This is a genomic window from Allobosea rubneri (genome assembly GCF_032464875.1).
Classification (GTDB): Bacteria; Pseudomonadota; Alphaproteobacteria; order Rhizobiales; family Beijerinckiaceae; genus Allobosea; species Allobosea rubneri.
The window spans coordinates 1-56378 of sequence record NZ_JAWDID010000026.1 but is presented as its reverse complement, the minus strand read 5'-3'; the positions used below and the strand labels follow the sequence as shown (position 1 = coordinate 56378).

At 68.7% G+C, this 56378-nt stretch carries 52 protein-coding genes (1 of these 52 running past the window's edge); 34 read left to right on the top strand and 18 right to left on the bottom strand.

Going from position 1 to position 56378, the window contains the following annotated elements:
- Both trpS and murJ read right to left on the bottom strand, forming a co-directional pair.
- Positions 1 to 384, bottom strand: partial view of a tryptophan--tRNA ligase gene (gene trpS, locus RKE40_RS17195; protein ID WP_316019451.1) — the 5' end (the start) only. The gene continues 678 nt to the left of window position 1, outside the view; only the first 384 of its 1062 coding nucleotides appear in the window; its start codon is at positions 382 to 384; its stop codon lies beyond the left edge, outside the window.
- Positions 385 to 436: 52 nt separating this feature from the next.
- Entirely contained in the window at positions 437 to 2032 is a 1596-nt protein-coding gene (murJ, locus tag RKE40_RS17190; RefSeq protein WP_316019450.1) for a murein biosynthesis integral membrane protein MurJ, read from the bottom strand.
- A gap of 60 nt (positions 2033 to 2092) precedes the next feature.
- On the opposite strand from murJ, the gene RKE40_RS17185 reads away from it, so the two are divergent.
- Complete coding sequence (locus RKE40_RS17185) at positions 2093 to 2629, top strand: Panacea domain-containing protein (protein ID WP_316019449.1); 537 nt, start codon at positions 2093 to 2095, stop codon at positions 2627 to 2629.
- Between the two features lie 5 nt (positions 2630 to 2634).
- A complete protein-coding gene (locus RKE40_RS17180) occupies positions 2635 to 2910 on the top strand; it encodes a hypothetical protein (protein ID WP_316019448.1) in 276 nt (91 codons plus the stop codon).
- Here RKE40_RS17180 and hslU read toward each other — a convergent pair.
- From hslU to hslV, 3 genes are read right to left on the bottom strand one after another with little or no spacing between them, the layout of a single operon-like run.
- Positions 2900 to 4207, bottom strand: coding sequence for an ATP-dependent protease ATPase subunit HslU (hslU, locus tag RKE40_RS17175; protein ID WP_316019447.1), 1308 nt, complete (start codon positions 4205 to 4207; stop codon positions 2900 to 2902). The two genes, RKE40_RS17180 and hslU, sit on opposite strands and share 11 nt — an antisense overlap.
- Positions 4204 to 4746, bottom strand: a complete 543-nt coding sequence (locus RKE40_RS17170) for a GNAT family N-acetyltransferase (protein WP_316019446.1) — start codon at positions 4744 to 4746, stop codon at positions 4204 to 4206. The genes hslU and RKE40_RS17170 overlap by 4 nt, the downstream gene beginning before the upstream one ends.
- Positions 4743 to 5312 (bottom strand): ATP-dependent protease subunit HslV, encoded by a 570-nt coding sequence (gene hslV, locus RKE40_RS17165; RefSeq protein ID WP_316019445.1) that lies wholly within the window; start codon positions 5310 to 5312, stop codon positions 4743 to 4745. Before hslV ends, RKE40_RS17170 begins: the two co-directional genes overlap by 4 nt.
- A 344-nt stretch (positions 5313 to 5656) precedes the next feature.
- On the opposite strand from hslV, the gene hisB reads away from it, so the two are divergent.
- Genes hisB through hisA form a run of 4 tightly spaced genes read left to right on the top strand, consistent with a single transcriptional unit; the run spans position 5657 to position 8120 of the window.
- A complete protein-coding gene (gene hisB, locus RKE40_RS17160; protein ID WP_316019444.1) occupies positions 5657 to 6244 on the top strand; it encodes an imidazoleglycerol-phosphate dehydratase HisB in 588 nt (195 codons plus the stop codon).
- Between the two features lie 12 nt (positions 6245 to 6256).
- Positions 6257 to 6742, top strand: a complete 486-nt coding sequence (locus RKE40_RS17155) for a DUF2628 domain-containing protein (RefSeq protein WP_316019443.1) — start codon at positions 6257 to 6259, stop codon at positions 6740 to 6742.
- The gene (gene hisH, locus RKE40_RS17150; RefSeq protein ID WP_066473087.1) at positions 6739 to 7395 is read left to right on the top strand and encodes an imidazole glycerol phosphate synthase subunit HisH; all 657 of its coding nucleotides are present in this window, start codon (positions 6739 to 6741) and stop codon (positions 7393 to 7395) included. Before RKE40_RS17155 ends, hisH begins: the two co-directional genes overlap by 4 nt.
- Complete coding sequence (hisA, locus tag RKE40_RS17145; protein WP_316019442.1) at positions 7383 to 8120, top strand: 1-(5-phosphoribosyl)-5-[(5-phosphoribosylamino)methylideneamino]imidazole-4-carboxamide isomerase; 738 nt, start codon at positions 7383 to 7385, stop codon at positions 8118 to 8120. The genes hisH and hisA overlap by 13 nt, the downstream gene beginning before the upstream one ends.
- Before the next feature lie 49 nt (positions 8121 to 8169).
- Here hisA and RKE40_RS17140 read toward each other — a convergent pair whose 3' ends face one another.
- The gene (locus RKE40_RS17140; protein WP_316019441.1) at positions 8170 to 8895 is read right to left on the bottom strand and encodes a carbonic anhydrase; all 726 of its coding nucleotides are present in this window, start codon (positions 8893 to 8895) and stop codon (positions 8170 to 8172) included.
- 143 nt (positions 8896 to 9038) lie between these two features.
- A complete protein-coding gene (locus tag RKE40_RS17135) occupies positions 9039 to 9839 on the bottom strand; it encodes a transporter substrate-binding domain-containing protein (RefSeq protein ID WP_316019440.1) in 801 nt (266 codons plus the stop codon).
- A 165-nt stretch (positions 9840 to 10004) separates the two neighbouring features.
- Here RKE40_RS17135 and hisF point away from each other — a divergent pair, with 165 nt between their 5' ends.
- From hisF to RKE40_RS17105, 6 genes are all read left to right on the top strand, one after another.
- Positions 10005 to 10769 (top strand): imidazole glycerol phosphate synthase subunit HisF, encoded by a 765-nt coding sequence (hisF, locus tag RKE40_RS17130; RefSeq protein WP_316019439.1) that lies wholly within the window; start codon positions 10005 to 10007, stop codon positions 10767 to 10769.
- Between the two features lie 5 nt (positions 10770 to 10774).
- On the top strand, positions 10775 to 11095 hold the full coding sequence (locus tag RKE40_RS17125) for a phosphoribosyl-ATP diphosphatase (protein WP_316019438.1): 321 nt from the start codon (positions 10775 to 10777) through the stop codon (positions 11093 to 11095).
- 55 nt (positions 11096 to 11150) lie between these two features.
- Positions 11151 to 12125, top strand: coding sequence for a type I pantothenate kinase (coaA, locus tag RKE40_RS17120; RefSeq protein ID WP_316019472.1), 975 nt, complete (start codon positions 11151 to 11153; stop codon positions 12123 to 12125).
- A gap of 161 nt (positions 12126 to 12286) precedes the next feature.
- Positions 12287 to 12733: a YqaA family protein gene (locus RKE40_RS17115; RefSeq protein WP_316019437.1), complete on the top strand. Its 447-nt coding sequence runs from the start codon at positions 12287 to 12289 to the stop codon at positions 12731 to 12733.
- 161 nt (positions 12734 to 12894) lie between these two features.
- Positions 12895 to 13245 carry a RidA family protein gene (locus RKE40_RS17110; RefSeq protein ID WP_316019436.1) on the top strand — a complete coding sequence of 117 codons (351 nt, stop codon included), beginning with the start codon at positions 12895 to 12897 and terminating at the stop codon, positions 13243 to 13245.
- 26 nt (positions 13246 to 13271) lie between these two features.
- Positions 13272 to 14660 carry a hypothetical protein gene (locus tag RKE40_RS17105; RefSeq protein ID WP_316019435.1) on the top strand — a complete coding sequence of 463 codons (1389 nt, stop codon included), beginning with the start codon at positions 13272 to 13274 and terminating at the stop codon, positions 14658 to 14660.
- A 6-nt stretch (positions 14661 to 14666) separates the two neighbouring features.
- Here RKE40_RS17105 and RKE40_RS17100 read toward each other — a convergent pair whose 3' ends face one another.
- Entirely contained in the window at positions 14667 to 15815 is a 1149-nt protein-coding gene (locus tag RKE40_RS17100; protein WP_316019434.1) for an aminotransferase, read from the bottom strand.
- Positions 15816 to 16204: 389 nt separating this feature from the next.
- Here RKE40_RS17100 and RKE40_RS17095 point away from each other — a divergent pair, with 389 nt between their 5' ends.
- From RKE40_RS17095 to RKE40_RS17085, 3 genes are all read left to right on the top strand, one after another.
- Entirely contained in the window at positions 16205 to 17695 is a 1491-nt protein-coding gene (locus tag RKE40_RS17095) for a cobyric acid synthase (protein ID WP_316019433.1), read from the top strand.
- Between the two features lie 135 nt (positions 17696 to 17830).
- Positions 17831 to 18427, top strand: coding sequence for a TetR/AcrR family transcriptional regulator (locus RKE40_RS17090; protein ID WP_316019432.1), 597 nt, complete (start codon positions 17831 to 17833; stop codon positions 18425 to 18427).
- A 93-nt stretch (positions 18428 to 18520) separates the two neighbouring features.
- Positions 18521 to 20479: an SDR family NAD(P)-dependent oxidoreductase gene (locus RKE40_RS17085; protein ID WP_390893413.1), complete on the top strand. Its 1959-nt coding sequence runs from the start codon at positions 18521 to 18523 to the stop codon at positions 20477 to 20479.
- Here RKE40_RS17085 and RKE40_RS17080 read toward each other — a convergent pair.
- Together RKE40_RS17080 and RKE40_RS17075 are read right to left on the bottom strand one after the other, a co-directional pair.
- The gene (locus RKE40_RS17080; RefSeq protein ID WP_316019430.1) at positions 20400 to 21332 is read right to left on the bottom strand and encodes an NAD-dependent epimerase/dehydratase family protein; all 933 of its coding nucleotides are present in this window, start codon (positions 21330 to 21332) and stop codon (positions 20400 to 20402) included. The two genes, RKE40_RS17085 and RKE40_RS17080, sit on opposite strands and share 80 nt — an antisense overlap.
- Positions 21329 to 22348, bottom strand: coding sequence for an MraY family glycosyltransferase (locus tag RKE40_RS17075; protein ID WP_316019429.1), 1020 nt, complete (start codon positions 22346 to 22348; stop codon positions 21329 to 21331). The genes RKE40_RS17080 and RKE40_RS17075 overlap by 4 nt, the downstream gene beginning before the upstream one ends.
- Positions 22349 to 22461: 113 nt before the next feature.
- Here RKE40_RS17075 and mmcB point away from each other — a divergent pair, with 113 nt between their 5' ends.
- The 3 genes from mmcB (at position 22462) to RKE40_RS17060 (ending at position 24265) form a co-directional block, all read left to right on the top strand.
- Positions 22462 to 22926: a DNA repair putative endonuclease MmcB gene (gene mmcB / locus RKE40_RS17070; RefSeq protein ID WP_316019428.1), complete on the top strand. Its 465-nt coding sequence runs from the start codon at positions 22462 to 22464 to the stop codon at positions 22924 to 22926.
- A 100-nt stretch (positions 22927 to 23026) separates the two neighbouring features.
- Complete coding sequence (locus tag RKE40_RS17065; protein WP_316019427.1) at positions 23027 to 23878, top strand: hypothetical protein; 852 nt, start codon at positions 23027 to 23029, stop codon at positions 23876 to 23878.
- A 69-nt stretch (positions 23879 to 23947) separates the two neighbouring features.
- Entirely contained in the window at positions 23948 to 24265 is a 318-nt protein-coding gene (locus tag RKE40_RS17060) for a hypothetical protein (RefSeq protein WP_316019426.1), read from the top strand.
- A gap of 55 nt (positions 24266 to 24320) precedes the next feature.
- On the opposite strand, the gene RKE40_RS17055 is transcribed toward RKE40_RS17060, so the two are convergent.
- Both RKE40_RS17055 and RKE40_RS17050 read right to left on the bottom strand, forming a co-directional pair.
- The gene (locus RKE40_RS17055) at positions 24321 to 24899 is read right to left on the bottom strand and encodes an ActR/PrrA/RegA family redox response regulator transcription factor (protein ID WP_316019425.1); all 579 of its coding nucleotides are present in this window, start codon (positions 24897 to 24899) and stop codon (positions 24321 to 24323) included.
- 130 nt (positions 24900 to 25029) lie between these two features.
- Positions 25030 to 26379, bottom strand: a complete 1350-nt coding sequence (locus RKE40_RS17050) for an ActS/PrrB/RegB family redox-sensitive histidine kinase (protein ID WP_316019424.1) — start codon at positions 26377 to 26379, stop codon at positions 25030 to 25032.
- 195 nt (positions 26380 to 26574) lie between these two features.
- Here RKE40_RS17050 and RKE40_RS17045 point away from each other — a divergent pair, with 195 nt between their 5' ends.
- A complete protein-coding gene (locus tag RKE40_RS17045) occupies positions 26575 to 27876 on the top strand; it encodes a polyhydroxyalkanoate depolymerase (RefSeq protein ID WP_316019423.1) in 1302 nt (433 codons plus the stop codon).
- Between the two features lie 60 nt (positions 27877 to 27936).
- Positions 27937 to 28677, top strand: a complete 741-nt coding sequence (locus RKE40_RS17040) for a M48 family metallopeptidase (protein WP_316019422.1) — start codon at positions 27937 to 27939, stop codon at positions 28675 to 28677.
- A 9-nt stretch (positions 28678 to 28686) separates the two neighbouring features.
- Here RKE40_RS17040 and RKE40_RS17035 read toward each other — a convergent pair whose 3' ends face one another.
- The 3 genes from RKE40_RS17035 to RKE40_RS17025 form a co-directional block, all read right to left on the bottom strand.
- Positions 28687 to 29691 (bottom strand): Lnb N-terminal periplasmic domain-containing protein, encoded by a 1005-nt coding sequence (locus RKE40_RS17035; protein ID WP_316019421.1) that lies wholly within the window; start codon positions 29689 to 29691, stop codon positions 28687 to 28689.
- 35 nt (positions 29692 to 29726) lie between these two features.
- On the bottom strand, positions 29727 to 31337 hold the full coding sequence (locus RKE40_RS17030; protein WP_316019420.1) for a phosphoenolpyruvate carboxykinase: 1611 nt from the start codon (positions 31335 to 31337) through the stop codon (positions 29727 to 29729).
- 212 nt (positions 31338 to 31549) lie between these two features.
- Entirely contained in the window at positions 31550 to 32299 is a 750-nt protein-coding gene (locus RKE40_RS17025) for a HugZ family pyridoxamine 5'-phosphate oxidase (protein ID WP_316019419.1), read from the bottom strand.
- Between the two features lie 138 nt (positions 32300 to 32437).
- Between RKE40_RS17025 and RKE40_RS17020 the strand changes: the two genes are divergently transcribed.
- The 6 genes from RKE40_RS17020 (at position 32438) to ahcY (ending at position 37921) form a co-directional block, all read left to right on the top strand.
- On the top strand, positions 32438 to 33139 hold the full coding sequence (locus RKE40_RS17020) for a response regulator transcription factor (protein ID WP_316019418.1): 702 nt from the start codon (positions 32438 to 32440) through the stop codon (positions 33137 to 33139).
- Positions 33140 to 33202: 63 nt separating this feature from the next.
- Positions 33203 to 35008, top strand: a complete 1806-nt coding sequence (locus RKE40_RS17015) for a stimulus-sensing domain-containing protein (RefSeq protein WP_316019417.1) — start codon at positions 33203 to 33205, stop codon at positions 35006 to 35008.
- Positions 35009 to 35013: 5 nt separating this feature from the next.
- A complete protein-coding gene (locus RKE40_RS17010; protein WP_316019416.1) occupies positions 35014 to 35457 on the top strand; it encodes an HPr kinase/phosphorylase in 444 nt (147 codons plus the stop codon).
- A gap of 102 nt (positions 35458 to 35559) precedes the next feature.
- A complete protein-coding gene (locus tag RKE40_RS17005) occupies positions 35560 to 35961 on the top strand; it encodes a PTS sugar transporter subunit IIA (RefSeq protein WP_066473161.1) in 402 nt (133 codons plus the stop codon).
- Positions 35962 to 35978: 17 nt separating this feature from the next.
- On the top strand, positions 35979 to 36296 hold the full coding sequence (locus tag RKE40_RS17000; RefSeq protein ID WP_390893412.1) for an HPr family phosphocarrier protein: 318 nt from the start codon (positions 35979 to 35981) through the stop codon (positions 36294 to 36296).
- Positions 36297 to 36520: 224 nt separating this feature from the next.
- Positions 36521 to 37921, top strand: coding sequence for an adenosylhomocysteinase (gene ahcY / locus RKE40_RS16995; RefSeq protein ID WP_316019414.1), 1401 nt, complete (start codon positions 36521 to 36523; stop codon positions 37919 to 37921).
- Positions 37922 to 37986: 65 nt separating this feature from the next.
- Here ahcY and RKE40_RS16990 read toward each other — a convergent pair whose 3' ends face one another.
- On the bottom strand, positions 37987 to 39912 hold the full coding sequence (locus RKE40_RS16990) for an AI-2E family transporter (protein ID WP_390893409.1): 1926 nt from the start codon (positions 39910 to 39912) through the stop codon (positions 37987 to 37989).
- Between the two features lie 433 nt (positions 39913 to 40345).
- Here RKE40_RS16990 and RKE40_RS16985 point away from each other — a divergent pair, with 433 nt between their 5' ends.
- The 7 genes from RKE40_RS16985 (at position 40346) to trxA (ending at position 52262) form a co-directional block, all read left to right on the top strand.
- Positions 40346 to 42829, top strand: coding sequence for a sensor histidine kinase (locus RKE40_RS16985; protein ID WP_449249102.1), 2484 nt, complete (start codon positions 40346 to 40348; stop codon positions 42827 to 42829).
- Positions 42826 to 44457 (top strand): tRNA (adenosine(37)-N6)-threonylcarbamoyltransferase complex ATPase subunit type 1 TsaE, encoded by a 1632-nt coding sequence (tsaE, locus tag RKE40_RS16980; RefSeq protein WP_316019412.1) that lies wholly within the window; start codon positions 42826 to 42828, stop codon positions 44455 to 44457. The genes RKE40_RS16985 and tsaE overlap by 4 nt, the downstream gene beginning before the upstream one ends.
- Positions 44458 to 44606: 149 nt before the next feature.
- Positions 44607 to 45341 (top strand): nucleotidyltransferase family protein, encoded by a 735-nt coding sequence (locus RKE40_RS16975; protein ID WP_316019411.1) that lies wholly within the window; start codon positions 44607 to 44609, stop codon positions 45339 to 45341.
- 5 nt (positions 45342 to 45346) lie between these two features.
- Positions 45347 to 46750 (top strand): PD-(D/E)XK nuclease family protein, encoded by a 1404-nt coding sequence (locus RKE40_RS16970; protein WP_316019410.1) that lies wholly within the window; start codon positions 45347 to 45349, stop codon positions 46748 to 46750.
- The gene (addB, locus tag RKE40_RS16965; RefSeq protein ID WP_316019470.1) at positions 46669 to 48360 is read left to right on the top strand and encodes a double-strand break repair protein AddB; all 1692 of its coding nucleotides are present in this window, start codon (positions 46669 to 46671) and stop codon (positions 48358 to 48360) included. Before RKE40_RS16970 ends, addB begins: the two co-directional genes overlap by 82 nt.
- Positions 48357 to 51833, top strand: a complete 3477-nt coding sequence (addA, locus tag RKE40_RS16960) for a double-strand break repair helicase AddA (protein WP_316019409.1) — start codon at positions 48357 to 48359, stop codon at positions 51831 to 51833. Before addB ends, addA begins: the two co-directional genes overlap by 4 nt.
- Before the next feature lie 108 nt (positions 51834 to 51941).
- Entirely contained in the window at positions 51942 to 52262 is a 321-nt protein-coding gene (trxA, locus tag RKE40_RS16955; protein ID WP_291638482.1) for a thioredoxin, read from the top strand.
- A 101-nt stretch (positions 52263 to 52363) separates the two neighbouring features.
- Here trxA and RKE40_RS16950 read toward each other — a convergent pair whose 3' ends face one another.
- A complete protein-coding gene (locus RKE40_RS16950) occupies positions 52364 to 52759 on the bottom strand; it encodes a DoxX family protein (RefSeq protein ID WP_316019408.1) in 396 nt (131 codons plus the stop codon).
- 315 nt (positions 52760 to 53074) lie between these two features.
- Here RKE40_RS16950 and RKE40_RS16945 point away from each other — a divergent pair, with 315 nt between their 5' ends.
- Entirely contained in the window at positions 53075 to 55216 is a 2142-nt protein-coding gene (locus RKE40_RS16945) for a transglycosylase domain-containing protein (protein ID WP_316019407.1), read from the top strand.
- Positions 55217 to 55222: 6 nt separating this feature from the next.
- On the opposite strand, the gene RKE40_RS16940 is transcribed toward RKE40_RS16945, so the two are convergent.
- On the bottom strand, positions 55223 to 56378 hold a 1156-nt coding region (locus RKE40_RS16940; RefSeq protein WP_316019406.1), incomplete at its 5' end, for an ATP-dependent helicase C-terminal domain-containing protein.

The window sequence follows — 56378 nt, the reverse complement described above, 5'->3', positions numbered from 1 at the left end:
CGAGACGTTCTCGCGGTCCTTGCCGGCCTTCTCCTTGAACTGGGTCATGCGGTTCAGCCAGCCGAGGCGGGCGACCGTGTTGAAGACCCAGGCAAGCTCGGCATGGCCCGAGACCTGGCTCTGGTTGAAGATGATGCTGCGCTTGGGGTCGACGCCGGCGGCGATATAGGCCGCGGCGACCTCGCGGGTGGCGCGGGTCAGCTCGACCGGACCGCCCCAGACGTCCATGGACGGCGTGATCGCGTGCATGTCGACGACGCAATAGATGCAGTCATGCGTTTCCTGCATCGCCACCCAGTTCACGAGGGCGCCGAGATAATTGCCGAGATGGAGCGTCGAGGTCGGCTGCATGCCGGAGAAGACGCGGGGAAGGAAAGCAGCCATCGGGCGCTCCGTCGTCAGGGGCGTTATCGGACCCGAGCCGAGGATTTTCGGCTCAGGAACGCGGCGTTCTGACGGAAGCGCCGCGAAGGCGCAAGAGCAGCGGGCCGAAAGCACCGAGGATCCAGCCCGCGAGGCCATAGACCAGGGCCCCGCCGAGGCAGAGCGCCGCCAGCGCCGCGGCGCGCATCAGCGTGTGCTGGCTAGGGGCGAGCCAGGGCAGCAACTGCGGCAACAGGACAGCGAGCGCCGCCGCCATCAGCGCCGCCGCGAGCAGGATGGCGAGGATGGTGCGAATCGTCTCCCGGTCGGGTCGCCACAGCCCGTCCCGGAGCAGGAAGCCCGCGAGCAGCAGCGCCTGGACGAGGAAGGCGAGGCTGGCGGCGAGCGCGCCGATCATGGCAGCCTCGCGCCAGCCGAGCAGGGCGTAGCCGGCACAGGCGGCGACGAACACAGCGGCAAAGCCCGCAAGCAGGGGCAGGCGCGGCCGGCGGCGCACGAAATAGACCTGCCCGAAGACCTTGGCCGCCAACGCGAAGGGCAGGCCGAAGGCGAAGGCCGAAAGCGCGGCCGCAGTGCGCATGCGATCGGCCGCACCGAACTGGCCGTTCTCGAACAGCACCGAGACGATCGGCTCCGCCAGCAGGAACAGGGCCGTCGCGGCGGGAGCGGCGAGCGCGAGGCCAAGCGCCAAAGCGCGGCCGAGCAGCGCGTCATGCTCGACCTGCGATTGCTCGCCCGCCATCGCCGAGAGCACGACCGTGCCCATCGCCACGCCGAAGAAGGAGAGCGGCAGCTGGAAGACACGATCGGCATAGTAGAGCGCCGCGACCGAGCCGGCCTCCGCCGAGGCGATCTGCGTCGAGACCAGGAGGACGAGCTGCGCGGCGGATGCGGCGAGCAGGGTCGCGCCGCCGGTGCGGACAAGCCGCTTCATTTCCGGCGACCAGCGCAGGCTCGGGCGCAGCACGCCGATCCGACGCAGCGGAGCGAGGATCAAGGCGAGATGGGCGAGCCCGCTCAGGCTGAGGCAGGCGGCGAGGAGTGTGGCGCTCTGCTCGCTCGGCCCACCGCGGAAGAGCTCGACGAGGAGAACCGCGAGCAGGATCGCATTCATCAGCGCCGGCGCCAGCGCCGCGACGGTGAAGCGCCCTTCCGCGTTGAGCAGGGCCGCGAGCAGGGCCGCGAGCGTCGTCAACAGCACGAAGGGCAGCATCAGCCGAGTGTAGAAGGCGGCGAGGGCGAGCGTATCGGGCTCGCCGGCGAAGCCGCCGGCAAGGCCGAGCACCACCCAGGGCGCGAACAGCTCGGCCAGCGCGACGAAGAGAAGCAGCAGCAGGCCAAGATGGCTCGCGGCCTCGCCGGCGAAGCGCCGTGCCGCCGCCTCGCCGTCCTGCGCCTTGACCGAGAGGTAGAGCGGCACGAAGGGCGCGTTCAGCCCGCCCTCGCCGAGCACGCGGCGGACCAGATTGGGCAGGCGCAGCGCCGCGAGGAAGGCATCCGCCACCGGCCCGGTACCGAGCAGGCGGGCGATCAGCACGTCGCGCGCGAAGCCGAGCAGCCGTGACAGGATCGTCGCCGCGCCGACGACGAGCGAATCGCGGGCGAGGCGGGAAGGACTTGGCTCGGGCGGCACGGAAGCGGGCGTCACAACTTAGCCGTTGCCCTTTTGTTCAGTTGCTGATTCACTCCAACTAGACCGGAGGGCGCCATGAAGCCAGAATTCGATCGGGAGAAATTCAAGGCTGTCGTCCACTACCTCTGCCGGCATGCAGGCAACGATTTTGGCAAGATAAAGCTCCACAAGGCGCTATACTTCGCGGATATGCTGCACTTTATCGACAAGGGGCAGCCGTTGACCGGTGTCGATTACGTCAAGCAAAAATTCGGCCCGACCGCCCGACACCTGACCTGGGGACTTGACGAGCTCGCCGGCGATGGCGCGATCCGCATTTCGCAGGAGAACTACTTCGGCTTGCCGAAATACGCGTTTCAGGCGCTACGCGAACCGACGACAAACCGCTTGTCGGACGAAGATCGTGCGCTGCTGGACGAAGTGCTGCGGTTCGTCAGCGACTACAGCGCGACTGCGATTTCAGAGCTGAGCCACAACGAGGCTTGGCACGCCTTCGAAATCGGCGCCGTCATCCCTTACGAAACCGCGTACTGGCTCGTGCCGACCGAAATTACCGATGACGACATGGTCTGGGCCGAAGCGCAGATGCGAGAACACGCGCACGCCGGCTAAGCGAGATGCGGCAGGTTGTCTGGTCGGATCTCGCCGAAAAGGGCCTGGCGCGCTGCATAGCCGCAGACAGGCTCCAAGGCGCTCGCAAGGCGATCGAACTGCGGCTTGTGCATGACGGCTCAATCCCACTCAGGCGCCATCCGGCATTCGCGGATCGCCGAATCTACGTCTTCACCCTGTTCATAGGCGTCGGCGACCTGCGCGGCGTCGTCGAGATCAACGGCGACGCCACGATCTGGCATGTCGGCACCCGGCCGCAGAACTCTCGCGCTACAGAATGAACCGGCTCAGATCGGCATTCCTGGCGAGATCGCCGATGCGCGCCTCGACATAGGCGGCGTCGATGGTCACGCTCTCGCCGCCGCGATCGGTCGCGGTGAACGAGATCTCGTCGAGGATGCGCTCGATCACGGTCTGGAGCCGGCGCGCGCCGATGTTCTCGACCGTGGAATTCACCTCGACCGCGATGCGGGCGATCGCGTCGATCGCGTCCGGCGCGAAGGAGATCTCGACCTGCTCGGTCGCGAGCATCGCCACCGACTGCTTGATCAGGCTGGCCTCGGTCTCGGTCAGGATGCGCTTGAAGTCCTCGACATCGAGCGGCGAAAGCTCGACGCGGATCGGCAGGCGGCCCTGCAGCTCCGGCAGGAGGTCGGAAGGCTTCGAGACGTGGAAGGCGCCGGACGCGATGAACAGGATGTGGTCGCTCTTCACCGGCCCGTGCTTGGTCGCGACCGTCGTGCCTTCGATCAGCGGCAGCAGGTCGCGCTGCACGCCCTCGCGCGACACATCGGCGCCGGAGCGACCCTCGCGGGCGCAGATCTTGTCGATCTCGTCGAGGAAGACGATGCCGTTGTTCTCGACCTCACGGATCGCCTGCTGGACGATGGCGTCCTGGTCGATCAGCTTGTCGCTCTCCTCGGCGAGCAGCGGGCCATAGGCGTCCTTGACCTGGACGCGCCGCGGCTTGCCCTTCTGGCCGAAGGCCTTGCCGAACATGTCGGAGAGGTTGATCGCGCCGATCGAGGCGCCGGGCATGCCGGGCACCTCGAACATCGGCTGGCCGCTGCCCGCCGAGGCGACCTCGATCTCGATCTCCTTGTCGTCGAGCTCGTTGGCGCGCAGCTTGCGGCGGAAGGCGTCGCGCGTCGCCGCGCTCGCCGTCGCCCCGACCAGCGCATCGAGCACGCGCTCCTCCGCGGCGATATGGGCCTTGGCCTGAACGTCCTTGCGGCGGCTGTCGCGCACCAGCCCAATCGCGACCTCGACGAGGTCGCGCACGATCGATTCGACGTCGCGGCCGACATAGCCGACCTCGGTGAACTTGGTCGCCTCGACCTTGAGGAAGGGCGCATTCGCCAACTTGGCGAGGCGCCGCGCGATCTCGGTCTTGCCGCAGCCGGTCGGCCCGATCATCAGGATGTTCTTGGGCGCGACCTCCTCGCGCAACGGCCCTTCGAGCTGCTGTCGGCGCCAGCGATTGCGCAGCGCAATGGCGACGGCGCGCTTGGCGTCGTTCTGGCCGACGATGAAGCGATCGAGCTCGGAGACGATCTCGCGGGGGGAAAAGGTGGTCATTGCGTTTCCGTGTTCGGCATGAACTGCATGATGAGGGCTTTGTCGGCGCCCGAACGGACCGCCGGCATCGGCCGGAAGCCGGCCTTGCGATAGGCCGCGATCGCCCGGGCATTCTCCGGGTCGGGGTCGATGATGATGGTCGTGTGGCCACGATCCTGCAGCGTCTGGCAGAAACGCCGCAACACGGCAGAGCCGTGCCCCTGCCCGAGCCTTTCGCCGTCCGCCAGAGAGAGATCGACGCCGACCGCCTCCGCCGGCAGTTCCATCAGCCAGGGATTGTCGGTGGCCCAGTCCGAGTTCTGGTGCGGCGCCACCTGCCAGACCTGGATGTAGCCGGCAGGCTCGCCACCCAGCTCGAAGATATAGGGCTCGCACGTGTCGTCGCGCCCCTCGACCATGTCGCCGATATAGCCGAGCTCCGTCTGTGGCTCGCCCCACCATTGCCGCCAGTGCGGGCGGGCGAGCCAGTCGGCCAGCATCGAATAGTCCGCCGCCACGACGGGACGGAACGCGATCGACCGCGCCGGCGCGCCGCTCATGCCAGCTCCAGACTCTCGATGACGAGCGAGTGGTTGGTGTAGACGCAGATGTCGCCGGCGATCTTCATCGCCTTGCGCACGATCGTCTCGGCATCGGGCTCGACATCGACCAGCGCGCGGGCCGCGGCCAGCGCGTAGTTGCCGCCGGAGCCGATCGCCATCACCGAGCCGTGCTCGCTCGCCTCGGGCTCGAGCACGTCGCCGGTGCCGGAGATCAGCAGCGAGACCTCCTTGTCGGCGACAAGCAGCATCGCTTCCAGCCGGCGCAGATAACGGTCGGTGCGCCAGTCCTTGGCGAGCTCGACGCAGGCACGCAGCAACTGCGTCGGATATTGCTCGAGCTTGGCCTCGAGCCGCTCGAACAGGGTGAAGGCGTCGGCGGTGGCGCCGGCGAAACCGGCGATCACCGCGCCCTTGGCAAGGCGGCGCACCTTCTTCGCATTACCCTTCATGATCGTCGGGCCGAGCGAGACCTGACCGTCGCCGCCGATCACGACGCGACCGCCCTTGCGCACCATCAGGATGGTGGTGGCGTGCATGCTGGGAATGCTGGAGGTCTCTGACATCGCGATTCAGTCTCGGTCGGAACGGGTGCCGCCAACATGTTCAGGCGAAGCCCCGGTATCAAGGGCAAGGGCAGGAATCGAGGTCGGGGCGGCTATGCCGGCCAGGCCGCGACAAGCTCCGCGTCATCCTGGCCGTAGCCCCCGGGTCCGGCCTTCGGCCGGCCCGAGGATAAACTCCGCGGAGCGCCGGAATCCATTGGAGAACACCGGGCCTTACGATGGATCCCGGGACGGCCCGCGGCCGCCCAGGATGACAAAGGAGGCCGGCATCGAGCGCAGGGCATTGGCCATGGCGCCCCGCGCCTGCTAAAGCGACGCCAAATCCGCGAGAGACAGAGGTCAGCATGCGTTCGGGCGAGGTCAAGCGCCGCACCAACGAAACCGACATCTCGGTGAAGCTCGTGCTCGACGGCACCGGCAAGGCCGAGATTTCGAGCGGCGTCGGCTTCTTCGACCATATGCTCGATTTGTTCGCGCGGCATTCGTTGATCGACACCACGGTCATGGTGAAGGGCGACACCCATATCGACGACCACCACTCGGTCGAGGATGCCGGCATCGCGCTCGGCGAGGCCCTCAAGGCAGCGCTCGGCGACAAGAAGGGCATCCGCCGCTATGCCGACGTCCACCTGCCAATGGACGAGACGCTGACCCGCGTCGCGGTCGACGTCTCCGGCCGGCCCTTCCTGGTCTTCCGCACCGAGTTCAAGGCGCAGAAGATCGGCAGCTTCGACACCGAGCTGGTGCGCGAGTTCTTCCAGGCCTTCGCGATGAATGCCGGCATCACGCTGCATGTCGAGACGCTCTATGGCGACAATGCCCACCATATCGCCGAGAGCTGCTTCAAGGGGCTGGCGCGGGCGCTGCGCCAGGCGCTGGAAGTCGATCCGCGCGAGGGCGGCCGCGTGCCGTCGACCAAGGGTGCGCTGTAAGGGACCGATGCCATGGCGTTCTATCAGGTCCTGATTCCGCCGCCCGGCGCCGGCGGACTGCGCGAGGAAATCGAGCAGGCCCGCGTCCTGCCGGAGAGCTTCACCTGGCCAGCCTTCCTGTTCGGCGGGGTCTGGCTGCTGCTGAAGCGGCTCTGGCTCGTCTTCTTCGTCTATGCGCTGGCCTGGGCCGGCATCGTCTATCTGCAGCAGCAGTTCGGCCTCTCCTTCGCCGCGGTCTCGCTGTCGCATCTGGCGCTCGGCATCTTCCTCGGCCTCGAGGGCCAGAACCTGATCGCGCGCAAGCTGATGCGAAAGGGCTGGCGGCTGGTCGACGTTGTCGAGGCAGCTGACCTTTCGAGCGCCGAGCGCCGCTTTTTCGAGCGCGCATTGCCGGCCGGCGAGCCGCCGCGCCCCGTCGCTCCGACGAGCGCTCCTCCTCGTTTCGCCAGCGGTCCGACGCCGGTGATCGGCCTTTTCCCGGAAGCGAGCGGCCGATGAGCCAGACCGTCACGATCGTCGACTACGGCTCGGGCAATCTGCACTCGGCCGCAAAAGCCTTCGAGCGCGCGGCCGATGAAGCGGGCATCGCCGCCAGCATCCGCGTCACCAGCGATCCCGACGCGGTCCGCGCCGCCGACCGTATCGTGCTGCCAGGCGTCGGCGCCTTCGCCGATTGCCGGGCCGGGCTCGATGCGGTCGCCGGCATGGTCGAAGCGCTCGAGGACACCGTGCGCGGCAAGGGCCGGCCCTTCCTCGGCATCTGCGTCGGCATGCAATTGATGGCGAGCCGCGGGCTGGAATACGTCACCACGCAAGGGCTCGGCTGGATTCCCGGCGATGTCAGCCTGATCCGCCCACAGGATGAGAGCCTGAAGATCCCGCATATGGGCTGGAATACCCTGCACAAGCAGGACGAGCACGCCCTGCTCGACGGGATCGAGACCGGGCCCGCCGGCTGGCACGCCTATTTCGTGCACTCCTATGCGCTCGTCGCCGAACGGGCGCAGGACGTGCTCGCTTTGACCGATTACGGCGGGCCGGTCACCGCCATGGTTGCGCAGGGCAACATGGCGGGCACGCAGTTCCATCCCGAGAAGAGCCAGAGGCTCGGCCTCGCGCTGATCGCCAATTTCCTGAGGTGGAAGCCTTGATCCTTTTCCCCGCCATCGACCTCAAGGAAGGCCGCTGCGTTCGCCTGAAACAGGGGGACATGGAGCAGGCGACGATCTTCAACGACGATCCCGCCGCCCAGGCCGCGACCTTCGAGGACCAGGGCTTCCAGTGGCTGCATGTCGTCGATCTCGACGGCGCCTTCGCCGGCAAGCCGATGAATGCCGGCGCCGTCGAGGCGATCCTGAAGCGCGTCGCCTTCCCGGTCCAACTCGGCGGCGGCATCCGCGACATGAAGACGGTCGAGGGCTGGCTCGAGAAGGGCATCGCCCGCGTCATCATCGGCACGGCGGCGGTGCGCGATCCCGCCTTCGTGCGCGAGGCGGCAAAAGCCTTCCCGGGCAAGGTCGCGGTCGGCATCGATGCCCGTGACGGCTATGTGGCCGTGGAAGGTTGGGCGGAGACCTCGGCGCTGGCCGCCGACGATCTCGGCCGGCGCTTCGAGGATGCCGGCGTCGCCGCGATCATCTACACCGACATCGCCCGCGACGGCATGCTCCAGGGCATCAACTGGGACGGCACGATCGGCCTCGCCCATGCGCTCTCGATCCCGGTGATCGCCTCGGGCGGCCTCGCCTCGATGGCCGATATCGAGCGGCTCTGTGCGCCCGATGCGGCAATCCTCGAAGGCGCCATCACCGGCCGCGCGCTCTATGACGGGCGGATCGACCCCGCCTCCGCGCTGGCGAGGCTCGCCCGCGCCTGAGCCGGTTACGCCGAGCCAAAGCGGCGGGCGCAAGGCCCGCCGTCGCCGCTCAGACCAAATTCACCTTGCCGGTGGCGAGATCGTAGACGCCGCCGACCACGACCAGCTTCTTCTCGGCGAAGCGCTTCGAGAGGATCGGCGTCGCCTTCTTCAGTCTCTCGACGTTGAGCCTGACATTGGCGATGGTCGCCGCCTCCAGCATGTCCTGCGGCTTCTCCTTCTGGGCCGTAAGAACGGCGGGGCGGATCGCCTCGACCAGCGCCGGCAGATGGCCGGGAAGCTTGGTCTTGTTCTTGACCACGTCGATCGTCGCCGAGATCGCGCCGCAACTGGTATGGCCGAGCACTAGGATGAGCTGCGAGCCCAGAACCTGCGCCCCGAATTCGAGGCTCGCCAGCGTATCCTTGTTGACGAAGTTGCCGGCGACGCGGGTGACGAAGAGCTGACCCGGCCCCTGATCGAAGGCGAGTTCCGGCGCGACGCGGGAATCGGCGCAGCTGACGATCGAGGCGAAGGGCGATTGCGAGGCGGCGCGCGCGGCACGGCCGGCCGAGAAGTCACGCTCGCTGAGCTGGCCCGCGACATAGCGGGCATTGCCTTCGACCAGCCGCTTCAGGGCCTCGTCGCCATTGACGGCCGGGCTCTGGGCATGCGCGGGCGAGCTTAGGCCCGCGACGCCCGGCAAGCAGGCGCCAAGCGCCAGGAGCCCGCCCGCCCTGAGAAAGCCACGGCGCGAGCCCGAGACGGACAGGCCATCAGCGCATTGGTCACACATGATCTTCCCCCGAAGCGGCCCGGCGGAGCGCCGGGCCCGATCCTTACGCTGCCCTTACGGCAGGCAACGCAGAGTGCACAAGGGAGCGTTGGGCTCCGGTTAAGGCGCTTCGGCAAATCCGAGCGGAATTGCCGATCCTTTCCTCAGCGGAAATGCTTGTCGAAGATGCGCTGGTACTCGCCCGTCGATTTGGCGATGTGCAGCCACTGGTCGACGAAGGCCTTGAAGACGACGTCGCCGCGCGGCAGCAGATAGGCGATCTCCGAGAAGGTCAGCGGCTTGTCGGTGTTGACCGCGCAAAGCCCCGGCTTGAGCTTCTCCTGGATCGTCGCCTCGCGCGCCTCGGTGATCATGACGTCGGCACGGCCGGCGAGGATCTCGTCGAAGATCGAGACATTGTCGGTGTGCAGCTGGAGCTTGGCCTGCTTGAAGCTGGTCCGGGCGAAGCGCTCATTGGTGCCGCCGGGATTGAAGATCACGGTGGTGCCGGGCTTGTCGATGTCGGCGACGGTCTGGAGCCTGTCCTTGTCGGCGCAGCGCACCAGCGGGACCTTGCCGGTGGCGAGCGTCGGCGCCGAATAGAAGGCGCGCTTCTGGCGCTCGAGCGTGACGCCGATGCCGCCCATGGCGATATCGCATTTGCCGGCGAGGAAATCCGGCATCAGATCCGCCCATTTGGTGCGCACGAAACGCGGCTCGACGCCGAGCGCCTTGGCGAGCGACTGCGCCATCTCGATGTCGACGCCCTCATAGCCCTCGCCGGCCGCGACGGTGAACGGCTTGTAGTCGCCCGCTGTGCAGATGCGCAGCGTGCCGGCGCTCAGGATGGTGTCGAGCTGGCTGGCAGGCGCCTGGGCGCGAGCCGCCCCGGCGCATGCGAGGCCCATGGCGGTCAGGAACGCGGCGCCTCTGACGGCGCCGGCGATGAGTGCGGTGATCTTCACGAACGGCTTCCCCTTTGCGGGCTCGGACGGCCCTTGCGTCAGGAAAGCAGGAGCCCGCGGCCGCTTCAATCGCGGGCGGCCCTGCGGCCGGGAGCATTCCAACCGGGCGGCGCTTGCTCTAGGGTCGCGCGCCATTACCTTCCGCCTTTTCGCCGGCAAGCAGACATGACCCTGAAAACCCGCATCATCCCCTGCCTCGACGTCAAGGACGGCCGCGTCGTCAAGGGCGTGCAGTTCCTCGACCTCGTCGATGCCGGCGATCCGGTCGAGGCGGCCAAGGCCTATGATGCGGCCGGCGCAGACGAACTCTGCTTCCTCGACATAACGGCGAGCAGCGAGGATCGCGGCATCCTGTTCGACGTGGTGACGCGGACCGCCGAGGCCTGCTTCATGCCGCTGACGGTCGGCGGCGGCGTGCGCTCGCTCGAGGACATCAGGCAGTTGCTGCTGGCCGGGGCCGACAAGGTCTCGATCATGACCGAGGCGGTGAAGCGGCGCGAATTCGTGCGCGAGGCCGCGCAGAAATACGGCGCGCAATGCATCGTCGTCGCGATCGACGCCAAGCAGGTCTCACCCGAGCGCTGGGAGATCTTCACCCATGGCGGGCGCAACCCGACCGGGCTCGACGCCGTCGCCTATGCCCGCGAGGTCGCCTCGCTGGGCGCCGGCGAGATCCTCCTGACCTCGATGGATCGCGACGGCGCCAAGACCGGCTTCGACATCGAGCTGACGCGGCGGGTCGCCGATGCGGTCGCCGTGCCGGTGATCGCGTCCGGCGGCGTCGGCACGCTCGACCATCTCGTCGAGGGCGTGCGCGACGGCCATGCCTCGGCCGTGCTCGCCGCCTCGATCTTCCATTTCGGCACCTTCACCATCCCGCAGGCCAAGGCCCACATGGCGGCGGCCGGTCTCGCAATGCGGCTGGACTGACGGCGATGACGAGCTTCACCCTCGCCGACCTAGAACGCATCGTCGCCGAACGCGGCGCCGCCTCGCCGGAGGAATCCTGGACGGCGAAGCTCTTGGCCGCCGGCCCGGAGCGGGCTGCGAAAAAGCTCGGCGAGGAGGCGGTCGAGGCCGTGATCGCAGCCGTGAAGGGGGATCGCGAGGAGCTGATCGCCGAAAGCGCCGACCTGCTCTATCATCTTTTGGTTGTGCTCAAGGCCCGTGATGTTGCATTGCGGGACGTGTTGAGCCAGCTTGAGGCTCGAACGGGGCGTTCCGGCCTGGCAGAAAAGGCCTCGCGCCCGCGTTGAACACGAGGCGAGTCACGCGTTGAACCTCGAAGCCTGGAATGCGGGTCGCTTCACCATGGACCAGCGTCTCGCCCTCTCGTCCAAGGACCCCGAGCTGGTCTCGCCCTATCGCGCCTTCACGCGCGACGAATGGGCCCATCTGCGCGCCGACACGCCGCTGACGCTCGCGGTCGAGGACCTCACCAGGCTGCAATCGATCAACGACCCGATCTCGCTCGACGAGATCGTCGCGATCTACTTGCCGCTGTCGCGCCTGCTCTCGCTCTACGTCGCCGCGACGCAAGGGCTGTTCAAGGCGACCCAGCGCTTCCTGATGGCCGAGGCCGAGGTCAAGGTTCCCTATATCATCGGCGTCGCCGGCTCGGTCGCGGTCGGCAAGTCGACCACGGCGCGCGTGCTGCAGGCCCTGCTCTCGCGCTGGCCGAACACGCCGAAGGTAGAGCTCGTCACCACCGACGGCTTCCTCCTGCCCAATGCCGAGCTGGAACGGCGCGGGCTGATGCAGCGCAAGGGGTTCCCGGAGAGCTATGACGGAGCGGCGCTGCTGCGCTTCGTCTCGGATGTGAAGGCCGGCAAGCGCGCCGTCGCCGCGCCGGTCTATTCGCACCTGGTCTACGACGTCGTGCCCGGCGAGCAGGTCACGGTCGAGCGGCCGGACATCCTGATCCTCGAGGGGCTCAACGTACTGCAGGCGAGCCGCCTGCCGCGGGACGGCTCGATCATCCCCTTCGTCTCGGACTTCTTCGACTTCTCGGTCTATCTCGACGCCGACGAGAACGATCTGCACCGCTGGTACGTCAACCGCTTCATGACGCTGCGCCAGACCGCCTTCCGCGACCCGCGCTCCTTCTTCCGGAAATATGCGGAGATCGGCGAGGAGGAGGCGCTCTCGATCGCCGAGAAGCTCTGGACCGGGATCAACCTGCCGAACCTGCGCGAGAACATCCTGCCGACACGGCAGCGCGCCAGCCTGATCCTGACCAAGGGCGCCAGCCACCGCATCCAGCAGGTCGCGCTGCGACGGCTTTGAGTCCGGAACTACCCGAGTTTCCGATCCCTCATTCTGAGGAGCAAGGCGCAAGCCTTGCGTCTCGAGCGATGCTCCAGCGCGCGCTGGAACATCCTTCGAGACGCCGCTGCACGGCTCCTCAGGATGAGGGCTCAGCTTCCGGCCTGCCTTCGGACCGTTGAATGGAAACCCTCTCCTCCCTGGGCCTCATGGCAGGGGCGGCCTTCGTCGCCGCGACGCTGCTGCCGGCCCAGTCCGAGGCCGTGTTCGTCGGCCTGCTCGTCGCGAAGACCGTCGATCCTCTGCTGCTCTTTGCCGTCGCCAGCATCGCCAACACTGCCGGCTCGGTCGTCAACTGGTGGCTCGGCCGGTTGATCGCCAAAGGCGGGATCGAGCGCCTGCCGTCGCGGCTGCGGCCCGATCCGGCGCGCTTCGTCAAGGCGCAGGGCTGGTTCGCGCGTTTCGGCTGGCCGTCCCTGCTCTTCGCCTGGCTGCCGATCGGCGGCGATCCGCTGACCTTCGTTGCGGGCTCGCTCAACTATCCGCTCGGGCGCTTCGTCCTGCTGGTCTTCATCGGCAAGGCGGCGCGCTACGCCCTGCTCTGGGCCGGCTGGGTCGCAGCCTCCTAGATCGAGGACGTCACCTGGCGCGAAGCGGTGGCCTATCCCTTTGCGAAAGCGTCATAATAGCCGGAAAAACAGCGTCTGCTCGCCGCCCCGGGGCTCGCAGCGATTGCACAGCCCGAGGTCTCGGGCTACCAGCAAACCCCATCCTACTGGAGAGATAGGTCATGAGCATCAAGCGCATCGCCCCCGGCCCCCGCATGTCCAAGGCCGTCGTGCACGGCGACACCGTCTATCTGGCCGGTCAGGTCGCCGACAAGGCGGCGGGCAAGAGCGTCGCCGAGCAGACCAAGGAAATTCTCGGCATCATCGACGGGCTTCTGGCCGAGGCCGGCTCGGACAAGAGCAAGCTGCTGATGGTCAACATCTGGCTCTCCGACATGTCGACCTTCGCCGAGATGAACGCCGTCTGGGACTCCTGGGTCTCGCAGGGCAACACCCCCGGCCGCGCCACCGTCGAGGCCAAGCTCGCCGGCCCGCAGTTCACGGTCGAGATCGCGGTCATCGCCGCCCGCTGAGGCAGACCCACATAGGGCCCGCGCGCATGAACCAGGAAATCACTGCCATCCTGGCGCGGGTCTCGCAGCGCGAGGGCGTGCCCCCCGCGCTGCTGCTGGCCGTTCTCGCCGCCATGGGCGAAGCTTCGGGCAAGCCCGATTTCAGCCGTATCGAACATGATCTCAGACGCAAGGCCGGCGAGTTTCGCGCCCTGCGCACGCGCCTGCTGCAGTCCTCGGCGTCCGATCCGGAACTCGACCGACTGCGCGCCGACGCCGCGCGTTCGCTGACGGACGGCCGCTTCGCGGAGGCCGACCGCTCGCTCGCCCAGGCCGAGCTGCGCAATCTCGACGGCACCGTCGCGCTCGACAAGATGTCGAAGGACAAGCTTCTCGCGGCCGCGGCGGGGCGCGCCGATCGCGGCGCAGTCGCGATGCTGCGCCTCAATGCCCAAGCCTATCACGACGCGGCGCAACGTTTCGCCGAAGCGGCGCTGATCGCGGCTTCGGCCGATCCTGACCAGGCTCGTGTCTATGCCTGGCTCCAGGGCGACGCGCTCGCCCGGATCGGCGCCGATTTCCGCGACAAGGCCGGCTTCGAGGCCTCGATCGCACATTTCCGGGCGATGCTGAGCAAGCTCGACAATTTCGACCAGACCGTGCCCTGGGCCGCGACCCAGCAGCGCCTGGCCCGGGCGATCAACGGGCTGGCGCGTCAGCAGGGCGACCGGCGGCTGACCCGCCAGGCGATCGAAATCTATCGCACCGTCCTCGACGACCTCACCCCGAAGCAGGCACCGGCGCTCTGGGCCGCGATCCAGAGCCGCTTCGGCGAAGCCCTGACCTCGCTCGGCGAGGCCGAGGACGATGCCGCGCTGCTGGAGGAAGGCATCACCGCCTTGCGCGCCTCGCTCTCGGCGATGGAGCGCAGCGCCATGCCGGCGGAGTGGACACGGCTGAACTTCGAACTCGGCCGGGCCTATGTCGCGCTCGGCCTGCGGGCCAGCGGCGCGGCAGCACTCGAATCCGCGATCAACGCCTTCAAGCGCGTGCTCGACGACTGGCAGCAGACCAGCCGGCCGCTCGAATGGGCCGAGGTGCAGGACCGGATCGGCGCCGCCCTTTGTGGCCTTGCCGCCTATTACCGCGAGCCAGTGGTGCTGGAAGAGGCGATCGCCGCCTTCGACGCCGCCCTGCTGGAACGGCGCCGCGAGATCGTGCCCGCGCTCTGGGCCGAGAGCGCCGGCAACCGCGCCGATGCCCGGCTCCGGCTCGCCGAGCAGCTCAGCGAGCGCCAGATGGCCGAAACCGCCACAGCCGAGCTGATGGGGGCGATCGAGACCCTGCGCGGTCTCGGGCTCGCCGCGGAGGCCAAGCGCTTCGAGCCGGCGCTGATCCGCGCCGGAACACTGGTCAGCAAGCTGCGCCAGCCCTGAGCGAGATCAGCCCTTGCGGGCAGCTTCCAGCCGCTCCAGCGCCGAATCGAGCGTGGCATCGTGCTTGGCGAAGCAGAAGCGCACGACATTGCGCACCGCGCCCTCGGCATAGAAGGCGCTGACCGGGATCGCGGCGACGCCGTTGCCGGTCACCAGGCGCTGGCACCAGGCGACGTCGTCGCTCTCGCCGAGCGGCGCGATGTCGACATTGAGGAAATAGGTGCCCTTGCTCGGCAGCACGCTGTAGCCGAGTTCCGTCAGCCCCTTGGCGAAGCGGTCGCGCGAGCGCTGGAAATCGGCACGCATCCCCTCGAAATAGCCGTCCTCCTTGCCGAGGCCGTAGGCGACCGCGGCCTGCAGGTTCGGCGGGGTGGTGAAGGTGATGTACTGGTGCGCCTTGGCGAGCACGCGCATCAGCTCCGGCGCCGCCATGACCATGCCGACCTTCCAGCCGGTCAGCGAGAAGATCTTGCCGGCCGAGGAGATCTTGACCGTGCGTTCGCGCATGCCGGGGCGGTTCATCAGCGGCCGGTGGCGGTGACCGTCGAAAACGACATGCTCCCAGACCTCGTCGCAGATCGCGACCGCGTCATGGCGGACACAGAAGTCGGCGAGCAGGTCAAGATCGGCGTCGCTGAAGATCGTCGCGGTCGGGTTCAGCGGGTTGTTGAACAGCACGACCCTGGTCTTCGGCGAGAAGGCCTGCGCCAGCGCCTCCTCCGAGAGGCCGAAATGCGGCGGCTTCAGCGTCACGAATTTCGGGATGCCACCGGCGCGGCGAACCAGCGGCACATAGGCGTCGTACATCGGCTCGAACAGCACGACCTCGTCGCCCGGCGAGACCAGGGCCATCAACGCGCCGGCGATCGCCTCGGTCGCGCCCGAGGTCACCATCACCTCGGCGTCGGGATCGAGATCGAGCCCCTGCCAGTGCTTGAAATGCGTCGCTGTCGCCTTGCGCAATTCAGGCAGGCCCATCATCGGCGGATACTGGTTCCAGCCGCCCATGACCGCATCGGCAGCCTTGCGCCGGACATCCTCAGGACCGGGATCGTCGGGGAAGCCCTGACCGAGATTGACGGCCCGGTGTTCGTTCGCGAGCCGCGACATCACCTCGAAGACGCTGGTCTGGAGAGCGGAGAAGATCGGATTCATCGCGGCGTCATGCAGTCGTCTGGGAGAGGCTGATCCGGCGCGGCCGAAGCGCCCTGCGCTTCGATGCGACCCGAAATCCGTCCCTCGTCGGAGAAATGGGAGCGTCATGAGCCGAGAACCTCAGTCTCACCTCGATCCGCTCCTGGCGGCAGGCGGCCATAGCACGCGCCGCGGCGGTTCGCACGCGCCGGAAATCGCGTTGAAGACTGAGAAATGAAGAATGTTGACATTCGTCAGCGGTCAGTGTCTTTTCATGGCCAGCCGATTCACGACAGCGGCCTGCGGTTTCTTCGCCCCTTTGGAGCTGCAGGATGCTGACGTGGGTCGGTGAGCTTTTTTAAGGCAGGCCGTCTGCTTGCCGCCCCGACAGCAGCGGCCTATCAGGCGCCATGGCTCCCTTACGCCCCGCTCCCGCGCTGATGGTGCTCGGCACCGGCTCGAATGTCGGCAAGTCGCTGCTGGTCGCGGGGCTGTGCCGGCTCTTCGCCGATCGCGGGCTGAAGGTGCGCCCGTTCAAGCCGCAGAACATGTCGAACAACGCGGCGGCGACGCCGCTCGGCGAGATCGGCCGGGCCCAGGCGCTGCAGGCGCGCGCCGCGCGCATCGCCCCGCATGTCGACATGAACCCGGTGCTGCTCAAGCCGGAGAGCAATACCGGCAGCCAGATCGTGCTGCAGGGCCGCGTCGCCGGGCGCCTCTCCTCCGGCGACTTCTCGCGACGCGGCGATTTCCTGCCCAAGGTGCTGGAGAGCTTCGAGCGGCTCTGCGACGGCGCCGACCTCGTCATCGTCGAGGGCGCCGGCTCGCCGGCCGAGACCAATTTGCGCGCCCGCGACATCGCCAATCTCGGCTTCGCCCGTGCCGCCGGGGTGCCGGCGGTCCTGGTCGGCGATATCGACCGCGGCGGCGTCATCGCCAGCCTGGTCGGCACCCATGCGGTGCTCGACGAGGCCGACCGGGCGATGATCCGCGCCTTCGCGATCAACCGGTTCCGCGGCGATATCGGCCTGTTCCGCGAGGGCATCACGACGATCGAGACGGCGACCGGCTGGCCCTCGCTCGGCATCGTGCCCTGGTTCCCACAGGCCGCGCGGCTGCCGGCCGAGGATGGGCTCGATCTCGAGCGCGATGCCCGCCGCCCGGGCGCGGCGCTCAAAGTCGTGGTGCCGGTGCTGCCCGGCATCTCGAACTTCGACGATCTCGACCCGCTGAAGCAGGAGCCCGAGATCGACCTCGTGCTTGTCGGCCCCGGCCAGCCGCTGCCGGGCGACGCCAGCCTCGTCATCCTGCCGGGATCGAAGACGACGCTGCGCGATCTCGCCCGGCTGCGCAGCGAGGGGTGGGACATCGACATCCTCGCCCATCACCGGCGCGGCGGGCATGTGCTCGGCCTGTGCGGCGGCTACCAGATGCTCGGCCGCGTGGTGCGCGATCCGCTCGGCCTCGAAGGTCCGCCCGGGGAAGCGCCGGGCCTCGGCCTGCTCGACATCGAAACCGAGCTGACGCCCGACAAGACGGTGCGCGAGGTTTCTGCGGTGCATGCGGACAGCGGCGCGACCGGACAGGCCTATGAGATCCATCTCGGCGCCAGCTCCGGGCCGGACACGAACCGCGCACCCTTCGAGGTCGCGGGCCTGCCGGAGGGCGCCCAGAGCCGCGACGGGCGCGTCAGCGGCACCTATCTGCATGGCGTGCTTGCCTCGGACCCGCTCCGTGCCGCCTGGCTTGGCGGCATCGCGGGGCGCGGCCTGCTCGCCGGCCCCGGCTACGAGGCCGGCGTCGAAGCGGCGCTCGACGCGCTGGCCCGGCATCTCGAATGCCATCTCGACATCGCAGCGTTGCTCGCCCTGGCCCGTTCTCGCAGCGGCGTGATTTCGTGACCTTGCGTCAAGAAATTGTCAGGAGCACCTGAATAAAGCGAGCCAAGTCAAATTGTTGACGATTGACGAAAAACGTCATAATGACTGATGGCGTCCTTTCGACACGAGAGCAACCGGAGCGGGAAGCCGCTTGGCATGACCAGTTTAGAGCGCGATACCAGGCAGGACATCGTTGATGTCGCCGAGCGGTTCTTCCGCCAGATCGGCTATCAGAAGACAACCGTCGCAGACATCGCCAAGTCGCTGCGGATGAGCCCCGCCAACGTCTATCGCTTCTTCGACTCCAAGAAGGCGATCAACGAGGCCGTCGCGGAGCGCTCGATGGGCGAGCTCGAGGCGCTGGTGACGGCGATCGCGGCCGAAAAGCGCCCGGCGGCCGAACGGCTGCGCGAGATCCTGACGACAACCTGCCGGCTCAACTCGGCCCGCTATCTCGACAATCAGCGGCTGCACGAAATGGTCGCCTGCGCGATGGAGGAGAGCTGGGACGTCATCCGCGCCCATGTCGAGCGCTATGACGCGATCCTGCGCGGCGTCGTCGCCGACGGCATGGCCAAGGGCGAATTCACCGCCGGCGATGCGCGCACCGCCACCTATTGCGTCCGTGCCGCGATGATCCGCTTCTGCAATCCGCTGCTGCTCACCCAATGCGGCGCTCTGCCCGGCCCCGGCGTCGACGAGATGATCGACTTCGTTCTCGCCGGTCTCGGCTACCGGGCGGCGGCCGGCTGAACCGCCGGCTTATCGACGGGAAAGCGACCCTGCCGCCTGCCTTGCGTTGACAAGGCTTCACGAGAGCGGGATACCCCGCCGCGCATGCTGAAAATCACCAAACAAGGCGCCAAGAAGCTCGCCGTGATCGTCCACGACCTGGCGATGACGGCGCTGGCGATTCTGTTCGTCTTCGCCGTCCGCTTCGAGGGCGCGCAATTCGACGAGCGCATGCGCGACCTGCCGAGCTTCCTGCCGTTCTTCGTGGCCTATGCCGGCGTCGTCTACTGGTTCTTCCAGCTCTACCGCTCGAAATGGCGCTTCGCCTCGCTGCCGGACCTGTCGAACATCGTGAGGGCGGTCAGCATCCTGGCGCTGACCCTTCTGGTCGTCGACTATGTGCTCGTCGCGCCGAACCTCTACGGCTATTTCTACTTCGGCAAGATCGCGATCGTCCTGTACTGGCTGGTCCAGGCCGCCCTACTCGGCGGCCCGCGTCTGGCCTATCGCTACTTCAAATACTCGCGCTCGAAGCACCATGCCGCCCGCGAGGCGACGCTGCCGGCGCTGCTGCTCGGCCGCAGCGCCGATGTCGAGATCGTGATTCGCGCCATGGAAGCCGGCACGATGGGCAAGATGCGCCCTGACGGCATCCTATCGCCGCGCAGGGACGATCTCGGCCAGTCGATCCGCGGCGTGCCAGTGCTGGGCCTGCTCTCGCAGATCGAGCAGATCGCGACCGACGCTTCCGAGCGCGGCGAGCCCTTCCGCCGCATCGTCGCGGCGCCGAGCGCGCTGCTGCCCGAGGCGGAGCCGGACAAATGGCTCGCCCGCACGCGCAAGCTCGCCATCCCGATCTCGCGGCTCGACACGCTCGGCGAAGGCATGCGCGGCAGCGAACTCGCGCCGCTCGAGATCGAGGACCTGCTGGTGCGTCCCTCGGTCAAGATCGACCGCGAGCGGCTGGAAGGCTTCCTCAAGGGCAAGCGCGTCATCGTCACCGGCGGCGGCGGCTCGATCGGCTCCGAGATCTGCCTGCGCTGCGCCGCCTTCGGCGCCGCCGAGCTGCTGGTCGTCGAAAGCTCCGAGCCCGCCCTGTTCCATGTCACCGAGGCGCTCGCCGCGCAGGACCTGCCGATGCGCGTCACCGGCGCGCTCGCAGATGTCCGCGACGAAGGCCGCATCGGCCCGCTGTTCAAGGCTTTCGCGCCCGACATCGTCATCCACGCGGCGGCGCTGAAGCACGTGCCCTATCTCGAGGCCGACTGGGGCGAGGGCATCAAGACCAACATCTTCGGCTCGGTCACCGTCACCGAGGCGGCGATCGCTGCCGGCGCCGGCATCTTCGTGATGATCTCGACCGACAAAGCGATCGAGCCGGTCTCGATGCTCGGCGCGACCAAGCGCTTCGCCGAGATGTATGCGCAGGCCCGCGACGCCGAATTCGCTGCCGGCAATCGCGGCATGCGCCTCGTCGCCGTGCGGTTCGGCAACGTGCTCGGCTCGGTCGGCTCGGTGGTGCCGAAATTCAAGGCGCAGATCGAGCGCGGCGGGCCGGTCACCGTGACCAGCCCGGACATGATCCGCTACTTCATGACCATCCGCGAGGCCTGCGACCTCGTGCTGAGCGCCGCCTCGCACGCACCCGAGCACGACTTGGCCGACGACCGCGCCGCAGTCTACGTGCTGAAGATGGGCCAGCCGCTGAAGATCATCGATCTCGCCGAGCGCATGATCCGCCTCGCCGGCTACGAGCCCGGCACCGATATCGAGATCGCCGTCACCGGCGTGCGCCCGGGCGAACGCCTGAACGAAATCCTGTTCGCCAAGGACGAGCCGATGGCCGAGACCGGGCTCGACGGGGTGATGGCGGCCAAGCCGATCTTCGCGGGGCGCGAGCGCATGCTCGCCTGGCTGGAAGAGCTGGAGCGCGCCGTCGCCGCCCATGACCGGCGCGGGGCCGAGGCGGTGCTGGACGAAGCGATCCCGGACTTCAGACTTCGCCAGCCGGCGACGCCGACAGACGCGCCAGCGCAGCTTTCGTCGCCAGCCGCGGCTGCCAGCCAGCGCTGAGCAGGGCATCGGGCGGCGCCACAAGCCCGCCCGTGAGCCGCTCATAGACCCCCGGACGACCGAGGAGGCGCGCCGCGAACCCGAGCAGGGCCGGCGGCACCGCGATCAGCCCCGGCCGGCGCCCGAGCCCGGCGCGCATCGCCGCGAGCATGTCCGCCACGCCGAGCGCACCGGGATCGGAGACGATGTAGCTGCGGCGGGCCGGACAGGCCTCGCCGAGCGCGAAGATCACGGCTTCACAGAGATTCTCGACCGCGAGCAGCGAGCGCGGCGCCTTGAGCCCGCCGAGCGGCAGCGGAAAGGGCAGGCGCGCCAGCCTGACCAGCCCGGCCATGTTGGCCTTGACGCCCGGCCCGTAGACCAGCACCGGCCGCAGCGCGACCCAGTCGAGGTCGCGCTCCGCCAGCCCATACTCGGCCACAAGCTTGGAGCGACCATAGGCATCGGTCGGCGCGGGCGCATCGCCTTCGCTCAGCGGCCGGTCGCTGGCCGGGCCGCTCTGGGCCCGGATGGAGGACAGGAAGACGAAGCGGGCGACACCGGCCGCCCGTGCGGCATCGGCGAGCGCCAGGGTCGCGTCCGTGTTGACGCGCCGATAGGCCTCCTCCGGCAGCTCGGAATCGGCATGGGCGAGACCGGCGCCATGGACGACATGACGGACACCGGCCAGTGCCGCGCCCCAGTGAACGACGCCCGAAAGATCGCCGATGACGACCTGCTCGACCCCCGCGATCTCCGGCTCCGGGCGCCGGACCGCCGCCCGTACCTTGTAGCCCGCGGCCGCAAGCTCGCGCAGGAGATGACGGCCGACGAAGCCGCTCGCTCCGGTGACGAGGACGCGCTCGCCGCTCATGCGGGGCGCCGGCGGGCGAAGCGGCGCAGCAGCAGCCCGACGAGCAGGAGCGCGCCCACGAGGCCCGCAAGCTGGGCCCAGAGGCCCGGGAAAACCATGGTGAAGCCGGCGAGGACGACCAGGGCGAGGTTGAGCAGCGCCACCTGCGCCACGATCTCGCTGACCGAGAAGCCGTTATCGGTGGCCTGCTGGTAGAAATGCGAGCGATGCGCCTGCCAGACCTTCTCGCCGCGCGCGAGGCGACGGAACAGCGTGATGGTCGAATCCATCACATGGTAGAGCGGCAGGATCAGCGCCGCGACCAGTGCGCCCGTGCCGGCGAGGCGATAGAGCAGATAGGCGGTGAGCAGGCCGAGCGGCAGCGAGCCGACATCGCCGAGGAAGATCTGCGCCACCGGGCGGTTGAACGGGGCAAAGCCGAGGAGCCCGCCGAGCAGCGCGGCGGCGAGCAGGCCGGCGGCGGGATCGAGCCCGCCATGAAGGCTCGCCAGCACCAGCGCGGCGCAGAGCGGCACGATGCCGGCCACCGTGATCCAGTCGATGCCGTCCATGAAGTTGACGAGGTTGACGAACCAGACGCCGGCCAGGATGGCGAGGCCACGCTCGGCCCAGAGCGGCAGCACCTCGGGCAGCAGGCGGATGTCCGGCGCCCCCTGCAGCACGACCAGCGCGACGCAGACGACCTGCAGGACGAGACGCAGGCTCGCGGGGAGCGGACGGATGTCGTCCCAGGCGCCGACGAAGGCGACGAGGACCGCGGCTCCGACCACCACGAGCAGGCCGGCACCGGCTCCCGCCGGCAGCGGCCACAGCAAGGGCACCAGCCCCAGTGCCAGGAAGGCGCCGGCGAGCACGGCGATGCCGCCGCCCTGCGGCGTCGGGATGCGATGGCTCGAGCGGGCATTGGGCCGCGCCAGGGCATAGCGCATCATCAGCGGGCGCAGCAGCCGGCAGAACCACCAGGCGAGGCCTGCGGCAGCGAGGATGGTCGACAGGGCTGGGGCTAAGGTTTCCAAGGCGGGCGGACCATAGCCAGCCTTCGGCCGGCCGCAAGGGCTTGTTGCAGTGGCATCGCTGCAAAGCGGCATTCCGGCTTGCACCGACAGGCACAAAAGCAGAACATGCGAACATGAGCACGACCGAATCCGCCCTCAACCCGGCCCCGACCCGGCCGGAGGTCACCCGCGCGGTCTGCCGCGGCGCGGCCCGGCATCTGCGCGACCGCGGCTACGCCATCGTCAAGGAGATGACCTTCGCCAATGGCAGGCGCGGCGACATCGTCGCGCTGTCGTCGAGCGGCGAATTGCTGGTGGTCGAGGTCAAGTCGAGCCTGGAGGATTACCGCGTCGACGGGAAGTGGCCGGACTACCGCGACTATTGCGATGCCTTCCTGTTCGCCGTCGCGCCCGAATTTCCGCACGAGATCATCCCGGAGGATGTCGGCCTGATCGTCGCCGACGCCTGGGGCGGCGAGATGCTGCGCGAGGCGCCGCGCCACCCGCTCGCCCCGGCCCGGCGCAAGATGCTGACCATCGCCTTCGCCAAGCTCGCGGCCGGGCGGCTCGCGGCGCTGGAGGACCCCGACGCGCGCTGACGCCCGGCGGGCCTGATCGGATTACCGCCTTAGAGTGCATGACCCCTGGCGGCGCTTGCGCTAACCGGTTGGGCTCGACCGGCCTTGGGGAGGTGTCGGGATGAAGCTCTTGAACTGGGTTGCGGCCGCCATGCTCGGCCTTATCGCGACCGCGGGCAGCGTCGCCGCGCAGACGCCCGAGGAGATCGTCCGCGGCATCTACGAGGGCGGCGGGACGAGAAGCTCGATCCACCGCATGCGGGCACCCGACGCGCGCAACCGCTATTTTCAGCCGGCGCTGGTGCGCCTTTTCGATGCCAATGACCGCGACGAATGCATCGATTTCGGCCTGCACGTCATCGGCCAGGATTACGATGAGCGGGAGATCGCCCGCACCTTGCGGCTGGAAACCCGGCAGGAGGGCGAGCGCGCGGTGGTCGAGGCCCGTTTCCGCAGCCTGGGCATAGCCAACCATTTCCGCTTCGATTTCGTGCGGGCGGGCGAGGGCTGGAAGATTGCCGACATCGCCTCGCTGACCCGGGACCATCGCTGGCGACTGTCCGCCACGCCATGCCGCGGCGTGCGCGCCGCCTCCGCCGCCCCAACGAACGCTGCGTCCGGGCCGGAGGGCCTGCGCCGGCCCGGCCGCTATTGCTTCGCCAGCCGCGCATCGCAGTTGAGGATCGAGGTCGAGCCCTCGGGCAACGCCCAGATCAGCCTCGATCATCTCGGCCAGGCCGGACACACCTGCGGGCTCGAGGGCATCGGCCGGCCGGCGGGCACCGGCTGGCAGCTCGAGCTCGAAGGGGTCAAGGGTCCGTGCCGGCTCACGCTCGTCGTCTCGCCGGCTGGAAGGCTGACGACGCGTGATCCCGGCGGCTCCTGCAGGGCGACCTATTGCGGCATGCGCGCCGAACTCGCCGATGTCGCCATCGACCTGCGTCGCGACAAGGGCCGTTGCAAGGGCGGCTGAGGCGAGGCGACGTTCCTGCCTCCGGAAGCCCGCAATGGCCGCCGCCGCGGAAATGTGCAATCATGAGGCATGGCGGAAAAAGCTCCCAAGCCTCCGACCGCACCCGAAGACCTCGTCTCTTCTCTCGCGCGCTGGGAGGGGGAAGGCGGCGCCCCGGTTTTGCCTTCGGCAGTTCGATATGAGCAGGGCGAACTCGGGGATGCGGAACGCCGCGTCCTGGAATGCCTCGGTGCCGGGGTGGTCAGCGAATGGCATCAGCTGCCGACGCCGGTCCAGCGCGTCATTTTCCAGCGCGCTGTCAGCGGCGAGGCCTATGACGCGATGGAGCTGAAAACCCGGATCGCCCGGTTCCTGCACGACCACAAGGGCGATTCAGGCGCGCGATAGGCGCGCCGCGTCTCTTTCATCTTCGCAGAACCGCAGGCCAGGCGACGGGCCGCGCTCAGCGCGGGGCGCGCTTGGCCAGGATGCGCTGCAGGGTACGCCGATGCATGCCGAGGCGGCGCGCCGTCTCGGAGACATTGCGGCTGCAGAGCTCGTAGACGCGCTGGATGTGCTCCCAGCGCACCCGGTCGGCCGACATCGGGTTCTCCGGCGGGACCGGGCGCGAATCGGGCGAGGCGGCGAGCGCCGAATGGATCTCGTCGGCATCGGCGGGCTTCGCCAGGAAATCATAGGCGCCGAGCTTCACCGCGCTGACCGCAGTCGCGATATTGCCATAGCCGGTGAGGACGACGCCGCGCGCATCCGGCCGCTTCTCCTTGAGCCGGGCGATGACATCGAGGCCGTTGCCGTCGCCGAGGCGCAGGTCGATCACCGCGAAGGCAGGCGCGGACTCCTCGACAGCCGCGATGCCGGCCTGGACCGACTCGGCGATGCGGACGAGATAGCCGCGGCCTTCCATGGCCCGGGCGAGACGGTTGAGGAAGGGCTTGTCGTCATCGACGATCAAGAGGGACATGTCCCTGCCTGCGCCGTCCTGAGCCTGGCCTGCGTTGAGAGCCGCTTCCATCGCCTTCATCTCCTCCGGGCCCCGGCCCGGCTCCTTACTCTAGAGCCGGAACGGACCCGATGCGAAGCACCCGTTTGCGAGTCTCGCATCGACACCAATCCGGCATCGATTGTCCGGCGCGGCGACGCGCCGCAAGGCATCATGCTGTCGCATGTGGGGCCGAAAGCTCGAAATTTGAAGCCCCGAGCGGCCGATCATCGCGTTCGAACACCTCGCGCAGCCAGGTGATGCGGATCGAGGCGCCCGTCGCCGGCAGCGGCAGGTTCGAGAATTCCAGCACCGCGCCGCTGCGCTCGAGCAGCGTCTTGGCGATGAAGAGACCAAGGCCGAGGCCGCCGCCGGCGCGCGTTTCCTTGTTGTGCGAGCGCGAGAGATAGGGGTCGCCCGCGCGCATCAACACCTCCGAGGTGAAGCCCGGCCCGTCGTCGGCGATGGTCAGGACGACGGCCCCTTGCGTCCACTGCGCCGAGATCGTCACCTTCGAGCGCGCGAAGTCGACGGCGTTGTCGACGATGTTGCCGAGCCCGTAGATCATGCCGGGATTGCGGCGGCAGACAGGCTCCGGCTTGTCGCCGACCAGCGAGATCTCGAAGGGCACGCCGAAGGGGCGCTGCGGCCCGGCCGCCTCCTCGATCAGGAGGCTGAGCGAGAGCTGGTCGAGCGGGCCGGCATCGTCATCCTGCAGCGAGGCGAGCTTGCCGAGGATGCCGCGGCAGCGGTCGACCTGCTCGCGCAGCAGGTTGATGTCGTCGGCCATCTCGCCTTCCGGCGGCGCGAGGCGGGAGAGCTCGCGCGCGACCAGTGTGATCGTCGCCAGCGGCGTGCCGAGCTCGTGAGCGGCGGCAGCGGCGAGCCCGTCGAGCTGCGAAAGATGCTGCTCGCGCGCCAGAACCAGCTCCGTAGCGGCGAGCGCAGCCGAGAGATCATGCGCCTCCTTGCTGACCCGCCAGGCATAGATGCCGGTGAAGCCGAGGCCGAGCAGCAGGGAGATCCAGTTTCCGGCCTGGTAATAGGGGGGCAGCACCGGGCGGTCGCTGCCGGACCAGGGCAGCGGCCAGTGCAGGAAGGTGAGCAGGGTCGCAAGCCCAGCCGCCAGCAGGCCGAGCGCCAGCGTGTGGCGCGGCGGCAGCGCCGTCGCCGAGATCATCACCGGCGCCAGGAACAGGATCGAGAACGGATTCTGCAAACCGCCGGTGAGATAGAGCAGCGCCGCGAGCTGCAGGATGTCGAAGGCGAGCAGCGCCGTCGCCGCTCCCTCGCGCAGGCGGTGGTTGAGCGGAAAGCGGATGCGCAGCGCGATGTTCAGCCAGGCCGAGACGGCGATCACCACGAAGCACCAGCCGAAAGGCAGGCTGAAACCGAGGCCGAAATGGACGCCGGCGACCGCGAGGCTCTGACCGGCGATGGCGAGCCAGCGCAGGCGCACCAGCGTGTCGAGGCGCAGATGGCGGAGCGCGCGGACCGGCGCTTCGGGGAAGAGGTCGGACATGGTCAGGTCGCGTAATTTCTGGAACGGGCGAGGCTCTTCGGCAGTGCAAAACTGTGTCTAACCGGCATCACAAGGAAATCTTAGCCCTTTGAACGATTGAATGAGAACAAATTCCATCTACGCTGCGTTCCCCTGTTGCAGTGCATACAGGATTTGGCACTGCGAAAAGGTAACTGCCGGGACGAAAGGGCTGCCATGTCGTTCGCCTATCACGCCTATGAAGCGGTTCATATGATGGTCAGCCCGGCGCGGGCCGTGTCCGACGCCATGCACCTGGCCTTCAAGAACCCGGCGAATCCGCTGACCTACACCCCGTTCGGCCGCTCGGTCGCCGCCTCCTGCGAATTGTTCGAGCGGACGACGCGCCGCTACGGCAAGCCGGCTTTCGGCCTCGACACCACTACGATGAACGGCGTCAAGGTCGCGGTCGAGGAGCGCGTGGTCTGGCAGCGCCCGTTCTGCAACCTGATCTATTTCGACCGCCAGATCGGTCAGCGGCGCAAGCCGCAGCCCAAGGTGCTGATGGTCGCGCCGATGTCGGGCCACTATGCCACCCTGCTGCGCGGCACGGTCGAGGCCTTCCTGCCCGATCACGAGGTCTACATCACCGACTGGATCGATGCCCGGCTGGTGCCGATGGCGGCCGGCAGCTTCGATCTCGACGACTATATCGACTACGTCATCGCCATGCTGCAGAAGCTCGGCCCGGACACCCATGTGATGGCCGTCTGCCAGCCTTCCGTGCCGGTGCTCGCCGCGATCGCCCGCATGGAGGCCGAGGGCGACCCGAACGCGCCGCGCTCGATGACGCTGATGGGCGGGCCTATCGACACCCGCCGCTCGCCCACCGCGGTCAACCAGCTCGCCATGGAGCGCGGCACCGACTGGTTCCGCCGCAACTGCATCACGCGGGTGCCGTTCCCGCATCTCGGCGCCTTCCGCGAGGTCTATCCCGGCTTCCTGCAGCTTTCGGGCTTCATGGCGATGAATTTCGACCGCCACCTGACCGCGCATTACGACATGTACAAGCATCTCGTCGCCGGCGACGGCGATTCGGCCGAGAAGCACCGAGACTTCTACGACGAGTACCTCGCCGTGATGGACCTGACGGCCGAGTTCTATCTGCAGACCGTCGACAAGGTCTTCGTCCAGCATGCGCTGCCCAAGGGCGAGCTGATGCACCGCGACAAGCCGGTCGACCTGACCGCGATCCGCCGCGTCGCGCTGATGACGGTCGAGGGCGAGAAGGACGACATCTCCGGCGTCGGCCAGACCAAGGCGGCGCATGATCTGTGCGTCAACATCCCGGACGATCTGCGGGCCGAGTATCTGCAGATGGGCGTCGGCCATTACGGCGTCTTCAACGGCTCGCGCTTCCGCTCCGAGATCGCGCCGCGGATCTCCGACTTCATGCTGACGCTCGACATGAAGGCCGCCAGCGAGCGCCGCAACGACAGCGCCACCACCGCCCGCAAGGCGCTGAAGGTCGCCGGCTGAGACGGCGGGCCGCGAGCCCGCCCCTTCCTCTCCCGGCGCGAATCCCGCACAATCGCGGCGATGCGGTTCTCCCTGTTCAAGCGTCAGCCCGATCCGGACCGGATCGAGGTCGCGCATGCCGGCATGCTTTATCCGGTCGCGGTGAAGCGCCGCGCCGCGGCGCGGCGCATGACTTTGCGGGTCTCGCAGGCGACCGGCGAAATCACCCTGACCCTGCCGGAGCGCGCCGACTTCGCCACCGGCCGCAGCTTTGCTGAAAGCCACGGCGGCTGGATCGCCGCGCGGCTGGCGAAGCGCCCTGTGGGCGTGCCCTTCGAGCCCGGCGCGCTGGTGCCGCTGCGCGGCACGCTGCACCGCATCGTGCACTGGACCAAGGTCCGCGGCGTCACCCGCGCCGCGCCTTCAAGCGAGGGCGAGCCGATCATCACGGTCTGCGGCGAGGCGGCCCATGTCGCAAGGCGGGTCAAGGATTTCCTGCGCCGCGAGGCGCTCGCCGATCTCGAGCGGGCGGTGCGGGTCCATACGGCGACGCTCGGCATCCCCGCCCGCAAGATCACCATCCGCGACACCACCAGCCGCTGGGGCTCGTGCTCGTCGAAGGGCCATCTCAACTTCTCCTGGCGGCTGATCCTGGCGCCGCCTTTGGTGCTCGACTACCTCGCCGCCCATGAGGTCGCGCATCTCAAGGAGATGAACCATTCGCACCGCTTCTGGGCGCTGACGCACAAGCTCTGCCCGCGCACCGAGGAGGCCGAGGCCTGGCTGAAGCGCCATGGCGCCTCGCTGCACGGCTATGGCTGAGCGCCGGTCTTAAGGCTTGGGTACGCCCTCGCGGATCAGGCGCGAGAAATCCGGATCGTCGAGTGAGATCGCCTTCGCCCGCTCGCTGATCCTGCCGAGCCGCACGAGCTCGTCGAGCGGCATGTCCTGCCTGACCGCGCCGATATCCTTGAGATAGCCCGGCAGATAGCCGGAGAGCAGGACGCGCGGATCGAGCCGCGGCGTGAAGCTCGACTCGGGCGCGACCGAGCGGACCAGCCGGTAGACCACCGTGGTGCAGTTGGTGGTGATGGTGTTGTACCAGCGCGGCTGCGCGGCCAGCCGGTTCACATCCGCGACATAGGCGAGCAGCACCTCGCGCGCCTGTGCGGGCGAAGCGCGCAGACGGAACATCCGGACATCCTCGCCGCGCGCATGGGTACGCAGGCCGACGACGTCGCGCTCGTCGGCCGCGACATAGGCCATCTCGTAGACCCGGAAGAAGCCGGCGAGCGACGACCATTCCTCGCCCTTCTCGCGCCGGACCTCGATCGAGAAGGTCAGCGGCAGGGAATCGCGGAAGTTGAAGCTGACCAGGAGATGGGCGATCGCCTCGCCCGACCAGTAGGAGAGGAAGAGGTCGACGCCCTCGACCTTGGTCAGGTCAAAGCTGCGCGTCTCCCAGCGCTGGTCGTAATCGGCCTCGGTGCGCCAGCGGAAATTGCGGAGATTGCTGACGGTGAGCTTGTCACCCTCGCGGGTGATCTCAGGCAGCCGGGCAAGCTCGGGAATCCAGTCGCGCTGATGCGAGGGCTGCATGCCGTGCCACCAGCCGAGCAGGCCGATGAAGAGCACGGCGAAGGACAAGGGCAGCCGCGGTGCACCGGTCCACAGGCCGACCGCGCCGGCAAGGCCCGCGAGCCCGAAGCCGACCGCGCCGGCGATGCCGATCGCGCCGGGCAGGCGAAAGACCAGAAGCCCGACGCCCCACAGCGTGGTTCCGAGAACCACGAGCGTCAGCAGCGCTTGCAGGAGATAAAGAAAGAGGCGGCTCATCGCCGCCTCTCATAGCACGCTATAACGCCAGACGCTCAAGCGGCGAGCGAGTTGGTCGGTGCCGCCGCCTTCACCGCATCGTCGACATGCTCCTCGAACTTCTCGAAGTTCTTGGCGAACATGCCGATCAGGTTCTTCGCCGTCTCGGCGAAGGCGGCTTTGTCGGCCCAGGTCTTGACGGGATAGAGGATGTGCGGCTCGACGCCGGGCACCGAAGTGGGAACGGCGAAACCGAAATAGGGATCCCGGCGGAAATCGGCGCGGTTGAGCGAGCCGTCGAGGGCCGCCGTCAGCAGGCGCCGCGTGACGCGGATCGGCATGCGCCGGCCGACGCCATAGCCGCCGCCGGTCCAGCCGGTGTTCACCAGCCAGCAATCGACATGGTGCTTGGCGATGAAGTCGCGCAGCAGGTTGGCGTATTCCGACGGGTGCCGCGGCAGGAAGGGCGAGCCGAAGCAGGTCGAGAATTCCGGCTGGACGCCGACCAGGCCACGCTCGGTGCCGGCGACCTTGGCGGTGTAGCCGGAGAGGAAGTGGTACATCGCCTCGGCCGGGGTCAGCTTGGCGATCGGCGGCATCACGCCGAAGGCGTCGGCGGTCAGCATCACGATGTTCTTCGGCGTGCCGGCGCGGCCGGTGCGCGAAGCGTTCGGGATGAAATCGAGCGGATAGGCTGAGCGGGTGTTCTCGGTCTTGGTCTGATCGTCGAAATCGACCTCGCGCGAGATCGGATCCATGACGATGTTCTCAAGCACCGTGCCGAAGCGCTGCGAGGCCGCGTAGATCTGCGGCTCGGCCTCGGCCGAGAGCTTGATCGTCTTGGCGTAGCAGCCGCCCTCGAAATTGAAGATGCCGTCCTTCGACCAGCCATGCTCGTCATCGCCGATCAGGGTGCGGTCGGGATCGGCCGAGAGCGTGGTCTTACCGGTGCCGGACAGGCCGAAGAAGACGGCCGGATCGTCCTTGGAGCCGACATTGGCGGAGCAGTGCATCGGCACCACGCCCTTGGTCGGCAGGGTGTAGTTCAGATAGGTGAAGACCGACTTCTTCATCTCGCCGGCATAGGCGGAGCCGCCGATCAGCACGATCTTGCGGGTGAAGTCGATGGCGATCACCGTCTCGCTGCGGCAGCCATGACGCTTCGGATCGGCGCGGAAGCTCGGCAGGTCGACGATCGTCAGCTCGGGTACGTAAGAGGCGATCTCGGCCGCCTCGGGGCGGATCAGGAGATTGCGGATGAAGAGCGAGTGCCAGGCGAGCTCGGTGAAGACGCGCGCCTTGACCCGGTGGGCCGGATCGGCGCCGCCATAGAGGTCCTGCGCGAACAGCTCGCGGCCCTCGGCATGCTTCAGGAAGTCGCCGAGCAGGACATCGAACTGCTCGGACGAGATCGCGCCGTTGTTTTCCCACCAGACGGTGTTCTCGGTGGTCGCGTCCTTGACGACGAACTTGTCCTTGGGCGAGCGGCCGGTATGGGTGCCGGTATCGGCGCAGAGCGCGCCGCCGCGGGCGATCTGCGACTCGCCGCGCTTCAGCGACTCCTCATAGAGCCGCGCCGCCTCGAGATTCCAGTAGACCGCCTTGAGTCGCTGCAGCCCGAATTTGTCGGCGCCGTAAGCGGCGTTGACGTGACCGATGGTCTCCACTGGCAATTCCTCCTGCCATGTAGCCGCCTGCTTTGGACGCCGGCGCTTGGGGATGTAGCGGGGTCAGACCATGCCGACCCGCGCCGAAGGGCGATGAATGCGACGGCTCTTTAGGCGCATGATGAGGCCGGCTCAAGTCACCTGGAAAGCGCGCAATAGGGGGATCTCCAACTAAATCGTTTAAAAAATTCAGGCGTGGTGAATGGTCGCGGTCATGCTGCGGCGCGCGCTTTCCCCGCCAGCGCGACCAATGTCTTGCGCAGCGCGTCGGGGCTGGTCACCGGCTCGTCGAAGTTGAGGCGCAGCGCCTGATCGCCGAGGGCGAGATCGCAACCGTCCGGGTCGAGGCCGCTGATCCGCCAGGCGCCGTCCTTGGCCCCGAGCAGCGCCGTCGCATAGAGGCCGATTGCATCGGCATGGTCGGAGTTCATGTGCTCGACCGCGCCTTCCTCCGCCTGGATCAGTGCCGCCGCCTGCGCGCAATCGCTCATGATGTCGGACGCCTCGAGCTCATAGGCCTTGCCGAAGCCGCCATTCAGGCTGGCGCGCTCGAGCTTGAGGGCGAAGAAGGAGAAATCAGGGAAATCGGCGTAGAGCGAGGCTTTCGGCTGCCTTGCCAGGAAGCGCCGGCGGATGCGCCGCCCGTCCTCGCTGTCGCGCTCGACCTTCTCGGCGCGCGCCAGCAGCGTGATGCGCGGATGGGCGAGCGGATCACCCTTGCCGCCCGGCGCGATCAGCAGGGAGGCGCGCGGATCGGCTTCGAGATTGCCGGTATGGCCCGAGAGCGCGGAGATCAGGATCAGCGGCGTGCCGTCGACGTCCGTGGCGAGGCTGGTCAGGCTGGCGAAGGGGTGCCCGTCGGGGGTCAGCGTCGCCAGGGCGGCCGAGCGCGCACTGCGCAGGAGGGTCTTCGCCAGGCCGCGCGCAGTCGCGTCGGTCGGGCGGATCGGATCGATCGCCATGGCACTTTTCCGTTGTTGCCGGGTTTTTCGATGAAGACGTAGCGAAACCGCCTTGGCTTGGCTAGATTGCAGCCATGCTTTGGCCGTTCTCGCGCGAGAGTGGACCCTTTGATTGCAACGTCGAAAGATGAAAGCCTTATGCCAACCATTGCGCTGGTCGACGACGACCGCAACATCCTGACGTCGGTCTCCATTGCACTCGAGGCCGAAGGATACCGGATTCTGACCTACACCGACGGCGCCTCGGCACTGGACGGGCTGAAGCAGAATCCGCCGGATCTGGCGATCTTCGACATCAAGATGCCGCGCATGGACGGGATGGAGCTGCTGCGCCGCCTGCGCCAGAAATCCGACCTGCCGGTGATCTTCCTGACCTCGAAGGACGAGGAGATCGACGAGCTGTTCGGCTTGAAGATGGGCGCCGACGACTTCATCCGGAAGCCGTTCTCGCAGCGCCTGCTGGTCGAGCGGGTCAAGGCGATCCTGCGCCGGGCCGGCGCCAAGGACGCCGCCACCCCCGCCCGCACCGAGGACGCCAAGGCGCTCGAGCGCGGCCTGCTGCGCATGGATCCGGAGCGCCACACCTGCACCTGGAAGGGCGAGCCGGTGACGCTGACCGTCACCGAATTCCTGATCCTGCAGTCGCTGGCGCAGCGGCCGGGCGTGGTGAAGAGCCGCAACGCCCTGATGGACGCCGCCTATGACGACGAGGTCTATGTCGACGACCGCACCATCGACAGCCACATCAAGCGGCTGCGCAAAAAGTTCAACCAGGTCGATGCCGAATTCGACATGATCGAGACCCTCTACGGCGTCGGCTATCGCTTCAAGGAGAGCTGAGCCCGGCATCGGTGCCGCCGATAACGGATTCACAGGCTCGCATGGCGAGGGTATGAGCCGGTTATGGCGACGATCGAACAGGATGGGCCCCGCCCCGCCGCACCAGGCTGGAGTTCGACGCTGCGCCGCCGGCTGGCGCTGATCGGCCGGCGGGCGTTGCGCGCCGTCTCGGCCCGCGCCGCCTCGAGCCTGACGCGGCGCATCGTCGTGCTCAACCTCGCCGGGCTCGTCGCGCTGCTCGTCGGCTTTCTCTATCTCAACCAGTTCCGCGAGGGGCTGATCGAGGCGCGGGTCCAGAGCCTTCTGACCCAGGGCGAGATCATCGCCGGCGCGATCGCGGCCTCGGCCACGGTCGAGACCGACACGATCGCGATCGACCCCGACAAGCTCCTGCAGATGCAGGCCGGCGAGAGCGGCTCGATCGCCGAGGATCCGCTCGATTTCTCGATCAATCCGGAAAAGGTCGCGCCGCTGCTGCGCCGGCTGGTCACCCCGACCAAGACCCGCGCCCGGATCTACGACAAGGACGGGATGCTGACGCTCGACTCGCGCAATCTCTATACGCGCGGCGACATCATGCGGCTCGACCTGCCGCGCGTCGGCGAATCCGACGAGCCGCCGCTGCTGGAGCGGACCTGGAACCTGTTCCGCAACCGGCTCGGGCGCGCCGACCTGCCGGTCTATGATGATTTCGCCAATGCCAACGGCAAATCCTATACCGAGGTCGCCAGGGCGCTGGCCGGCTCGCCGGCGAGCGTCGTGCGCGTCAACACCCGCGGCGAGACCATCGTCTCGGTGGCGGTTCCGGTGCAGCGCTTCCGTGCCGTGCGCGGCGCCTTGCTGCTCTCGACGCAAGGCGGCGACATCGATGCCGTCATCGCCTCCGAGCGCTACGCCATCTTCCAGGTCTTCGCCGTCGCCGCCGGCGTGATGATCGTGCTGTCGGTGCTGCTGGCCGGCACCATCGCCGAGCCGATCCGCAAGCTCGCGGACGCCGCCCAGCGCGTCCGCCGCGGGGTCAAGTCACGCGAGGAGGTACCGGACTTCTCCAGCCGCCATGACGAGATCGGCCATCTCTCGACCTCCTTCCGCGAGATGACGCGGGCGCTCTACGACCGCATCGAGGCGATCGAGAGCTTCGCAGCCGACGTCGCCCACGAGCTCAAGAACCCGCTGACCTCGATGCGCAGCGCCGTCGAGACCTTGCCGCTCGCCAAGACCGACGAGGCGCGCGGCCGGCTGCTCGCGGTGATCCAGCACGATGTGAAGCGGCTCGACCGGCTGATCTCCGACATTTCCGACGCCTCGCGCCTCGACGCCGAGCTCGCCCGCGACGACGCGGTGCCGCTCGATGTCGCGCAGCTGCTCGAGGCGGTGGTCTCGGTGCAGAACCAGACCCGCCGCGAAGGCCAGCCGGAGGTCGAGCTTTCGGTCGAGCGGCGCGGGCAAAGGCCGGCCGCGCCCGCCGGCAGCAGCGCCTTCCGCGTGCTCGGCCATGATTCCCGCCTCGGCCAGGTGATCGTCAACCTGATCGAGAATGCCCGCTCCTTCTCGCCGGCGGACAAGCCGGTCAGGGTCAAGCTCTCGCGCGTCGCCGGCGACGTGCTGATCACCGTCGAGGATGACGGGCCCGGCATTCCGCCGCACGCGCTGGAACGGATCTTCGAGCGCTTCTACACCGACCGCCCGGAACATGGCTTCGGCCAGAATTCGGGCCTCGGCCTGTCGATCTCGCGCCAGATCGTCGAGGCGCATCGCGGCTCGATCCGGGCCGAGAACCGCTATGAATCCGAACAGTCTGAGGGCGAGGACAAGCGCCTCGGCGCCCGCTTCGTCGTGCGCCTGCCGGCGGTCGCGCAACCGGCATGACCTCGATGCGCTCTGAAAATCTCCACGCCGGCGCCGTCGCTATCGGCGAGGACGGCATCCTGATCCGCGGCCCCGCCGGTTCCGGCAAGTCGAGCCTCGCGCTCGCCCTGATCAGCCTCGCGAAGGCGCAGGGCCGCTTCGCCCGGCTGGTATCCGACGACCGCACCCGGATCACCGCGCGCTCCGGGCGCCTCATCGCCCGGCCCGTCGCGCCTCTGGAGGGGCTGGTCGAGCGGCGCGGCCTCGGGCTAACGCCCGAGCCACATCTCGCCGCGGTGGTCATCCGCCTCGTCGTCGACTGCGGCACCGAGCCGCAGCGCATGCCGGAGCCGGAAGATCTGGTCGAGACCCTCGCCGGCGTCGCCCTGCCGCGCCTGCAAGTGTCTGGACGGGCCGGCGACGAACGTCTGGTGCTGGCCGCGCTCGGACTTTTCCACGATGCCGGCTAAGTCGGATTCGACGAGTTCGAGACAATGGCTTGCCTATCCTTCGCACCTGCCGCATAAACCGCGACCTTGTCCGGGCGCGCAGGCGCTCTCCGGTGGTGTTGAATGATCGGACTAGTGCTTGTGACGCATGGGCACCTGGCGACGGAATTCCGCGCCGCCCTTGAACACGTCGTCGGCCCCCAAACGAATCTCGCTACCATCGCCATCGCTCCCGATGACGACATGGAAGGGCGCCGCCGCGACATCATCGCGGCCGTCGAGCAGGTCGAGACCGGCAGCGGCGTCATCGTGCTGACCGACATGTTCGGCGGCACGCCCTCCAACCTCGCCATCTCGGTGATGGAGCCGGGCCGCATCGACGTCGTCGCCGGCATCAACCTGCCGATGCTGATCAAGCTCGCCAGCGTGCGCGAGGAGAAGACCCTCGACGAGGCCGTCACCAGCGCGCAGGATGCCGGCCGCAAATACATCACGGTCGCCAGCCGCGTACTGGCTGGCAAATGAGGCCCGAATTGGACGAGATGCGCGAAGAGGATTGCGACTGCCCCGAGGTCGAGATCCCGGCCGGCGCCGTCCACGGCGAGTTCGAAATCGTCAACAAGAAGGGGCTGCACGCCCGCGCCACCGCGAAATTCGTGCAATGCGCCTCGAACTTCGATGCCGACATCACCGTGACCCGTTGCGGCGAGACGGTGGGCGCGACCTCGATCATGGGCATCCTGACGCTCGGCGCCGGCATCGGCTCGACCATCACCGTGGTCGCCCAGGGCGCCGAGGCCCGGGAGGCGCTGAAGGCGCTGGAAGCGCTCGTCGCCGACAAGTTCGGCGAAGGCGAGTAGCTTTCGACCTCCAATCCCGGGCGGGCAGGCTCGGGAATCTCCTCCAGAACGAGATGCAGGTCGTGCGTTCCCGGCACGAGACGCTCGTGCTTGGCCGAGAACGACATGTTTTCTGCCTACCCGGCGAAGCACATAAAGACATCTTTATATCTTTGATTGCGCTCGGCCGACGGCCCTGCTAGAGAACGCGCCATCATCGCAGAACCATCGATTGGAGCGCTCCCGTGTCGAAGCAGGACTACGTCGTCAAGGACATCACCCTTGCGGATTACGGCCGCAAGGAAATCAACATGGCCCAGGACGAGATGCCGGGCCTGATGGCGATCCGCGCCGAGCACAAGGGCAAGGCCCCGCTGAAGGGCGCCCGCATCGCCGGCTGCCTGCACATGACCATCCAGACCGCCGTTCTGATCGAGACGCTGACCGAGCTCGGCGCCGATGTCCGCTGGTCGTCCTGCAACATCTTCTCGACCCAGGACCACGCCGCCGCCGCGATCGCCGCGACGGGCGTGCCGGTCTTCGCCATCAAGGGCGAGACGCTGGAGGAGTACTGGGAGTACGTGCTGCGCACCGCGACCTGGGGCGATGGCGGCACGCCGAACATGATCCTCGACGATGGCGGCGACCTGACCATGCTGATCATCCTCGGCGCCGAGGCCGAGGCTGGCAACGCCGCCTTCCTCGACAAGCCGGGCAATGAGGAAGAGACGATCTTCTTCAAGCTGATCAAGCGCGAGCTGGCCGCCAATCCGGGCTGGTTCACCAAGACCCGCGCCGCGATCAAGGGCGTCTCCGAGGAGACGACCACCGGCGTGCACCGCCTCTACGAGCTCGCCAAGGCCGGCCGCCTGCCCTTCCCGGCGATCAACGTCAACGACAGCGTCACCAAGTCGAAGTTCGACAACCTCTATGGCTGCCGCGAGTCGCTGGTCGACGCCATCCGCCGCGGCACCGACGTGATGATGTCGGGCAAGGTCGCGGTCGTCGCCGGCTATGGCGACGTCGGCAAGGGCTCGGCCGCCTCGCTGCGCCAGGCCGGCTGCCGCGTGCTCGTCACCGAAATCGACCCGATCTGCGCACTGCAGGCGGCGATGGAGGGCTACGAGGTCGTCACCATGGAGGAAGCCACCTCGCGCGGCGACATCTTCGTGACCGCCACCGGCAATTGCGACGTCATCACCGTCGACCATATGCGCGCGATGAAGCACCGCGCCATCGTCTGCAATATCGGCCATTTCGACTCGGAGATTCAGGTCGCCGGCCTGAAGAACTTCAAGTGGGACAACGTCAAGCCGCAGGTCGACGAGGTCGAGTTCCCCGACGGCAAGCGGATCATCCTGCTCTCGGAAGGCCGCCTGGTGAACCTCGGCAACGCGACCGGCCACCCGTCCTTCGTGATGTCCTGCTCGTTCTCGAACCAGACGCTCGCCCAGATCGAGCTGTGGAACCACCACGCCAAGTACGAGAACAAGGTCTACACCCTGCCCAAGCACCTCGACGAGAAGGTCGCGGCGCTGCATCTCGCCAAGGTCGGCGCGAAGCTCACCGTGCTGACCGACGCGCAGTCGAAGTATCTCGGCGTGGCGCAGGCCGGCCCGTTCAAGCCGGAACTCTACCGCTACTGAGCGGCATGAACTGCTGAGACGACGAAAGCCCGGCCTCGCGCCGGGCTTTTTTCATGCCGCTCGTTCTATGCGGCCCCTCGACCGGCCGCAGCCGCCGCTGCGGGCTCGCTTGCCGCGGGGCTGAGCCCGGCAACCGCTTCCTCGATATCGTGGGCGATGAAATCGGCGTCGAGCGCGGCGGCGCTTTCATCGGCACCACGGGGCTCGTCGGCGTCGCGCCAGAACACCAGGCCGATCCGCAGGTCGGGCCTGGCCCGCTTCAGCCGCCGCACCAGGAAGCGGCCATGGCGCAGGGAATCGCGGCTCAGCAGGCAGAGCAGAACTGCATCCGGCCCCTCGGCCAGCCGCTCCCGCAGCCGCGCGGCCTCCAGATCGGCGAAGCCGGCGCTCGATGCGTCCGCGCCCTGATGGACGAGGATCTGCGCGAGCATGGCGGCGCTCGCATCGTCGAGCGCGTTCCTGCCGCCGAGACAGAGGATGCTCCGGCCAGCCAAGGACGGCAGCTGCCCATTCCTCCCGGCCGCCTCGCCGTTCTGCGAGGCTTCGTGCTCCTCGGCCTGATCCGGATCGCCTCTGGGCTCCGCCAGCTCGCTGAGATTGGCGACCAGCGTGCGCGCGGTCGCCGCGACGCCCTCACGTTGCTCGGCGCTCATCACTCCGCGGGCGCGGTCGCGCTCGGCGAGGATCAGTGCCGGGATCGCGACCCGGCCATAGACCTCGGGCAGGGTCTGCTCCTCGAGCAGTTCGTCGAGCTGGTCGGTCGCCTCGTCCGGGTCATTGGCGAGCAGGCGCTGATAGAGCCTGGCCTCGGGATCGAGCACCGGCTCGCTGCCGAACAGAACCTCGAAGAAGCGGAACTGCGGCACGTGCTTGCCGAGCACGACGAGGCAGACGGTCAGCGGCGTCGACAGCACCAGCCCGACCGGCCCCCACAGCCAGGTCCAGAAGATCGCGGCGACGATGATGGCAAGCGGGGAAAGCCCGGTTCCCGAGCCGTAGAGCCAGGGCTCGACGACATTGTTGCTGATCAGCTCCATGACGAGGAAGAGCGCCGCGACCCAGAGCACGAGCGACCAGTCCGGCGAGACGGCGACGGCGAGGAAGAGCGGCAGCACCATCGAGATGGCCGGGCCGATATAGGGCACGAAGCGCAGAATGATGGCGAGCGCGCCCCAGAGCATCGCATTGGGGATGCCGATCAGCCACAGGCCGATGGCTATCGGAATGCCATAGGTCACGTTCACGACAAGCTGCATCAGGAGATAGCGGCCGACCCGGCTGCCGGCATCCTGCAGGGCTTCGGTGGTCCGGTGCAGGTCGCTGTAGCCGACCAGGCGGATGAAGCGGTCGCGAAGATCCTCCCGTTCGAGCAGCATGAAGATCACCACCACAATGACCAGTCCCGCCGTCGCGAGCGGCCCGACCAGAGGCAGGATCATGCTCGTCAGCAGCTGGATCGGCCGCTCGGGCGAGTAGATCTCGACCAGGATCGGGTTCGCCGGGCGCGGGCTCTCGAGGGTCTTTCCGGCATCCTCGGGCTGGCTGATCTCCTTGCCGACGCGTTCGACGGCGTCGGTGATCCGCTTGACGATGCCGCTGCCGGCACCGGTATCCTTGGCCGACCTGATCTTGGTCAGGATGTTCGACTGATAGGTCGGCAGTTGCTGTGCGAGCTCGCCGACCTGCGTCATCACGACGAAGCTGAAGGCGGATATCGCGATGAAGGCCGCCGTGACGGCGGCGATGACTGCCGGCATGCGCGGCAGCCCGGTCTTGCGGATGAGCGAGACCACCGGCGCCAGAGCGAAGGTCAGAAGCACCGCGATGGCGAGAGGCATGAAAACCTCCCGCGCGAAATAGAGAACTGCGATCGCGCCCACCAGAACCAGCAGCGGCGGCAACGCCTCCGGCATGATCGCCGTGCCGGCGAGAGACCCCGCCTTGCTTGAATCCGGCAGGCGCGCCTGCCCGTTCTCTTGCCCGATAGCCATCGCACCCCCCGGTCCATTCGAGCCGACAACGCGGCACGGCCGAGAATGATCCGGATCGCGAAGGCCGCAAACGCCGGGCGGGCGGCGAATGACCGGCTCCAGGCGGCCTTGCCCGCTTCACGGCGAATGCCGTCGGACATCCCCGAAGCGGACGCGCTGAATAGACAGGCCTTTTCGGGGCCGTCCCGGGGCTGCGGCGCATCATCATGCTTTACGGACGATTAAGCTCTTCCTGCCGGACTCTCCCGATGATTAGAGTGGCAGTGATTCGGACCATCGACCGCCCACGCGGGTTGCGGCCGGATTTCGTTCACAAGTGGCTTTGCGGCGTTGCGGCGTGGACATTTCCCGGAGCCGTGGCGCTTGCGCGCTATGACGGCGGCCCTTTCCGATTCCGGCCATCCAAGGCTGGCCGGACGAGATGACGGAAGCGATGATGAGACGTGCAAGGCAGTTGGGGCGCAGATTGGACGGAGCGGCGACCCGCCTCGTCCTTCCCGGCCTGGCCGGCGGCCTGTGCCCGAGTCCTGTCCTGGCGCAGGCCGAGTCCCTCCTCTCGCTGCACGGCGACACGCTCAGCGCCGGCGGGCTCTCGCTGATGTTCACCGGCCTCGTGGTCTTCGCCACCACCACCTCGGTCCTCTATGTGCGCGAGCGCTCGCGCTGGCAGCGCCGCGAGGGCGAGCTCGCCGCCGGGCTGGAGGCGGCGCGCGGACACCAGGAACGCCTCGCCGCGCTGCTCGCCGCCGACCCGCAGGTGGTGCTGAGCTGGGACGGTCCAGACGCCAAGCCGGTCTTCGAGGGCGATAGCGGTTTCCTCGGTGTCAGCGGCTCGGCCATGGCGCTCGCCTATGGCTCCTGGGCGCCACCGGCCGACGCCAAGCGGCTGGAAGTCGCGACCGAGGCGCTGAAGGAGCGGGGCGAGGCCTTCGCCTTCACCTTCCGGGCCAAGGGCGGGCAATATGTCGACGCCGAGGGCCGCCCGGTCGCCGGCCGCGCCGTGATCCGGCTGCGCGAGGCGAGTGGCGAAAGGGCCCGGGCCCTGACGCTGCAGGACGATCTCGTCCGGGTCAGCGCCGACCAGGCGACTCTCGCCGCGCTGCTCGCCGGCCTGCCTCAGCCGGTCTGGACGCGCGACGCCAATGGCCGCCTAAGCTGGGTCAATGGCGCCTATGCAAGGGCGGTCGAGGCGGCCGACGGCGCCGAGGCGGTCAAAAACGGCCTCGAGCTGTTCGACCGCTCCGAACGGGAGGCCGCCGGCAGGGCACGCCAGGAGGGCCGCGCCTTCACGATGCGCGCGCCGGTGGTGATGGCCGGCCAGCGCCGCATCGTCGACATCCTGGAAACGCCGACGCCGACGGGCTCCGCCGGCATCGCCACCGATATGAGCGAGCTCGAGGCGGTGCGCGCCGATCTGCAGCGCCAGATGGATGCGCATGTCAGCACGCTCGACCGGCTGAAGACCGCGGTCGCGGTCTTCGACGCCTCGCAAAGGCTGGTCTACAACAATAGCGGCTACGAGACGCTGTGGTCGCTCGACCCGAATTTCCTGGAGAGCCGGCCCAGCGACGGCGAGATCCTCGACCGGCTGCGCACCGAGCGCCGCCTGCCGGAGCTCGGCGACTACCGGAGCTGGAAGGCAGGGGTGCAGGCCGCCTACACCGCGACCCGCGCCAGCGAGGACTGGTGGTACCTGCCCGACGGGCGCACCATCCATGTCGTCGCCAGCCCGCATCCGCAGGGCGGCGTGACCTATCTCTTCGACGACGAGACCGAACGCTTCACCCTGGAATCACGCTTCAACGCCTTGTCGCGCACGCAGCGCGAGACGCTCGACTCGCTGCGCGAAGGCGTCGCGGTGTTCGGTTCCGACGGTCGTCTCAAGCTCTCCAACCCGGCCTTTGCACAGCTCTGGAAGCTGACGCCGGAGCGCACCGCCGGCACCCCGCATATCGACGAGGTCGTCAGCCTGTGCCGCCCGCTCTTCCCGGAGGATGCGGTCTGGACAGAGATCCGCAGCGCCGTCGCCGGCGTGCGCGATGCACGCGAGGATTACCGCTGCCATATGGCCCGGCGCGACGGCACGGTACTGGACTGCAGCGCCGCGCCGCTGCCGGACGGTGCAACCCTGATCACCTTCGCCGACGTCACGGCCGGCGTGAATGTCGAGCGGGCGCTGACCGAGCGCAACGAAGCCCTGGAGAAGGCCTCGCGTCTGCGCGAGGAATTCGTCCATCACGTCTCCTATGAGCTGCGCTCGCCGCTGACCAACATCATCGGCTTCGCGCAATTGCTCGGCGAGGAGACGATCGGCGCGCTCAACGAGAAGCAGCGCGACTATGCCGGCCATATCGTGCGTTCCTCCGGCGCGCTGCTCGCCATCATCAACGACATTCTAGACCTCGCCTCGATCGACAATGGCGCGCTCTCACTCGATCTTGAAGAGGTCGACGTTGCCCAGACGATCGCCCAGGCGGCGACCGGGCTGCAGGACCGGCTCGCCGACAGCAAGCTCGAACTCAAGGTCGAGATCGCGCCGCATACCGGCCCGCTGCGGGCGGACGGCAAACGCCTGCGCCAGATCCTGTTCAACCTGATCTCGAACGCCATCGGCTTCTCGCAGCCCGGCCAGACCATCCGGGTCAGCGCCGGACGCGTCGGCGGCGAAATCCGCATCACCGTCGCCGATGACGGCCGCGGCATCCCCGACGAGGTCAAGGAGAAGGTGTTCGACCGGTTCGAGAGCCATTCGCTGGGATCGCGCCATCGCGGCGTCGGCCTCGGCCTCTCGATCGTCCGCTCGATCGTCGAACTGCATGGCGGGCGGATCGAGCTGGAATCGGCACCGGGCGCCGGCACTCGCGTCACCGCCGTGTTCCCGCCCGAGGGCATGCGCATCTCGGACGCCGCGGAATGAGCGAGGAAGCCGCCAGGGCGGGCACGCACACAGTCCTCCTGACCGACGAGGCCGCGACCATCCGGCTGGCGCGCGACATCGCCGACATTCTCAGGACCGGCGACATCGTCGCGCTTTCCGGCCATCTCGGCGCCGGCAAATCCCTGATCGCCCGGGCGATGCTGCGGAGGCTGGCCGAAGACCCGGACTTGGAGGCGCCGAGCCCGACCTTCACCCTGGTCCAGAGCTACGATGTCCCGAAGGGGCTGCTGCTGCACGCCGACCTCTACCGCGTGCGCAGCCCCGACGAGCTCGACGATCTCGGGCTGATCGAGGATCTGGAGCGAGCGATCACGCTGGTCGAGTGGCCCGACCGCGCCGGCGCGCGCCTGCCGGCCGGACGCCGGCTCGACATCGTCATCGAGGTCGACCCGGAAAACCCCGAGACCGGGCGGATCGCGACCCTTTCGGGCGGCGTTCTCTGGCGCGCCCGCCTCGCCATCGCCATCGGGGCACGGCGGATGATCGACGCCGCCGGCTGGAGCGATGCCGACCGCCAGTTCATGCTGGGCGACGCCTCGAGCCGGGCCTATGAGCGGCTGGCGCGGGAGAATGGCGAGACCGCGATCCTGATGATCTCGCCGCCGCGCCCCGACGGCCCGGCGATCCGGCAGGGCAAGCCCTACAGCGCCATCGCCCATCTCGCGGAGACGGTCGACGCCTTCGTCGCGATGGACAAGGGGCTGCGCTCGCTCGGGCTCTCGGCACCGCAGATCCTCGCCCAGGACCTCTCGACCGGACTGCTGCTGATCGAGGATCTCGGCCCCGGCCTGGTGATCGACGAGAACGGGCCGATTCCGGAGCGCTACGAGGCGGCTGCACGTCTGCTTGCCGAGATGCATCGCCATGCGCTGCCAACCATCCTGCCGGTGGCCGAGGCGCGCGACCACGTCATCCCCGACTATGACCGCGAGGCGCTGACCATCGAGACCGAGCTGGTGCTCGACTGGTATGCCCCCCACATCGCCGGGGTGACCCTGCCGGCGGTGACGCGGGCCGAGTTCGGCCGGATCTGGGACAGGCTGTTCGACGAGGTCTTCGAGACGCCGGCGACCTGGACGCTGCGCGACTATCACTCGCCCAACCTGATCTGGCTGCCCGACCGGGTCGGCCACGCCCGGCTCGGGCTGATCGACTTCCAGGACGCGGTACTCGGCCACCCCGCCTATGACCTTGTCTCGCTCGGCCAGGACGCACGCATCGACGTGCCGGCGGCCCTGGAGCTGAAGCTGCTCGCCGCCTATGCCGGGGCGCGGCGCGGCAACGACCCGGCGTTCGACCTTGCCGGCTTCGCCCGCGCCTATGCGATCCTCGGCGCGCAGCGCAACACCAAGATCGCCGGCATCTTCGCCCGTCTCGACAAGCGCGACGGCAAGCCGGGCTATCTGAAGCACCTGCCGCGCATCGAGGCCTATCTGCGCCGCGACCTCGAGCATCCCGCCCTGGCCGAACTGAAGACCTGGTACCAGACGCATCTGCCGAAGCTCTTCGCCGTGCCGGAGACGCCCGCCGAAGCGTCCGCCGAGGCCGAGCCGGAGGCAGCGGCAGAAGCCGGGCCGGATGCCGGCGACGGCGATCAACCGGCCTGACCACCACTTTTTCCGTCATTCCGGACAAGCGGCGTCAGCCGCTCGGTTGCGCTGCGGCCGGAATGAGGGCGGCCGGGACGCGCGGGACTTGAGCGAATCCCGTCGCCGTGGCTGATAGGCTGGACATGCCAAACGGCCAGGAGATTCGCTTGACGCAGACGACAACGCCGCCGATCCGCCGAGCAATCGTGCTGGCGGCCGGGCTCGGCAAGCGCATGCGCCCGATCACCGATACCTTGCCGAAGCCGCTGGTCGCGATCGGCGGCAAGACCATGCTCGACCATGCCCTCGACCGGCTGGCGGAAGCCGGCGTCGAACGGGCGGTGGTCAATGTCCACCATCTGCCGGAGCGCATCGAGCAGCATGTCGCGGCGCGCCGGCAGCCGCGGATCATCATCTCGGACGAGCGCGGCCTTTTGCTGGAAACCGGCGGGGGCGCCAAGAAGGCGTTGCCCCAGCTCGGAAGCGAGCCGTTCTTCAGCGTCAACGCCGATTCGCTCTGGAGCGAGAACGGCGTTTCCAATCTTTCCGCCATGGCTGCGGCCTGGGACCCGGCCCGGATGGACCTTTTGCTGCTGCTTTCGGAACGCGAGGGCAGCGTCGGCTTCGACGGTGCCGGAGACTTCTTCCGCGATGCGGAGGGCAGGCTGACCAGGCGCGGCAAGGCCACCAGCGCCCCCTTCGTCTATGCCGGCGTCGCGATCCTCAAGCCGGAACTCTTCGCCGACACGCCCGAGGGCTCGTTCTCGTTCAACCTGCTCTTCGACCGGGCGATCGCGGCCGGGCGGCTCTTCGGCCACGAGCTCGACGGGCGCTGGCTGCATGTCGGCACGCCGGAGGCGATCCCGCTGGCGGAGGCCGCCTACGCCGCCCATCGGGCCTGAACGGCATGGCCGGGCTCAACCTGTTCAGCATCCCGGCCGGCGCGCCGTTTCTCGCGGTGCTGGCGGAGACATTGCTGGCCGGGCGCTTCGGCAAGGCCCATGATCCCGGCGACCCGACGGCGCTGTCGCGCACGACGCTCTACCTGCCAACGCAGCGCGCCGCCCGTGCGCTCGCGGCGATCCTGTCGGAAAAGCTCGGCGGCCGGCCGCTGCTCCTGCCGCGTATCGTGCCGCTCGGCGATGTCGACGAAGCCGAGACGGCGCTAATCGCCGGCTCCGGCGAGATGCTGGCGCGCATCGCGCCGATCGAACCGCTGCAACGCCGGCTGATCCTCACCCGGCTGATCGCGCAATGGGGCAAGGCCGCCAACCGCCAGCATCTGCGGCTCGATCCGGCAGAGCCGGCTCTGGTGCCCTCGACGCTCGCCGAGGCCTGGGGCCTCGCCGGCGACCTCGCCGGCCTGCTCGACCAGATGCAGACCGAGGGCGTGGCACCGGAGCGGCTGCGGGGTCTCGACGCCGCCCGCTTCGACGAGATCTGGCAGTTCAACGCCCGTTTCCTCGATATCGTCGCCGAGACCTGGCCCGCGATCCTTGCCGAGCGCGGCGAATGCGACCCGGCCGATTTCCGCAACCGCATGCTCGAGGCCGAGCGCCGGCGCCTCGAGGCCGGCGGATTTTCCGGCCCGGTGATCGCCGCCGGCTCGACCGGCACGGTGCCGGCGACGGCGCGGCTGCTCGCCACGATCGCGCGCCTGCCGAACGGCGCGGTGGTGCTGCCCGATCTCGACGAGACGCTGCCGGAGCCGGCCTGGCGCGCGATCTCCGGCGAGCCGGCGCCTTCGCACCCGCAGGCCGCCCTGCATCATCTCCTCGAGGTGATCGGAGCCGGCCGCGACGAGGTCGAGAGCCTGGCGAAGCCGACCGAGACCTTGGCCGCCCGGCGCGACCTGCTACGGCAGGCGATGCTGCCGGCGACGGTGACCGATGGCTGGGCCGGCATCGCCGCCGCGCCCGGCGCGGACACGGCGCTCGCCGGCTTGCGCGTGGTCGAAGCGGCCGATGAGCGCGAGGAGGCGCTCGTCGCCGCGCTCGCTTTGCGCGAGGCGCTGGAACGGCCGGGCGAACGGGCCGCGCTGATCACGCCGGATCGCGGTCTCGCCGAGCGTGTCGCGATCGAGCTTCGGCGCTGGGGCATCGTCGCCGACGATTCCGCCGGCTTGCCGCTCGGGCGCTGGCGGGCCGGGGCGCTGCTACGCCTCGTGCTCGACGCCGTCGCGACGGAATTCGCGCCGGCCGGCATCGTCGCCCTGCTGGCGCACCCGCTCTGCCGGCTCGGCCTCAGCGAAGCCGTGCTGCGCCAGGGTGCGGCGACGCTGGAGATCGGCTGCTGGCGCGGCGCAAGCTGACGCCGGAGGATCGCGCCGCGGCCGAGCAGGTTCTCGCCCGCTTCGACGCGGCCTTGTCGCCGCTGGCGGCGGCGCTCGCCCGGCGCGAGCCGGTACTCGCAGAGGTCGCGGGAGCCGCCCGCGCCGCCGTCGCGGCGGTCGGCAGCGACGAGAGCGGCAGTTCTCTGGTCTTCCGAGGGCCCGATGGCGAGGCGCTGGCCGCATTGTTCGACGAGATCGAGGCCGCGCTGGCGGAGGCCCCGACGGAAGGGCGGGCGCGCGACTGGATCGCTATCCTCTCCGGGCTGATCGACGAGCGCGCGGTGGTCAGGCGCGAGCCCGGCCATCCCCGCCTGAAGATCTGGGGCCTGCTCGAGGCCCGCCTGCTCGAAGCGGAGCATGTCGTGCTCGGTGGCCTGATCGAGGGCGTCTGGCCGCCCGCGACGCAGACCGATTCCTTCCTCAACCGGCCGATGCGGGCCGAGCTCGGCCTCACCTCGCCGGAACGGCGCATCGGCCAGACCGCGCATGACTTCGTCCAGGCGGCGCTGGCGGGCAAGGTGACGCTGACCCGCGCCCGCAAGGCCGGCGAGGCGGAGACCATCCCCTCGCGCTTCTGGCAGCGCCTGAAGGCGGTGACGCCGGCCGATACCTGGCAGGCGGCCGAGGCGCGCGGCCGCGAGCTGATCGGCTGGGCCGGCCTGCTCAGCGCCCCGGCGCGGGCGACACCGGCGAGCCGGCCGAAGCCGGTGCCAGCGCCGCATCTGCATCCGAAGCGGCTCAGCGTCACCGAGGTCGAGACGCTCTATCGCGACCCCTATGCGCTGTTCGCCCGCAAGATCCTGAAGCTCGACGCCCTGCCCGAGATGGCGGAGGATCCCGGCGCCTCTGATCGCGGCTCGCTGCTGCACGACATCGTCGCCGAGTTCGCGCAGACCTATCCCGAGCAGATGCCGGCCGGCGCCGCCGCGAGCCTGATCGAGATCGGCGAGCGGATGTTCCGCGCCTTCGACGAGACGCCGGAGGTGCGCGCCTTCTGGTGGCCGCGCTTCCTGATGATCGTGCAGAACTTCGTCGGCTGGGAGGAGAGGCGCCGGCCGGAGCTCGCCAAGGTCGCGGTCGAGCACGACACCCAAGGCGAGTTTCCCCTGCCGGGCGGCGGCGGCATCCTGCTCACCGGCCGGGCCGACCGGATCGAGGTGACGCGCGAAGGCAAGCTCAGGATCATCGACTTCAAGACCGGCGCGCCGCCGAGCGACGAGCAGGTCAGGCTCGGCTTCGCACCGCAACTGACACTCGAAGCCGAGCTTGCGCTGCGCCACGGCTTTCCGCCCACGGTCAGGGCGGCGCCGGTCGAGGCGCTCATGTACCTGAAGCTCGGCCACGACCCGAAAAGCTGGCAGAAGGACAAGAAGCTCGCCTTCAAGGACGAGAGCCAGGCCGACGTCACCGCCCGCCATCTTGCGCATCTGCTCGCGCATCTTGCGGCGCTGCGGGCTGGCAAGGAGCCCTATGTCTCGCGGCGGGCGCCGGCCTACATCAAGTACGCCAGCCCCTATGACCAGCTCGCGCGGGTCAAGGAATGGTCGGCCGCGCCCGGCCTCGGCTCCGAGACGGGAGACGAGGCATGAGCGCCCACGCCACCCCGGCCGGCTGGGTCATCCCTGAGCTGACGAAGGCCAACCAGGCGCTGGCGGCTGAGCCCGATCTCAGCGCCTGGGTCGCCGCCAATGCCGGCTCGGGCAAGACCCATGTGCTGGTCAACCGGGTGCTGCGCCTTTTGCTCGACGGGGTCGCTCCCGGGCGGATGCTCTGCATCACCTATACCAAGGCCGCCGCCGCCAACATGTCGAACCGGCTGTTCCGGGCGCTGTCGGAATGGGCCGTCGCAGACGACGAGACGCTACGCGCAATCCTTGCGAAGCTGACCGGGCAGGCGCCGGGCGCCGCCGGCCTCGCCCGGGCACGGCGGCTGTTCGCGCAGGCGCTGGAGACGCCGGGCGGCCTCAAGATCGAGACGATCCACGCCTTCTGCACCCGCGTGCTGCAGAGCGCCCCCTTCGAGGCGAACGTGCCGGCGCGCTTCGAGGTCGCCGACGATCTCGCCCAGGACGAGTTGATGCGCGATGCCAGGCGCGACCTGCTCGCGACCGCCGCCGCAGAGCCGGACGGACCGCAGGCGCGGGCGCTGCGCTTCATGGCGCGCGAGGCGGCGCAGGACTCGTTCGACCAGATCATGCGCGAGGCGCTGCACCAGCGCGCGCTGTTCAATGACAGCCTCGGCCGGGCGCGCAGCCCAGAGGAGATGGAAGCCGGCATCGCCGCCTTCCTCGGCATCGCGACGGCGCTGACGCCGGAGATAGTTCAGCAGCGCTTCGGGGCGGAGCTCGCCAGCATCGGCGGCATCTCGGCACTGATCGACAGCTTCGATGCCGGCAGCGCAACGCGGCAGAAGGCGGCGGCAGCACTGCGACTCGCGCTCTCGACGGAAGCCGGGATCCACCCGGTCGCCGCCTGCCGGGCCGGCATCCTGACCCTCGAAGGCACGGTCAGCCAGCATGTCCGCGGCAAGGGCAACAGCGCCCTGCCGGCCCATCTCGACGAGGCGCTCGACACCGTCGCGGGCTGCCTGCTGCGCGCGATCGAACAGCTCAACGCCATCGCCGTGCGTGAGCGTAGCAATGCGCTTGCCGTGCTGGTGACCCATATCCTCGCCGCCTACCAGCGCCTGAAGGCACTGCGCTCGCTGCTCGACTATGACGACCTGATCGGCAAGACGCGCTCGCTGCTCGACCGGGTCGATCCGGCCTGGGCGCTCTACAAGCTCGATGCCGGCATAGACCACATCCTGCTCGACGAGGCGCAGGACACCAGTGAGGCGCAATGGGCGATCCTGCGCCGCCTCGCCGAGGAATTCTCCGCCGGCGAGGGCGCACGCGATCAGGCGCGGCCGCGCACCGTGTTCGTCGTCGGCGACGAGAAGCAGTCGATCTACGGCTTCCAGGGCGCGGCGCCGCGGCATTTCGGCGAGGAGCGCGCCAGGCTGGGCAAGCGCCTGGACGCTGCCGGCCAGCGCTTCGCGCCGATCAGCCTCAACACCTCCTTCCGCTCGGCGCCGGACATCATGCAGGCGGTCGACGCCGTCTTCGCACCGCAGGCGCATTGGCGCGGCCTCGTCTTCGACGGCGGCGCCGGGCCGGAACGGCACGACACGGTCAGGCAGGCGGCGATCGGCGCGGTCGATCTCTGGCCGATCTCCGCCGACGATGCCGGCGACAAGCCCGACGCCTGGACGACACCGGTCGATGCGCCCGAGCGCCGCTCGGGGCTGGTCAAGCTCGCCGCGCGCATCGCCGAGGTGCTGAAGCGCTGGAAAGAGGCCGGCCATGACGATCTCGGCCGGCCGTTCAAGCCGGGCGACGTGATGATCCTGCTGCGCCAGCGCGGGGCGCTGTTCGAGGCGATCGTCAAGGCGCTGAAGGATGCCGGCGTGCCCGTCGCCGGGCGCGACCGGCTGACGCTCGCCGAGCACCCCGCCATCGAGGACCTGGTCGCGCTCGGCCGCGCCATCCTGCTGCCGCAGGACGACCTTTCGCTGGCGATCACGCTGAAGACGCCGCTGTTCGGGCTCGACGACGACGACCTCTTGCGCTTCGCGCCGGAGCGGAAAGGCTCGCTGCGCGAGGCGCTGCGCCAGGCGGCCGAGAGCGAGCCGCGCTATGCCGCTGTCGAGGCAAGGCTGACCGAACTCGCCGAGGATGCCGGGCGCAACGGCCCGTTCCGCTTCTTCGCCGGGCTGCTCGGCCCCGGCGGAGGGCGCAATCTGGCGCTCGCACGGCTCGGGCCGGAGGCGGGCGACGCGCTCGACGCCTTCCTCAGCGCCGCGCTCGACCATGAACGGCGCTACGGGCCCTCGCTCGCCGGCTTCCTGCACCATGTCGGGGCGGTCGCGACGCAGGTGAAGCGCGATCTCTCGGCCAGCGCCGGCGAGGTCCGGGTAATGACGGTGCACGGTTCGAAGGGGCTGGAGGCGCCGGTCGTCATCCTCGCCGATCTCGGCGTCGCGCCGGGCGAGCGGCGCCTGCCGAAACTGATCGGCGTCGAGACGCCGGGGGGCGTGCCGGTGCCGATCTGGGCGCCGGCCAGGGCCGGCGATTCCAGCGCGACCCGCGGCGCCAAGGACGAGATCGTCGCCCAGATGATCGAGGAGCATCACCGCCTGCTCTATGTCGCGATGACGCGGGCCGAGGAGCGGCTGATCCTGTGCGGCGTGCAGGCCAAGGGCGAGGCGCCCGAGGGTTCGTGGTACGCCATGGCCGAGCTCGGGCTCGCCGCCTCGACTAGCGGGCTCGGCGAGGTCGCGGCGCCCGATGGCGACGGCACGGTCCGGCGCTTCATGGTCTCGCGGCCGCAAGCGCAGGCTAAGGCCGAGACGCAGACCGCGCCGGTCGGCGCCATTGCCCCGGCATGGCTCGCCCGCTCCGCACCGCCGGAGCAGGAAGCCCTGCCGCCGCTGCGGCCCTCCAACGCGCTCGGCGCCGCCGATGCGACCGCCCGTCCGGCCGATAGCCCTTTCCTCGCCGAAGCGGCCGCGGCTGGACGCCTGGCGCATCTCCTGCTCCAGATCCTGCCGGAGGTGCCGCCCGAAAGGCGCGGCGAAACCGCCCGCGCTCTGGCGGAGGCGCGCGGGCCCAATCTTCCGGCCGAGCGCCGCCAGCGCATCTGCGCCGACGCGCTGGCGCTGATCGAACGGCCCGAGCTCGCGGCGCTCTTCGCACCGGGCAGCCTTGCCGAAGCGCCACTCGCCGGCGAGGTCACCTTGCCCGGCGGCCAGAAGCGCCCGGTGATCGGGCGGATCGACCGGCTGGCCGCGACCGATGACGAGGTGCTGATCGCCGATTTCAAGACGGCGGCGCGAGCGCCGAAGGACGCCGCCTCCCTGCCGGCGGCGACGCTGGCGCAGCTCGCGGTCTATCGCCGGCTGGTCGGCGAGATCTATCCGGGCCGGCCGGTGAGGGCGCTGGCGATCTATACGGCGAGCCTCACCGTGCTCGAGCCGAGCGCGGCGGAACTCGATGCCGTTCTGGCGAATTTGGCAGGGTAGACCTGCTTCATCGTGAGGCGAGCCAGCCTTGACCCTGGCGGGCTCGGTTCATAGCTTCCACTCCGAACGACGGCGCGAAGCCGTCCGCAAATCGAAAAGGCGACAGCCATGGCGACGACGAAAGTGACCGATGCGAGCTTCGAGGCCGATGTCCTCAAGTCGAGCCAGCCGGTGGTTGTGGACTTCTGGGCCGAGTGGTGCGGCCCCTGCCGGATGATCGGCCCGGCGCTCGAGGAGATCGCCGGCGAGCTCGACGGCAAGGTCAAGATCGTGAAGATGAATGTCGACGAGAACCAGCAGATCCCGGCTCAGTTCGGCATCCGCTCGATCCCGACCCTGATGCTGTTCAAGGACGGCAAGCTGGCCTCGCAGAAGGTCGGCGCTGCCCCGAAGAGCGACCTTTCGCGCTGGATCTCGGCCGCGGTCTGAAGGCTTTCGGCTGAAACCAAAAGGCCCGCCTTCCCCAGGGAAGGCGGGCCTTTTTATGGTCTTGCGGCGCCGTGATCCCGGCTGGAGCGAAGCGCGAGGCCTCAGCCCTTGCGATTATCGAGCGCGAAGGAGCCCGGGCCGGCGAAGAAGATGTAGAAGAAGATGAAGCAGAACAGCAGGGCCGGCTCGCCGCCATTGAGCAGCGGGTAGAAGCTCTTGGGCGCGTGCGCCATCCAGTATGCGACGGCCATCAGCCCCGACAGGACGAAAGCGGTCGGGCGGGTGAGGAAGCCGACCGCGATCAACAGGCCGCCGACGACTTCGAGCACTGCCGCGGTCCAGCTCAGGCTGAAGGCGGCCGGCATGCCCCAGGACGGCGCAACCGGAAAGGCGAAGAGCTTCTGGGTGCCATGGGTGAAGAAGGTCAGCGCAGTCACGATGCGCAGCAGGGCAAGCGAATGCGGAGCAAAGCGGCCGAGTGAATCCAGGCGTGGCATGCAGAAATTCTTTCCTATTCGAGACTAGATTAGAGAAATTCCATTCGAATGGTGGCCTTTGCTGGCAAATAACTGATTCACCACTCTGGGCGGTTGTCAGCGACCGGCTGGGGGCGATCAACTCACATTTTCGTTTGCAGTGCAGCAAAGGGAACCGGCGGCAGATCCGCCACAGTGTGGGAAACTTGCCGGTTTGGCGGCGATCCGCCGCGCGGCGAGCTTAACCACCCCTTAAAAGCGCCATGTTTGAATCCTGTGTGGAAGTTGGCCGGCTCGCCTGACACAAAGCCGGCATTGGGGCCTGAACGGGGCGGAATGAACGACCGGTCGAGACGGAACGGAGAGCGGCGCGAGCCCTCATTCGAACGTGCGCGCGAGGATTACGAGCGCGACGACGACGATCTGCGCCTGTCGGCCGAGGACCGCCCCTATCGTGGAGGAAGAAACCCCGTGGCACCGCGCCAGCAACCGCGCCGTCAGAAGACTGAAGCGCGTGGTGGCCGCAAGCAGCGCCGCAAGGGCAGGTCCTTCTTCGGCCGGATCTTCTACTGGGGCCTCGTCCTCGGGCTCTGGGCCGTGCTCGGCGTCGGCGGGGTCGTCGCCTATCACGCCGCGCAATTGCCGCCGATCGACCAGCTCACCGTGCCGAAGCGGCCGCCAAACATCGCGATCCTCGCCGCGGACGGCTCGCTGCTCGCCAATCGCGGCGAGACCGGCGGGCGCACGATCACGCTCGGCGAGGTGCCGCCCTATCTGCCCAAGGCCTTCGTCGCCATCGAGGACCGGCGCTTCTACGAGCATTTCGGCATCGACCCGATCGGCCTCACCCGCGCCGTCGTCAACAATGTGACAAAGCGCGGCGGCGTCCAGGGCGGCTCGACCCTGACGCAGCAGCTCGCCAAGAACCTGTTCCTGACCCAGGAACGCACCGCCGCCCGCAAGATCCAGGAGGCGATCCTCTCGCTCTGGCTGGAGCGGACCTACACCAAGGACCAGATCCTCGAGCTCTATCTCAACCGGGTCTATTTCGGCTCGGGCGCCTATGGCGTCGAGGCGGCCGCCCAGCGCTATTTCAACAAATCGGCCCGCTCGGTGACGATCGCCGAGGCGGCGATGCTCGCAGGCCTCGTCCAAGCGCCGTCGCGGCTGGCGCCGAACCGCAATCCGGAAGCGGCGGAGAAGCGGGCGCAGCTCGTCATCGCCGCAATGGCCGATCAGGGCCTGATCTCGCCGGCCTCGGCCAAGAGCGCGCTGGTCGCGCCGGCGGAAGCCGCCGAGCGCACCGGCGCCGGCTCGGTCAACTACGCCGCCGACTACGTCATGGACGTGCTCGACGATTTCATCGGCGCGATCGAGGGCGACGTCACCGTCCTGACCACGATCGACACCAAGCTGCAGGCCAGCGCCGAGACCATGCTGGTCGAGGCCCTGAACGCCCAGGGCGCCAAACAGGGTGTCGGCCAGGGTGCCATCGTCTCGATGGCACCGGACGGGGCGTTGCGCGCCCTGATCGGCGGACGCGACTACACCAAGAGCCAGTTCAACCGCGCCACGGCGGCGCGGCGCCAGCCGGGCTCGGCCTTCAAGCCCTTCGTCTATCTCGCGGCACTGGAAAACGGGCTCACGCCCGATGCGATCCGCGACGACTCGCCGGTCTCGATCCGGGGCTGGCAGCCGGAGAACAACAGCCGCACCTATCGCGGCCCGGTGACGCTGCAGACCGCCTTCGCGCTCTCCCTCAACACCGTGGTGGTCAAGCTCAACCAGGAGATCGGCCCAAAGGAAGCGGTCCGCGTGGCGCAGCGCCTCGGCATCAATTCGGCGCTGCAGGCCAATCCCTCGCTCGCGCTCGGCACCTCCGAGGTCACGCCGATCGAGCTGACCAGCGCCTATGCGAGCTTCGCCAATGGCGGCAAGGGCGTGCTGCCCTATGTCATCCGCGAGGTGAAGTCGCTCTCCGGCAAGGTGCTCTATGCCCGCAAGGGCAGCGGCTTCGGCGAAGTCGTGAAGCCGCAGATTTTGTCGATGATGAACGCCATGTTCAACGAGACCATGGTGCGCGGCACCGGCAGCAAGGCCAATATCCCGGGCTGGGAGATGGGCGGCAAGTCGGGCACGACCCAGGATTTCCGCGATGCCTGGTTCGTCGGCTTCAGCTCCCGGCTGGTGACCGCGGTCTGGCTCGGCAATGACGACAACAGCACGATGAAACGGGTCTATGGCAGCGGCCTGCCGGCGGAGATCTGGAGCAAGTTCATGAAGGCCGCCCATGCCGGCCAGCAGCCGGCACCGCTGCCGGGCGGGCTCTGGCATAGCGGGCCGAAGTCGATCTTCGAGCCGGGCGAGCCGGTCGCCGGCATCGCGCCGCGGCCGCAGGGCGCGGTCGAGGGCGACCGGGCCTGGACCCCGCCGCCGCCGCAGGAGAAGAACTTCCTGGAGCGCTTGTTCGGCGGGTAGCGCGCCTCACGTCCCGCGCGGCTTGGCGCGCGTCGTCGGCGGCGCGGCGGCGGGATCGTCCGGCCAGGGATGGCGCGGATAGCGGCCCTTCATCTCGGCCTTCACCGCGGCCCAGGAGCCGCGCCAGAAGCCCGGCAGGTCGCGCGTCACCTGGATCGGGCGATGCGCCGGCGAAAGCAGCTCCAGCACCAGCGGCACGCGCCCGCCGGCCAGCGCCGGGTGCTTGGCCAACCCGAACAGCTCCTGTACCCGGACCGAGATGGTCGGGCCGGCCTCGGCGCCATAGTCGACGGCGAGCTGCGAGCCGGTCGGCGCGGCAAAATGCGTCGGTGCCTCGGCATCGAGCCGGCGCTTCAGATCCCAGGGCAGAAGCTCGGCCAGCGCGCCATCGAGATCGCCCGGCGTGATCGCGGCGAGCGAGTTGCGGCCGACGATGTGCGGCGCGAGCCAGTCCGCCGCGCCCTCGACGAGCCCGGCATCGGAAAGATCGGGCCAGCCGCTGCCCGGCCCTTCGGCCGTGCGCAGGAAGGCGACACGCTCGCGCAATTGCGCCTGCGCCCTGCTCCAGGGCAGGGCGTCGATCCCGAGGGCGGCGACGCCCTTCGCCAGGACGACGGCGTTCTCCTCGCTCGCCTCGACCGGCAAAGGACGCTCGGCCAGGACCAGCGCGCCGAAGCGCCGGCTGGCGCGCGCGCGCAAGGCCCTGGCGGCGCGGTCGAACGAGGTCTCGGCCTGTTCCGACAGGCGGGTGCGGATCAGGCCGGAGGCGGCGAGTTCGGCGATCTCCGCCTCGTCGATGGCGGCGGCACTGAGGATACGGGCCTGGGCGGCGCTGCCGGTCATCTCGCCGACGACCAGATAGGGCTCGCGTGCGAGGCGCTGGCCGGGCTCCAGGGCGGCGCCGCGGCCATTGGCCAGCAGATACTGGCCAGAGCCCGGCTGGCGGGCCTTGGCAACCCGGTCAGGAAAGGCGAGCGCCAGCAGGAAACCGGGCGAATGGGTGCGCTCATCGCCTTTCGGCGCCTTCGCTCCCGCCTGCCGGGCCCAGCCCTCGGCGAGGCGGCGCATGTCGGCGGCGCGGCCGCCGCGCTCGCGCCCGAAGCGTTCGAGCCGCTCGGCGAGGTCGATCGCCTCGCCGAGCGGCTCGAACGCTTCGGGCGCG

Bases quoted from the DNA above. Each gene is read 5' to 3' on its own strand.
- coaA (WP_316019472.1), top strand. From the start codon at position 11,151: ATGGACCAGCGTCTCGCCCTCTCGTCCAAGGACCCCGAGCTGGTCTCG.
- addA (WP_316019409.1), top strand. From the start codon at position 48,357: ATGAGCGCCCACGCCACCCCGGCCGGCTGGGTCATCCCTGAGCTGACG.
- RKE40_RS17055 (WP_316019425.1), bottom strand. From the start codon at position 24,899: ATGAAGGCGATGGAAGCGGCTCTCAACGCAGGCCAGGCTCAGGACGGC.
- RKE40_RS17105 (WP_316019435.1), top strand. From the start codon at position 13,272: ATGAACCAGGAAATCACTGCCATCCTGGCGCGGGTCTCGCAGCGCGAG.
- RKE40_RS17050 (WP_316019424.1), bottom strand. From the start codon at position 26,379: ATGTCCGACCTCTTCCCCGAAGCGCCGGTCCGCGCGCTCCGCCATCTG.
- RKE40_RS17020 (WP_316019418.1), top strand. From the start codon at position 32,438: ATGCCAACCATTGCGCTGGTCGACGACGACCGCAACATCCTGACGTCG.
- RKE40_RS17170 (WP_316019446.1), bottom strand. From the start codon at position 4,746: ATGAGCGGCGCGCCGGCGCGGTCGATCGCGTTCCGTCCCGTCGTGGCG.
- RKE40_RS17180 (WP_316019448.1), top strand. From the start codon at position 2,635: ATGCGGCAGGTTGTCTGGTCGGATCTCGCCGAAAAGGGCCTGGCGCGC.
- RKE40_RS17125 (WP_316019438.1), top strand. From the start codon at position 10,775: ATGACGAGCTTCACCCTCGCCGACCTAGAACGCATCGTCGCCGAACGC.
- RKE40_RS17025 (WP_316019419.1), bottom strand. From the start codon at position 32,299: ATGGCGATCGATCCGATCCGCCCGACCGACGCGACTGCGCGCGGCCTG.
- RKE40_RS17185 (WP_316019449.1), top strand. From the start codon at position 2,093: ATGAAGCCAGAATTCGATCGGGAGAAATTCAAGGCTGTCGTCCACTAC.
- RKE40_RS17155 (WP_316019443.1), top strand. From the start codon at position 6,257: ATGGCGTTCTATCAGGTCCTGATTCCGCCGCCCGGCGCCGGCGGACTG.
- RKE40_RS17045 (WP_316019423.1), top strand. From the start codon at position 26,575: ATGTCGTTCGCCTATCACGCCTATGAAGCGGTTCATATGATGGTCAGC.
- hisF (WP_316019439.1), top strand. From the start codon at position 10,005: ATGACCCTGAAAACCCGCATCATCCCCTGCCTCGACGTCAAGGACGGC.
- trxA (WP_291638482.1), top strand. From the start codon at position 51,942: ATGGCGACGACGAAAGTGACCGATGCGAGCTTCGAGGCCGATGTCCTC.
- RKE40_RS17015 (WP_316019417.1), top strand. From the start codon at position 33,203: ATGGCGACGATCGAACAGGATGGGCCCCGCCCCGCCGCACCAGGCTGG.
- RKE40_RS17090 (WP_316019432.1), top strand. From the start codon at position 17,831: ATGACCAGTTTAGAGCGCGATACCAGGCAGGACATCGTTGATGTCGCC.
- RKE40_RS17080 (WP_316019430.1), bottom strand. From the start codon at position 21,332: ATGAGCGGCGAGCGCGTCCTCGTCACCGGAGCGAGCGGCTTCGTCGGC.
- RKE40_RS17115 (WP_316019437.1), top strand. From the start codon at position 12,287: ATGGAAACCCTCTCCTCCCTGGGCCTCATGGCAGGGGCGGCCTTCGTC.
- RKE40_RS17000 (WP_390893412.1), top strand. From the start codon at position 35,979: ATGCGCGAAGAGGATTGCGACTGCCCCGAGGTCGAGATCCCGGCCGGC.
- hisH (WP_066473087.1), top strand. From the start codon at position 6,739: ATGAGCCAGACCGTCACGATCGTCGACTACGGCTCGGGCAATCTGCAC.
- RKE40_RS17110 (WP_316019436.1), top strand. From the start codon at position 12,895: ATGAGCATCAAGCGCATCGCCCCCGGCCCCCGCATGTCCAAGGCCGTC.
- hisB (WP_316019444.1), top strand. From the start codon at position 5,657: ATGCGTTCGGGCGAGGTCAAGCGCCGCACCAACGAAACCGACATCTCG.
- RKE40_RS16970 (WP_316019410.1), top strand. From the start codon at position 45,347: ATGGCCGGGCTCAACCTGTTCAGCATCCCGGCCGGCGCGCCGTTTCTC.
- RKE40_RS17010 (WP_316019416.1), top strand. From the start codon at position 35,014: ATGCGCTCTGAAAATCTCCACGCCGGCGCCGTCGCTATCGGCGAGGAC.
- hslV (WP_316019445.1), bottom strand. From the start codon at position 5,312: ATGTCAGAGACCTCCAGCATTCCCAGCATGCACGCCACCACCATCCTG.
- tsaE (WP_316019412.1), top strand. From the start codon at position 42,826: ATGAGCGAGGAAGCCGCCAGGGCGGGCACGCACACAGTCCTCCTGACC.
- RKE40_RS17095 (WP_316019433.1), top strand. From the start codon at position 16,205: ATGGCTCCCTTACGCCCCGCTCCCGCGCTGATGGTGCTCGGCACCGGC.
- RKE40_RS16990 (WP_390893409.1), bottom strand. From the start codon at position 39,912: ATGGCTATCGGGCAAGAGAACGGGCAGGCGCGCCTGCCGGATTCAAGC.
- RKE40_RS17005 (WP_066473161.1), top strand. From the start codon at position 35,560: ATGATCGGACTAGTGCTTGTGACGCATGGGCACCTGGCGACGGAATTC.
- RKE40_RS17065 (WP_316019427.1), top strand. From the start codon at position 23,027: ATGAAGCTCTTGAACTGGGTTGCGGCCGCCATGCTCGGCCTTATCGCG.
- RKE40_RS16945 (WP_316019407.1), top strand. From the start codon at position 53,075: ATGAACGACCGGTCGAGACGGAACGGAGAGCGGCGCGAGCCCTCATTC.
- mmcB (WP_316019428.1), top strand. From the start codon at position 22,462: ATGAGCACGACCGAATCCGCCCTCAACCCGGCCCCGACCCGGCCGGAG.
- RKE40_RS16985 (WP_449249102.1), top strand. From the start codon at position 40,346: ATGATGAGACGTGCAAGGCAGTTGGGGCGCAGATTGGACGGAGCGGCG.
- RKE40_RS17060 (WP_316019426.1), top strand. From the start codon at position 23,948: ATGGCGGAAAAAGCTCCCAAGCCTCCGACCGCACCCGAAGACCTCGTC.
- RKE40_RS17035 (WP_316019421.1), bottom strand. From the start codon at position 29,691: ATGAGCCGCCTCTTTCTTTATCTCCTGCAAGCGCTGCTGACGCTCGTG.
- RKE40_RS17100 (WP_316019434.1), bottom strand. From the start codon at position 15,815: ATGAATCCGATCTTCTCCGCTCTCCAGACCAGCGTCTTCGAGGTGATG.
- hslU (WP_316019447.1), bottom strand. From the start codon at position 4,207: ATGACCACCTTTTCCCCCCGCGAGATCGTCTCCGAGCTCGATCGCTTC.
- RKE40_RS17040 (WP_316019422.1), top strand. From the start codon at position 27,937: ATGCGGTTCTCCCTGTTCAAGCGTCAGCCCGATCCGGACCGGATCGAG.
- RKE40_RS17140 (WP_316019441.1), bottom strand. From the start codon at position 8,895: ATGTGTGACCAATGCGCTGATGGCCTGTCCGTCTCGGGCTCGCGCCGT.
- RKE40_RS16950 (WP_316019408.1), bottom strand. From the start codon at position 52,759: ATGCCACGCCTGGATTCACTCGGCCGCTTTGCTCCGCATTCGCTTGCC.